Source organism: Acinetobacter albensis (assembly GCF_900095025.1).
Taxonomy (GTDB): Bacteria; Pseudomonadota; Gammaproteobacteria; order Pseudomonadales; family Moraxellaceae; genus Acinetobacter; species Acinetobacter albensis.
Genome location: NZ_FMBK01000004.1, coordinates 171,334 through 213,967, shown reverse-complemented (window position 1 = coordinate 213,967; position 42,634 = coordinate 171,334). Strand labels below are relative to the sequence as shown.

The window sequence follows — 42,634 nt, the reverse complement described above, 5'->3', positions numbered from 1 at the left end:
AATTAATCCACCCAATCGCAATGGACCCAGGTCTACGTTTTGCGATCCGTGAAGGTGGTCGTACAGTGGGTGCTGGTGTTGTTGCGAAAGTAACTGCATAATAAAATAAGTTAAAAGCAGGGTTGGATACTTTGGTATCCAACCCTGCTTAGGTCAGTTGTTCACTGGTACGACATTGGTTTTCAAAGCCGAATGTTCGGGTTAAATCTCTTCTGGCCTGCCAAATTTTTAAAAAAAAACTTGATGCTGGTTAAATTGTCATATAATAAGTCGCGAAGCCTACGACGAGTACAAAAATGTCGAATGATAAATCGCGTGACGCATTAAGCGAAGCGCCAATTCCACAAAGAAATAATTCTGCCGAAGTTGTTCATGCTGGTTCTCCTATAGATATAGTTCTATGGGTTATCGCATTGATTTTATTGGTTGGTGCAGCTATGGTGGGTCAGTATTTGCCAGCATATTGGGCACCTGCAAATAATGTCGGTGTGCGTATCGGTGTAATTTTGGCTTGTATCATCGTGGCTTTGGGTTTATTATACGCCACCCATCAAGGCAAAGGCTTTGTTCGTTTATTGAAAGATGCACGAATAGAGTTACGTCGTGTGACTTGGCCAACCAAGCAGGAAACCGTGACCACATCTTGGCATGTTCTTGCTGTGGTAGTAATCGCGTCCATTGTTTTATGGTGTTTCGATTACATTTTAGGCTGGTTAATGAAGTTTATTATCGGGTAAGAGAGCTATGAAACGTTGGTACATCCTTCATGCCTATTCAGGTTATGAAAAGCAAGTGATGCGTTCACTTAATGATCGAATCCAGCGTAGCGCTGTAGCCGATAGCTTTGGTGAAGTCCTGGTTCCTACCGAAGAAGTGGTAGAAATGAAGGATGGTAAAAAGCGTAAATCAGAGCGTAAATTCTTTCCAGGCTATGTATTGGTCGAAATGGAAATGAATGATGATACTTGGCATATTGTAAAAGAATGTCCAAAAGTGCTTGGGTTTATTGGTGGTACGGCTGAAAAGCCCGCACCAATTACGCAAAAAGAAGCAGATGCGATTCTTGCGCGTGTACGTAACACTGGTGAAGCGCCTCGTCCTAAGACGATGTTTGAACCAGGTGAAGAATTATTGGTGACTGATGGTCCGTTTACCGACTTTAAAGGTGTGGTAGAGGAAGTTCAGTACGAAAAGTCACGTTTAACGTTGACGATTAATGTATTTAACCGACCAACGCAGGTTGAACTCGAATTTCGCCAAGTCGAAAAAGCGAACTAATTTGAGTTGGTTGTAAAACGCCCGATTTTATAAATCGGGCATTGTTGTTGTAATGGTATCGTTACAAATATAGCATTGGGGAGCCTAACGGCGTTTGTACCCAGAGGTAATTGAAATGGCTAAGAAGATTGACGGCTATATCAAGCTGCAAGTTCCAGCTGGTAAAGCAAATCCATCTCCACCGATTGGTCCTGCATTAGGTCAACGTGGTGTAAACATCATGGCATTCTGTAAAGAATTCAATGCTGCTACACAAAAAGTTGAAGTAGGTCTTCCAATTCCAGTTGTGATTACTGTGTATAACGATAAATCGTTCACATTTATCATGAAAACTCCACCTGCTGCTATTCTTCTTAAGAAAGCTGCTGGTATTACGAAGGGTTCAGCTGTACCAAACAAAACTAAAGTTGGTAAGTTGACTCGTGCTCAGTTAGAAGAAATTGCGACTACTAAAGAACCAGATTTAACTGGTGCTGATTTAGACGCACGTGTACGTACCATTGCTGGTTCTGCGCGTTCTATGGGCTTGGAAGTGGAGTTATAAGACATGGCTAAATTAACGAAACGTCAAAAAGCCATCGCTTCTGCTATTGAAGCAAACAAAGTTTATACTTTGGAAGAAGCGGTACAAGTTTTATCTAGCCTTCCTGCTGTTAAATTCAAAGAATCTTTGGATGTTTCAGTAAATCTAGGTGTTGATCCGCGTAAATCTGATCAAGTTGTTCGTGGCGCGACTACGCTTCCTGCTGGTACTGGTAAAACTGTACGTGTAGCTGTGTTTGCTCAAGGCGCTGCTGCTGAAGCTGCTAAAGCTGAAGGCGCGGACATTGTTGGTTTTGATGATCTTGCTGAAAGCATTCAAGCGGGTAATCTTGACTTTGATGTTGTAATTGCTGCTCCAGATGCAATGCGCGTTGTAGGTAAGTTGGGTACGATTCTTGGTCCACGTGGCTTAATGCCAAACCCTAAAGTGGGTACGGTTACTCCTGACGTAGCAACTGCAGTTAAAAATGCAAAAGCTGGTCAAGCACGTTACCGTGTAGACAAAGGCGGTATTATCCACGCTGCGATTGGTCAAGTTGGCTTTGAAGCTGCTGCTATTCGTCAAAACCTTGAAACATTAGTTGCTGATTTAAAAAGATTGAAGCCAGCAACTTCAAAAGGTATTTACATCAAAAAGATCACTTTGAGCTCAACTATGGGTCCTGGTCTTACTATTGATGTATCTAGCGTTTCTAACTAAGTTATTACTTAGAACAGAATTTTAAAGCCCTGAGTAAGTTTTAAAGTCATACTTTAAAACTTATACAAGGAAGCCAGCTTTGGTTTGCTTGTAAGCTTAGGCAAACTTTGAATTGATAGATGTAAATTTATCAGCGTCAAAGACCTCGGGCGAGGGGAGTTTTTCGAAACTCACTTCTTAAAAAATCAGTCCGAGTAGACGCGGTGGTGTGATTTATTCCTCCTCCGCGTGCAAGTCATTTTTTGATTTGCGAATTGGGAGTGCACTTGTTTGAGTGCATAAATCACCGTTAGGAGGTTTTACAATGGCTCTTCTTATCGAAAGCAAAAAACAGATCGTTGCTGAAGTGGCTGAAATTGCTTCTACAGCGTTCGCTGCCGTTGTTGCTGACTATCAAGGTTTAACTGTTGGGCAATTAACTGCTCTTCGTGTTGAAGCTCGTAAGCTAGGTGTTGCTACACGTGTTGTACGTAATACTTTGGCTAAACGCGCTCTTCAAGATACGCAATTTAATATCTTGAATGACAACCTCGTTGGTCCAACAATCTTAGCATTCTCAACTTCTGAAGACGACATGGGCGCAGCTGCTCGCTTGTTCGAAGAATTTGCTAAAACTAACAAAGCATTTGAATTAAAGGCTGCTGCATTTGACGGCAAACTTTATCAAGGTGAAGAAGTTAGTGTTATCGCAAATCTTCCGAACCAAGAGAAAGCACTTACTTTGCTTGCCTCTGTTCTTCAAGCTCCTATTTCGAAATTGGGTCGCTTACTTACAGCGCTTCAAGAGAAAAACGAGTCAGAAGCTGCTTAAGCTTAAACACCCTTTCACACCATTCAATACCCATTTGGAGTTATTCTCATGGCTTTAACAAACGAAGAAATCCTAAACGCAGTTTCAGAAAAAACTGTTCTTGAACTTGTTGAACTTATTTCTGCTTTTGAAGAGAAATTCAACGTATCTGCTGCTGCTGTAGCTGTAGCTGCTGGTCCTGCTGCTGCTGCTGCTGAAGAGCAAACTGAATTCAATGTTGAATTGACTTCTTTTGGCGCAAACAAAGTAGCTGTAATTAAAGCAGTTCGTGAAGTAACTGGTCTTGGTCTTAAAGAAGCAAAAGACCTAGTTGAAGGTGCTCCACAAGTTCTTAAAGAAGGCATTTCTAAAGAAGAAGCTGAAGAACTTAAGAAAAAACTTGAAACTACTGGTGCTACAGTTACTGTTAAGTAATTTAGCCAGGGATCGATTTGAAAATTGATCCCGAAATTTGGCTGATGGCTCTTGGGTCATCAGCCTTTTTGCGTTACAATTATCGGCTCGATTTTTGTTTGATTGATGTAAAAAGCGTCAATTACTATAATAAATCAAAAACATCAAACGCTTACCAATATTTTTTCATATTTGAAAATATTGCTAAGCGTTTTCATACCACTAAAAATTGCAGCATTTGTAAACAGTGGTGGCCATATCGGCCTGTGTAATTCCTTCTAGGTCCCGTTCTGCAGGCGGGCTTAGTTTACTTTCCGAGGACTCCAGATGGCATACTCATATACCGAAAAGAAACGGATCCGTAAGAATTTTGGTAAATTGCCTAGCGTCATGCATGCTCCGTACTTGTTGTCGATTCAAGTTGACTCGTATAGAACATTTTTACAAGACGGCAAAACTCCAAAAAACCGCGAAGATATCGGTCTCCAAGCCGCATTTCGTTCAGTTTTTCCTATTGAAAGTTATTCTGGCAATGCTGCTTTAGAATTTGTTGAGTATAGCCTTGGTAAGCCTGAGTTTGATGTGCGTGAATGTATTTTACGTGGTTCGACTTATGCAGCACCAATGCGCGTAAAAATTCGTTTGATCATTAAAGATCGCGAAACAAAATCAATCAAAGACGTGCGTGAGCAAGAAGTGTACATGGGTGAAATGCCACTCATGACCCAAAATGGTACCTTTGTGATCAATGGTACTGAGCGTGTAATTGTTTCTCAATTACATCGTTCACCAGGTGTGTTCTTTGACCACGATAAAGGTAAAACGCATTCAAGCGGTAAAGTTCTTTATTCTGCACGTATTATTCCTTACCGTGGTTCATGGTTAGATTTTGAATTTGATGCGAAAGATTTAGTCTTTGTTCGTATTGACCGTCGTCGTAAATTACTCGCGACTGTGGTACTTCGTGCATTAGGTTATAGCAATGAACAAGTCCTTGACATGTTCTATGAAAAAGTACCTGTTTACTTAGACATGGGTAGTTATCAAATTGACCTTGTGCCTGAACGCCTGCGTGGTGAAATGGCTCAATTTGACATTCTTGATGCTGATGGCAAAGTGATTGTTGAACAAGGTAAACGTATTAATGCACGTCATGTTCGTCAAATGGAAGCATCTGGCTTAACCAAGCTTGCTGTTCCTGATGAGTACTTGTATGAACGTATTACTGCACAAGACATCAAGTTACATGATGGTGATGTGATTGCTGCAAATACCGTTCTTAGTCATGAAGTGATGGTGAAGTTGGCTGAGGGTGGTGTTAAACAATTTAACATCCTATTCACTAATGACATCGATCGTGGTTCTTTCGTTGCGGATTCTTTACGTGCGGATACCACTTCAGGTCGTGAAGAAGCACTGGTAGAAATCTATAAAGTCATGCGCCCAGGCGAGCCACCAACCAAAGAAGCTGCAGAAAACTTGTTTAATAACTTGTTCTTCTCTTCTGAACGTTATGACTTGTCTCCAGTCGGTCGTATGAAGTTTAACCGTCGTTTGGGTCGTCCTTACGAAGTGGGTACAGATCAGAAGTCGCGTGAAGTTGAAGGGATTCTTTCAAATTCAGACATTACTGATGTGCTTAAAACACTGGTTGAAATCCGTAACGGTAAAGGCGAAGTCGACGATATCGATCACTTGGGTAATCGTCGTGTTCGTTCTGTTGGTGAAATGACAGAGAATCAATTCCGTGTTGGTTTGGTTCGTGTTGAACGCGCAGTGAAAGAGCGTTTAAGCCAAGCTGAAACAGATAACTTGTCTCCGCAAGATTTAATCAATGCGAAGCCTGTTGCTGCGGCAATCAAAGAATTCTTTGGTTCAAGCCAATTGTCTCAGTTCATGGACCAAAATAATCCATTGTCTGAAATCACACATAAACGTCGTGTATCAGCGCTTGGGCCTGGTGGTTTAACACGTGAACGTGCAGGTTTTGAAGTACGTGACGTACATCAAACGCATTACGGTCGTGTTTGTCCAATTGAAACGCCTGAGGGACCAAACATTGGTTTGATCAACTCACTTTCTGTTTATGCAAAATGTAATAATTTTGGTTTCTTAGAAACACCTTATCGTAAAGTTATTGATGGTCAAGTGACCATGGATATCGAATACTTATCTGCGATTGAAGAAGTAGGCACTGTCATTGCACAGGCCGATTCTGCAATGGATAAAGATGGTAACTTAACAGAAGAAGTTGTATCTGTACGTCATCAAGGTGATTTCGTACGTATGCCACCCGAAAAAGTGACGCATATGGACGTATCTGCTCAGCAGGTCGTTTCAGTTGCAGCATCACTGATTCCATTCCTTGAACACGATGATGCCAACCGTGCATTGATGGGTTCAAACATGCAACGTCAGGCTGTGCCGACCTTGATTGCTGACAAGCCGCTTGTTGGTACAGGGATGGAAGCAAACGTAGCGCATGATTCGGGTGTGTGTGTAATTGCTGATCGTGGTGGTCGTATTGAGTATGTTGATGCATCTCGTGTGGTTATTCGTGTTAATGAAGACGAAATGATCGCGGGTGAGGCAGGTGTAGATATTTATAACCTGATCAAATATACCCGTTCAAACCAAAATACCTGTATCAACCAAAAAGTTCTTGTGAACATGGGTGATAAAGTGGGTCGCGGTGATGTGTTGGCCGATGGTCCATCAACAGATGGCGGTGAGCTTGCACTAGGTCAGAACATGCGCGTCGCATTTATGACGTGGAATGGTTATAACTACGAAGACTCAATCTTACTTTCTGAACGTGTTCTTCAAGAAGACCGTTTAACGTCGATTCATATCCAAGAATTATCATGTGTTGCACGTGATACTAAATTGGGTGCGGAAGAAATTACTGCGGATATCCCGAACGTGGGCGAAGCAGCACTGTCTAAACTTGATGAATCAGGTATTGTTTATATCGGTGCTGAAGTGACTGCTGGTGACATTCTTGTTGGTAAAGTAACACCGAAAGGTGAAACGCAATTGACACCAGAAGAAAAATTGCTTCGTGCAATCTTTGGTGAAAAAGCGGCTGACGTGAAAGACTCATCTTTACGTGTTCCATCAGGTACCAAAGGTACAGTGATTGACGTTCAAGTGTTTACACGTGACGGTATCGATAAAGACGAACGTGCACAAGCAATTGAAAAAGCACAACTTGATGCTTACCGTAAAGATTTGAAAGAAGAATACAAAATCTTTGAAGAAGCAGCACGTGAACGTATTGTTCGTTTGTTAAAAGGACAACAGTCGAATGGCGGTGGTACCACTAAACGTGGTGATAAACTGGCTGAAGACGTGTTATCTGGCTTAGAACTTGTTGATTTACTTGAAATTCAACCTGTGGATGAAGCGATTGCTGAACGTTTAACTCAAATTCAAGTGTTCTTGAAAGAAAAGAGCATTGAGATTGATGAAAAGTTTGCTGAGAAAAAACGCAAACTTTCTACGGGTGATGAATTAACCACTGGTGTTTTAAAAGTGGTTAAAGTTTACTTGGCTGTTAAACGTCGCATTCAACCGGGTGACAAAATGGCGGGTCGTCATGGTAATAAGGGTGTCGTTTCTAACATCTTACCAGTAGAAGACATGCCGCATGATGCAAACGGTGTACCTGTTGATATCGTGTTGAACCCACTGGGTGTACCTTCGCGTATGAACGTGGGGCAGATTCTAGAAACTCACTTGGGTATGGCTGCAAAAGGTCTTGGCGACAAAATCGACAAGATGATGCAAGAACAGCGTACGGTTCTAGAGCTTCGTGAATTCCTAGATAAGATTTACAACAAAGTCGGTGGCGAGCAAGAAGATCTTGATAGTTTAACTGATCAAGAAATCTTGGCACTGTCTAAAAACCTTCGTGTAGGTGTACCTTTGGCAACGCCTGTATTTGATGGTGCCGAAGAATCGCAAATTAAAGACTTACTCGAGCTTGGTGGTATTTCACGTACTGGTCAAACAGTATTGTATGATGGTCGTACAGGTGAACGTTTTGACCGTCCAGTAACTGTAGGTTACATGTACATGTTGAAACTAAACCACTTGGTTGATGACAAGATGCATGCACGTTCGACTGGTTCGTACTCGCTTGTGACACAGCAGCCGCTTGGTGGTAAAGCACAATTCGGTGGTCAGCGTTTCGGTGAGATGGAAGTCTGGGCACTTGAAGCTTATGGCGCAGCATATACTTTGCAAGAAATGCTGACGGTGAAGTCGGATGATGTTGAAGGCCGTACTCGCATCTATAAGAACATTGTAGATGGTAACCATTATATGGATCCAGGCATGCCTGAATCATTCAACGTATTGACTAAAGAGATCCGTTCTTTAGGTATCAACATTGAACTGAAAAATGGTGATTAATCATTTCCATTAAGTCTCTCTAAATCCCTCTTTGTAAAAGAGGGACTTTTCTCCCTTAGAAAAAGGGAGAAAAAGAGGAATTAAAATTCAGTTAAAAAACAATATTTGTGACCCAGTCGGGAAGTGAGATTCTTCTTGGCACACGGAGAAAAAAATTGAAAGATTTGCTCGATATCATGCGCAAAAAGACGGATTCAGATGGTCATGCACCAGTTGAATTTGATCGTATCCGTATTGGTCTTGCGTCACCAGAAATGATCAAATCATGGTCTCATGGTGAAGTTAAAAAGCCAGAAACCATTAACTACCGTACTTTTAAACCAGAACGTGACGGTTTATTCTGTGCCAAAATTTTTGGACCAGTCAAAGATTACGAATGCTTGTGTGGTAAATACAAGCGTATGAAATACAAAGGCGTCATTTGTGAAAAATGTGGCGTTGAAGTCACCACTGCAAAAGTTCGTCGTGAGCGCATGGGTCATATTGATCTTGCATCTCCAGTGGCACACATTTGGTTCTTGAAATCATTACCATCCCGTATCGGTCTTCTTTTAGACATGACGTTACGTGATATCGAACGCGTATTGTATTTCGAATCATACGTTGTAACTGATCCGGGTATGACTCCAATGGAGAAATACCAACTTCTAAATGATGAAGAATACTTCACTGCGTTAGAAGAACATGGTGATGAATTCAGCGCGAAAATGGGTGCAGAAGCGATTCAAGACTTGTTGAAAGACATCGATCTTGAAAACGAAATTTCGCGTCTTCGTGAAGAAATTCCACAAACAACGTCTGAAACGAAGCTTAAGAAAGCGTCTAAGCGTTTGAAATTGATGGAAGCATTCAAAGAGTCGAACAACAAACCAGAATGGATGGTGTTGACTGTACTTCCAGTACTACCACCTGATCTTCGTCCGTTGGTTCCGCTTGAAGGTGGTCGTTTCGCGACTTCTGATTTGAACGATCTTTATCGTCGTGTGATTAACCGTAATAACCGTTTAAAACGTCTTCTTGATCTTTCAGCGCCAGACATTATCGTACGTAACGAAAAACGTATGCTGCAAGAGTCTGTGGATGCATTGTTAGATAACGGTCGTCGTGGTCGTGCAATTACGGGTTCGAACAAACGTCCGCTTAAATCTTTGGCTGATATGATCAAAGGTAAGCAAGGTCGTTTCCGTCAAAACTTATTGGGTAAACGTGTCGACTATTCAGGTCGTTCAGTGATTACCGTAGGTCCGACTTTACGTTTGCACCAATGTGGTCTTCCAAAGAAAATGGCACTTGAGTTATTCAAACCATTTATTTTTGCGAAACTACAAGCTTCGGGTCAAGCCACCACCATTAAAGCTGCGAAGAAAATGGTTGAGCGTGAGACTCCAGAAGTTTGGGACGTTTTAGCTCACGTGATTCGTCAACATCCAGTGATGTTGAACCGTGCGCCAACTCTTCACCGTTTGGGTCTTCAAGCATTTGAACCGACCTTGATTGAAGGTAAAGCGATCCGTCTTCACCCACTCGTATGTGCTGCGTTCAACGCCGACTTCGATGGTGACCAAATGGCGGTACACGTACCATTAACGTTAGAAGCGCAATTAGAAGCGCGTGCGTTAATGATGTCGACCAACAATATCTTGTCTCCAGCCAACGGTGAGCCAATCATCGTACCTTCTCAAGACGTGGTCTTGGGCTTGTATTACATCACACGTGATGCAATCAATGCCAAAGGTGAAGGCATGGTATTTGCAGATACTGATGAAGTAAACCGTGCACTTGCTACCGGTCAAGTGGATTTACATGCTCGCGTTAAAGCACGTGTACATCAGACTGTGATTGATGAAGATGGTAATCGTGAAGATCAAACGATTATTGTTGATACTACGCCAGGTCGTTGTTTACTTTGGGAAGTTGTGCCTAAAGGGATGGACTTCCAGCAAATTAATCTTGAGATGAATAAAAAGAACATTTCGAAGTTGATTAACTCTTGCTACCGTAAATTGGGTCTAAAAGATACTGTAATCTTTGCGGATCAATTGATGTACTTGGGCTTCCGTCAAGCGACGCGTTCAGGCGTATCTGTCGGTATGGAAGACATGCTTATTCCACCGAATAAGCAAGCGATTATTGATAAAGCTGAAACTGAAGTTCGTGAAATTGAACAACAGTTTGAACAAGGCTTTGTTACTGCTGGCGAGCGTTATAACAAAGTGGTCGATATTTGGGCACGTACCAATGACCAAGTTGCAAAAGCGATGATGGATAACTTGTCTTTCACGACTGTTAAAAACAAACAGGGTGAAGATGAGAAGCAGAAATCATTTAATAGTATCTACATGATGTCTGACTCTGGTGCCCGTGGTTCGGCAGCGCAGATTCGTCAGCTTGCAGGTATGCGTGGTCTAATGGCGAAACCAGATGGTTCGATCATTGAAACCCCAATTAAAGCGAACTTCCGTGAAGGTTTGACAGTACTTCAGTACTTCATTTCAACACATGGTGCACGTAAAGGTTTGGCCGATACCGCACTTAAAACTGCAAACTCAGGTTACTTGACACGTCGTTTAGTCGATGTCGCACAAGATTTGGTGATTACTGAACCTGATTGCGGTACTTTAAGTGGTCTTGTAATGACACCGTTCATTCAAGGTGGCGATGTCATCGAAAACTTAGGTGCACGAGTATTAGGTCGTGTTGTTGCAGAAGATGTGACGCGCGTTGGTTCAGAAGAAGTTCTTCTGCCACGTAATACTTTAATTGATGAAAAACTTGCTGCCTTTATTGAAGAAGCAGGCGTGGATGAAGTTAAAGTACGTTCAGTCGTATCTTGTGAATCGACCTTCGGTGTATGTGCGAAATGTTATGGTCGTGATCTTGCACGTGGTCATCAGGTGAACCCTGGTGAGTCGGTTGGTGTAATGGCTGCACAATCTATTGGTGAACCGGGTACCCAGTTAACCATGCGTACATTCCACGTGGGTGGTGCTGCAAGCCGAACATCTGCTGCCAACAGTATCCAAGTACGTAACAAAGGTACAGTACGTTTCCACAATGTGAAAACTGTAGAACATATCAAGGGTCACTTGGTGTCTACGTCTCGTTCAGGTGAAATTGGTATTGCCGATGACCTAGGTCGTGAACGTGAACGTTACAAAATCCCATATGGTGCTTCTATTATCTTAAAAGATGGTGAAGCTGTAGCTGCAGGCGGCATCGTTGCTACTTGGGATCCGCATACGCATCCACTGGTAACTGAAGTTGCAGGTAAAGTACGTTTCAGCCAAATCGCTGATGGCGTAACTGTAACCTCAAAAACTGATGATGCAACAGGAATGAGCACGATTGAAATCTTACCAGTGACTTCTCGTCCTGCGTCAGGTAAAGATTTGCGTCCTGCAGTTGTACTCGATACAGTTGAAGGCGGTGAGCAGTTCTACTTCTTACCACAAAATACGATTCTTTCTGTCCGTGATGGCGAAACCATTGGTGTTGGTGACGTTATTGGTCGTGTACCTCAGGAAACTTCACGTACTCGTGATATTACCGGTGGTCTGCCGCGTGTAGCTGACTTGTTCGAAGCACGTAAACCGAAAGAGCATGCAATTCTTGCTGAAATTTCAGGTGTTGTGAGCTTTGGTAAAGAGACCAAAGGTAAAAATCGTTTAGTGATTACACCAGACGATGGCTCTGAAATTTATGAAGAGTTGATTCCGAAATGGCGTACCATGAACGTGTATGAAGGCGAACATGTGAACCGTGGTGAAACTGTTTCTGATGGTCCACAAAACCCGCATGACATTTTACGTCTGAAAGGTGAAGTGGCGTTGACCAATTACATCGTGAACGAAGTTCAGGACGTTTATCGTCTACAAGGTGTAAAAATCAACGATAAACACATCGAAGTGATTGTGCGTCAAATGTTGCGTAAAGTTGAAATTACTGATGGTGGTGATACCAGCTTTATTAAAGGCGAACAAGTGGATTACATCCGCATGGTTGCCGAAAACCAAGCAGTATTGGCTCAGAATAAGTTCCCTGCGAAGTATGAACGTCAATTGATGGGGATTACCAAAGCATCGCTTTCGACTGACTCGTTCATCTCTGCTGCATCGTTCCAGGAAACCACGCGTGTGTTGACTGAAGCTGCTGTAACAGGTAAAGAAGATGAGTTACGTGGCTTGAAAGAGAATGTAGTCGTGGGTCGTTTGATTCCAGCGGGTACAGGTCTTGCATATCACTTAGAGCGTCGTCGTCAAGAAGCAGAAGCTGCTGAACACGAACTTGTAAATGACTTTAGTGATGTTGACCAAGCATTAAGTCAAGCATTTAGCGATGAGTTTAACGGTCTGTAATTCGTCAGTTAAATCGTAAAAAAAAGACGCTTTCGAGCGTCTTTTTTTATGTCTTTTGTTGCTCAGAAGGTATAAGTCTTCAATCAAAATCATATTTTTCTTATAATAATTAAAGGTAATTTAAATTGCTGAGTTATTGAAATCAAATGTGTTTATACATTTTAAGAGGATAATTAAAACATGAAAATTCTACAAAAATTATTCAGTATGGCTATTTTGGCGACAGCTGTGAATGCTGCTTTTGCTGCCCCTATGCCATCGACTATTGTCGTGCAAGATAAAGCAGTTGTGCCTATTGTGAAAACTCAAACAATTCAAACGATGCAAGGTGAAAAGCCAATACGCACCACAGAAGCTACGATTTTTGAAGTAAGCAATCAAGGTCAAGATATTGTTGCACGTGAAATGATTTCAAAAGATCATGAGCAGCACTTTTCAGATAAACCGTTGTCTACACCTGTAATAAAGAAAGGAGCAGTGGTTGTCCCGACCTCTAAAGTCGAAGAGAAATCCACCCTTAAGCAAGCAGGAAGTGTGATAGCAGAAGCGAAACAAATTGATGCAAAAGGGATAGCGTTTAAGAAAGGTCAAAGTCCTACTCAAAAAGAACTTCAACTTAAGCAGTTAAAACAAGCTGAGCAGAATAAAAGTATGAGTCACGCGGTTATTCAAGAAAATGGTAAAATTACCCAAGATATGATTTTGCTTAAAGACAATGATTAAAGTGCTGAGAATGATTATTTTGAATTCGTGAGCAATGTTGATGATGCTCGATCAACTGCTTGTTACAAAATACTGCATATTCGCTGTAGTGAGTAACATTTAAAACTTAATCATTGCATCAAATAAGTCTAAGCTAAATAGAATGAAAAAAGGGGAAAGACCATGAAAAAATTAATGAGTATCGCTGCTATTGCGACAGTTTCTGCTTTGATGTTTACAGGTTGTGAAAGTATGTCTGCCAATGAGCAACGTATTGGTGCTGCTGCTTTAGGTGGTGCTGTTGGTGGTGGTGTAGGTAATAATGTTGGTGGTGGCGTGGGTGCTGCAATTGGCGGCGGTGCAGGTGCAGCTGTTGGGAGTAAAACCCAAAATGGTTCTAATCGTAATGCGACGTATAGTGGTGTAGGTGGTGCTATTGGTTCTGCCGTGGGTAAAAGCATTTTCGGTGGCAATTCAGGTGCTGCGATTGGTGGTGCAATCGGTGGCGGTGCAGGTGCTGCGATTGAGCAGAAAAATCGTTAAAAACCATTAATGAAATTAAAAAAAGCGTTTATCTATAAACGCTTTTTTTAATTTCGATAGGTCTGTCTTTTTGCTATACAGCGGTGGCGTAAATTCTAAATTAAGAATAATGATCTAAATCTTGTTGGTGTTTAAACAAATAAAATTAATACGTATTCATCCAGCCAAAAGGCTACATATTGACCCCAAATGATGTCTAAGAAGCATATATCATAAGAATCGAGCTAAAACATACACAGATCGATTTCTGTACTGATCCTATTTTAAGTATATGTACATCTGATCGTATCTTAAAATTTAACCTTCTATTTTTAAGGATGGCTTTCATGAAGTGGGTAAAATTAATAGCTTAATAGGAAAAATAGGCATTGTCGGAAGTCATCAAAAAAGGGCGGATAAAGGTCAATTATTTTTCCATCTGTTTTCAACATACTGAACAGAACAGTGAGATTGAAACATGGATGATCATGTTCCATGGATAGAATAAATCGCCAATAAAAAATAGGAATAAATGATGCAAGCTATCACTCAATGGGTTGCGACCCAAGACCAACAGCGTTTAAATGTTAAGTTATGGGGCGATCCAGAAAAACCTACTTTGGTTTTGGTACATGGTTATCCAGACAATCAAGAAGTGTGGGAACCCATTATTCAGCAACTGATCGACGATTTTTATATTGTGACTTATGATGTACGCGGAGCAGGTCAGTCTTCGCTGCCACGCTGTATCAAAGACTATCGTTTAGAGCAATTATCATTGGATTTAGAAAGTGTGGTCCAAGCTGTTTTGAAGGATAAAGTTTTTCATTTGGCGGCACATGACTGGGGATCTATTCAATCTTGGGAATCGGTCACTGAAGCAAAGTTTCGTGATCAGCTGCTTTCTTACAGTACTATTTCTGGTCCATGTTTAGACCATGCTGCATTCTGGATGCGTAATCAATTTAAACAAAATAAATCTAAATTTTTTAAACAACTCACTAAATCTTGGTACATTGCAGCTTTTCAGTTGCCTTGGCTTGCGCCGACCGTATGGCGCTTCTTTAAACCTGATCAATGGAGCAAAGTGCTTGAGCAGTTAGAACATAAAAAAAATCTACCTTCAAATACCAATATTGCCTCGGATGGAAAACACGGCATTGGATTGTATCGCGCGAATTTTATTCCGCGTCTAACTCAGCCTCGCCAGCGTTTTGCAGTGTGTCCTGTACAGGCGATTGTCTTAAAAAGAGATAATTTTGTCAGCCCTGAACTGATTGATGAAATGCCTAAATGGGTTGAAGATTTTCATCGAGTCGAAGTAGATGCCAATCATTGGGCAATATTAAGTCAGCCAGAATTGATAGCAACTTATATCCGTAACTTTGCATTACAGTATGAATAAGTATGTATCTTTTTTTATAATTTATTGAATTTTAAAATAAATTAGGCGATGGATAAAAGCGATCAATTTACAGTTTCAACAGATTGGATCTGTTAAAATGTCGGCTTTTCGTCTTCCTTAAAATTTTCATGAATGCAGTAATAATTGCGATTGCCGTGATGTTTATTCTCTCACTGGCGCGAGTTTCTGTTGTTTTGACTTTGGTCATTTCAGCAATTATAGGTGGTTTGGTTGCGGGGCTAAGTCTGTCAGAGACTGTTGCAGCATTTAATGCGGGGCTAGGCGATGGGGCAGAAGTGGCCTTGGCTTATGCAGTATTGGGTGCGTTTGCTTTGGCTTTATCTAAATCAGGTTTGCCTGATTTGTTGGCGCACAAATTGATTGGCTTATTGGGTGCAGAAGCCAGCCATCAAAAAACCAAAAAGGTCAAATATTTGCTGCTGACGATTTTATTGATCGCTGCGATTTGTTCTCAAAACTTAATTCCAGTCCATATTGCCTTTATTCCTGTTTTAGTTCCGCCTTTATTAAAAGTCATGAATCACATGAATTTAGACCGTCGTGCTGCTGCATGCGTATTGACCATGGGCTTAGTCGGAACTTATATTTTTCTACCTGTTGGTTTTGGTGCTATTTTCCTCGATCAAATTTTGATGGGCAATATCAATAAAATTGGCGTTGCTTACAACTTACATGTGGAACGTTGGATGATGCCCATGGGAATGGCAATTCCTGTGATTGGTATGTTGATAGGCACCATTTTTGCTGTATTCGTAAGCTATCGTAAACCGCGTCATTATATTGATCATGCCGTGGCACGTGTGACCACCATTGATTTAGATAAACCGATTCGTGCTGGCGAAGTCACATTACAAGCCGATGCTAAAGAGCTTCAGCAAGAAGCTGAACGTGCACCTATTATTGCGAAAAAAACAATTTTTATGGCTTTGCTTGCGATTATCTTGACCTTAATTTCACAGTTATATTCGGGTTCTATGATTTTAGGTGGGTTGGTTGGTTTTGCTGTCTTGTCTGGTGCAGGCATTTTTAAATGGCAAGAAGCAGACGATGTCTTTGTTCAGGGCATGCGAATGATGGCTTTGGTGGGTTTTATCATGATATCAGCAGCAGGCTTTGCCTCTGTCATGACCCATACAGGAGATATCAACAGTTTGGTCAATGGTGTGGTTCATATTATTGGGGAAAATAAAGCATTGGCTGCCTTCTTAATGTTGTTCATTGGTTTATTTGTGACGATCGGCATTGGTTCATCATTCTCCAGTGTGCCTGTTCTGGCCGTGATTTATGTACCACTTTGTGTACAATTCGGTTTTTCACCTTTGGCAACCGTAGCATTGATTGGTACAGCAGCAGCACTTGGGGATGCAGGTTCACCAGCTTCAGATTCGACCTTGGGGCCAACAGCAGGTTTAGGCGTAGATGGTCAACATGATCATATTTGGGATACGGTTGTACCAACCTTCATTCATTTTAATATTCCATTATTAATCTTTGGTTGGATTGCTGCGATGGTACTTTAAATTGAAAAATATTTACTCAATTTAAAATGATTTAATGGCTTTATTTAAAATAAATTTTTTAGTATTTCTTCATAATAAAACCAAGTAATATAATCGGAATACAGTCAATTTAATCCATTTAAATGGTTGATTTAAAAACCAACCATTTAAATGGGATATAAATAAATATTTATAAATATTAATATCTTGAAAATAAAATAAATGAATATATAAATACCGCTCTTGCATATTAATAATCCGATAGGTTTAATATTTATTATTCATTTTAAGAGTTTTTATAATGTTAAGAAAAACTATAGTTATTACTTTATTGGGTTTTTGTTCTTCAGCGATGGCAGAAGGATGGCAAGTCAAGGTTGGTGCTTCCGCGATTGCACCCAGTAATGATACTTTTGTAAATGGTGTGGGCGTGATAAAGGCAGATAGTGAATTGGCTTTTACACCCTCTATCGAATACTTTTTTGCCAACAGTGCATTTTCAACTGAACTTTTATTGGCAGCTCCTGTAAACCATAACGTTACAATTAATGGGGTAGATGCGTTAAAGCTTAAACATCTACCACCAACACTCACTGCAAAATACCATTTTAAAAATTCAACGAGTTTTACACCTTATATTGGATTAGGTGGTACTGCATTTATTGCTTGGGATGAGCAAACAAAAGGTGGTTTGACAGGTACTACCGTTAAAGTGAAAGAAGAATTTGGTTTTGCAGGTCAAGTCGGATTTAATTATCAACCTGCCGATGCTAAAAATTGGGGCATCTTTATGGATGTTCGTTACGCACAATTAAGTCCAGATGTTGAAGTAGAAAACGTCACAAGTTTTGATTTAGACATTGATCCAGTGATCTATAGTCTAGGGTACAGTTATAAGTTCTAAAAGATAAAATCCATAATAAGAATCTATCTTTTGATGGATTCTTATATTATTTAATAATGCATGAATTCAGCAAAATAAATCGGATCAATTACACAAAGTATCTTCTTTATAAAGCACTGTTGTTGTTAAAGTAAGTTTAGAAAAATGACCAATAAAAAAGGAAAAAAATGAAAGCAGGGATATTAATTTTTTTAATAGGTTTGAGTGGGTGGGGTGCTTCGATCCATGCAGCCAGTTTTAATTGTGAGAAAGCGCGAACTCAGACAGAACATGCCATTTGTGAACATCGAGCAGTAAATGATGCTGATGTAAAAATGGTCACGACCTATAATATTATTAAGCGTTTGGTCCCCATGGGAACCCGAGGTGTTATACAGGATGAACAAGTGAGGTGGCTACAATTACGTGATCAATGTGTCGATTCGAGTCGTTGTTTAATTGAAGTCTATAAAATGCGTCAACAAAAACTAGAAACTTATATGGATCGGGTCTATCGGCAAGGGCCTTTTTAATAAAATTTTTCCTTTAACTATTGAAATTTTTTCAAGTCACTCCATTCATTAAGCATTCTAGAAAAATGTTTAATGAATTTAAGGAGCGATTAATGAGCGACCAAAACCCACAAAAACATAGTTTCCAAGCGGAAGTAGCCCAACTTTTACATTTGGTGACGCATTCACTCTATTCAAATCCTGAAATTTTCTTACGCGAATTAATTTCTAACGCCTCAGATGCGTGTGATAAGTTGCGTTTTGAAGGGATTAATCATCCTGAATATTATGAAAATGACCCTGAATTGCATGTTCGTATTCATTTCGATAAAGAGCAAAAAACCCTCACCATTTCAGACAATGGGATTGGTTTAACTGAACAAGAAGCAATTGATAATTTGGGAACCATTGCTAAATCGGGCACCAAGGACTTTATGTCTAAATTATCGGGTGATCAAAAAGCTGATGCACAATTGATCGGTCAGTTTGGCGTCGGTTTCTACTCAGGATTTATTGTTGCTGAAAAAATTACGGTTGAATCTCGTCATGCGGGTACAGCAGCATCGGACGGTGTGCGCTGGATCAGTACAGGTACAGGTGAGTTTGAAGTAGAACAAGTCACCAAGGAAAGCCGCGGTACAGATATTATTTTACATTTGCGTGATGATGCGCTGGAGTATTTAGAAGCACACAAAGTGAAGCAGATTGTAAATAAATATTCTGATCACATCAGTCTACCCATTGAAATGCAAAAAGAAGTTTGGCAACAAGACGAAGTTGCTGAAGGTGAAGAAGCTCAAGAAAATGCTGGCTCGATGGTTAAAACAGATGATTGGGAAGCCATTAATTCTGCGAGCGCACTTTGGACGCGCAATAAGAATGAGATTACTGAAGAACAATATATTGAGTTCTATAAAAATTTAAGCCATGACTTTGAAGCACCATTAGCATGGGCACATAACCGTGTAGAAGGTAGCACTGAATATACACAATTGTTATATATTCCAAGTAAAGCGGCTCACAATATTTTTACCCGAGAAGCCAAAGCGGGCATTAAGTTGTATGTAAAACGCGTGTTTATTATGGATGAAGCAGATAACCTGATTCCAAATTATTTACGTTTTGTACAAGGGGTCGTCGATAGTGCAGATTTACCACTCAACGTCAGTCGTGAATTGCTACAAGAAAGCCGTGATGTCAAAACTATTCGTGAAGGGAATACCCGCCGTATTTTGACCATGTTAGATGGTTTAGCGAAATCGGAAGATGAAAAAGATCAAGAAAATTTCAAACAGTTCTATGCTGAGTTTGGTTCAGTGATTAAAGAAGGTTTGGGAGAAGACTTTGGTAATCGTGAACGTATTTTAAAACTGTTACGTTTTTCAACGTCGAACAATGATGAAGTTTCAACTTCTCTGGCAGATTATAAAGCACGCATGAAAGAAGGTCAGAAGGCCATTTATTATGTGACTGCGGATAGCCTAAATGCTGCAAAAAATTCACCGCAACTGGAGTTATTCAAGAAAAAAGACATTGAAGTACTCTTGATGGCTGACCGTGTAGATGAATGGTCGATGGAATTCGTGAATGAATTTGACGGTACGCCTATGCAAAATGTATCTAAAGGTGCTGTAGATTTAGGAGATTTACAAGACGCTGAAGAGAAAAAAGCATTAGACGTTGCAGCTGAACAGTTTAAACCTGTGGTCGATAAAATGACCGATTCATTAAAAGCCAAAACTAAACAAGTTCGTGTGACAACACGTTTAGTCGATTCACCTGCATGTTTGGTAACAGGTGAGGGTGAACTTTCTCCTCAGCTTATCCGTATGCTTAAGCAGGCAGGTCAGGCGATTCCAGAAAGCAAACCAATTTTAGAAATCAATCCAGAACACCCACTGGTGAAAAAACTAGAATCTTCAAATCAGTTTGATGATTTGGCGCATGTGATTTTTGATCAGGCTGTCATTGCTGAAGGTGGTTTACCTGAAAATCCAGCTGAATATGTAAAACGTATTAATAGTTTGTTATTAAAATAATATTACGTAATTCAGCGCAAGATAAAAATATTTTGTGATGAATACCAGTCAGTTAAACCACTGACTGGTATTTTTATTTGTAGAAGAACGGTATTCAAAAATGGGTTATGGTTTTATGACACAAAAACATTCACGATTTGAATCACAGTAGAACATTCAGTTTTTATGGTTTTCTCGCTTGAATCCTATCAATGAAAAGAAATTTAGAATAAAGCTTCCAGACGAATCATCGTACTCAGAAAATGACTACGATCTTCTCGATGATCATTAAAATAATTTAAATTTCCTTGAACATACAGCCATTCACGCCATACCGGTTGTTTCCACGACATAAAAGGTCCCCAGCTGTTTAATCGTAAATCTTTGTTATTCAGGAAACCACTGGTATAGAGACCATAACTAAAACTATTTTCATGGAAAAACTGATGTTGTCTAAACAGATTATTATCCCAAGTTAAGTCATCATCTTGTTCATCTGCATAGGTCAAATTCAATTGATTGGAGAGAAAAGCCTGATTGGGACGAGCATGAATTAACTCTAAATTGGTTCTTAAATAATTTTCACTATCCACGCCATAGCGATAAATTTGCTCGGCATGGAATTTGAAATCATTTTCTAATTGCCAATCTTTAGAGGCTTTTAGACGTAGATAAACATCATCCCCCGAACGTAAACCTAAATCTAAATCTGTTTCGAAAGGAATATACTTAGAAAAATCTGACCAGCGTAAGGCAAAAGAGCTGTTATTTTCTCGGGTGCGCTGTGGGTCTAAGGTTTTATTATTGAGGTTACTGGCATTTTCATTGGTAATCGCGACATTATTCTCTAATTCATTGTCGAGTGAATCATCACCAAAAACGAGACTCACTTTACGCTCTAAAGTAGGTAGCTTAATCCGGCCACGTATACGGGGTTTAATTTCGTAACCATCGTGTTTGTTCCAGCTATTGTCTAGCAAGATCCTTAAGGTGGCAGAAGCAGGTTGATCGGGATCAGTTTCACCAAACCAGTTATCAATTTTATGCGAGGTACGATCTGCCCAATTCTTAATTTTGACTTGCTTACGATCGACCCAAGTACGATCTTCAGTTTCAATCACTGGAGGAACAATTGGTTCATTGGATTGTTGTGGTAAAAAAGTGGGTGTTGCATCAATCCAACTGGGAATTTGATAGAGTAAATTTCCATCGACTTCTGGACTGGATAATGAATTCTGATTTTCAGGTAAATCAATTTGTGTGGTTGATGTTTCCGCTGCATAAGCAGAATACATCATTGCTGATAAAACCGTAAATAAGAGTAATTTTGATAACATTTTTTTGTCTTGAGACATAGCCCTGCTCTTATAATTTTAACCCTGACCTAGTGTGATAAAAAAATAGGTGAAAAAGCAAGTTTTTTCTACAAAAAATAGAGACTTAATGGGTAATGTTTTTTTGAATTGCGTCATAGAGTTGGGTCACATGAATTGGTGAGTTTAACTGGTTGATCACCGATTGAATGCTTTGCCAAGTGATACCTTGTTGGCGATCTAATAATAGATAAGGATAAGCAGATTCTTGTAAGGATAAATTTAAACGATTTTTGCCATGAATGAGGCGTATTTTTTGTTTTTCTTTTAACAACAGCAGGGGCGTTTGTATATCGGCAGGGCTTTCTTCAAACTGAATAAATTTCTGAGTCTGAAAAAGGCTGTTAGGAATAAAAGCTTGATAATTTTCCATGTGCCAACTGAAATCAGATTGCTGAATATAGCAATAAAATAGGCGTTCAATATTGGTCAAATTAGCCTGTAAATTGTCCCAAGAAACCGTTTTAATTGCCAAAATATGTTGTTGATTTTGAGCAGTAAAGCGAGGCATCAATTGTGCGGCTTGAGTACTATCATCTGCACCAAACAAAGCCAGATATTTAATGAATTGCCCTTGTTTGGAAAGCTGCTCAGCCAAATAAATTGGCTGCTGTTGCCAAAGGTTCAAACTAGATGAATAAAATAATAAATCAAGATGTCGAGAAAGATCAGGCAAGCCCACAATATTCATGACATATAAATCGACAGGCGAAAAATCCTGATTCATAATTGGATTCAAATCAGCCAAATATTCATTTAAGCTGATTTGCTTTGCAAAAGTTTGCGAAACAGCATTTTGATTTGAAGAATCTTCACTGATTGCTGTTATTGGAATTTCGGTACTATTCGGTGTTAAAGAATGGACTATTGGGTGTGATTCAATCGCTGTGTCAGAGTCAGCCTGTTGTTGAAACGTGGTCAAATCAATCGGTTGTGACTTTTTTGATAAATCCGATAGGGATACAGATTGTTGAATTTGACTTGAATGAACGTGCTCGCTTTTTTCTTGCGTAGTTTGAATAGATAAATTCAAATCTGTTTCTGTTTCTGTTTCTGTTTCTGTTTCTGTTTCTGTTTCTGTTTCTGTTTCTGTTTCTGTTTCTGTTTCTGTTTCTGTTTCTGTTTCTGTTGGCTGAAATACAGCTCCAATATTCATCAAAGGTTGTTTGAGTTGAACGTCAGTTTTTAAGCAATGATAGATGCTTTGCTGTTCAAGTAACCAAGAATAAATATCGTCTAAATCGCCCCACTGACTGGTGATTGCTATACCTTTTGAGGCTGTCATTAACCAAATTTGCCAACCTGTTGCCGGATGATACAAAATCCCCCAACCAGAATCTGAATATGCAGATAATGCTTCTTCAAGCAAATTAGTATCCTGAAATACTCCCTGAAAAGTTTGTCGATATAGCGTGTGATCGGCAAAATCATGCGCTGCCTGTTCAGGTTGTGTCCGTGCTTTAAATTTTAAAATTTGTTTTTTGAAAATAGGTTCATCACATAAATTAAAAATTTCATGCAAACGAGCTTTCGAATAGGCAATTTGATAAAACGATAAGGAACGATGTTCTAAGCCATCAATTAATGCATGTAATTCTTGGATCAGCTGAGCTTTTTCTAGAACATTCATGCGCTGACCTTAAAGATGCTGATGTGCTTTTTCTAAATAGCTCGCTAAAACTAGATTTATTGCCAGTTCTAGTAACTTGTATTCAGACGACGTCGGATTGGTATGCTTTTTGGCAAGCATCATTAATTGATCAATATTGATCGCTTGTGGTGGAAGTTTGCCTTGAATAAGCGCTTGAAGTTGCTGCATAAGAAAATATATTAATTCTAGGATAAGTGATTTAAATAGCCCATTTGATTATAGGGATTTATATGAAAAAAACATGATAAAAAGTGTCATATTTTGTGCATTTATAGACCGGAATAACAAGAAGGGTAAGCCTATAAGGAAGTCTTCGGAGAGATTAATTTAGCGAAATATATCGCTCATCAATTCAATTGAACAAATTCTTTAAGTTAATATTTTTATTCTTATTGATGATTCCATACGTATCTTTTAAAAGGCATTTTAAGGTAAGTTTTGAGTAGCAATGGCTCGAACCGTAGTTATAGTTTATTTTGTAGACATAGCTTTCAGTGTGTTTTTAAGGCGAAAAATTAAAAATAAATCTTAAAAAACGATAGTTTAAGTTCAATTTAGTTTTAAAAATTGAATATAAATCATCTGATTATAGTGATGAGGTCAAGATAAATTGCTGATGCAATTTATCTTGAGAAATTAAAAAAATCAGTTTTTATGACACTTGCTTTGACATTTTTTTTCATAAACTTTGCCAGAAATACCGCCAATAATCGCACCACTAATTGTACCAAAAACGGGTAAGACACTGCCAGCAACTGCACCAATCAAAACACCCTTCGCAGTTGGCGAAAAACGCGATTTAGCTTTTGGCGTGGTTTGTGTAGTTGAATCATGAGCTGAATTATGAATGTTAGTGTTCATGTTTACCTCTTGATATGATGAGAATGAACAAAAAGTTCGACATCACTAGCCTAACCAATTGGCCAAATTATGCTGTCCTCGCCTTGTGTAGATACGTTGTCTTTTGTAAGCATTGCAGGTCTGACGATATCATTGTGATGTTAGATGTAAGTTTTTGCGATGTAATGTAAAAAACCCCAAATCTGATTAAAAAATAGCCTATGATCATGCTTCAAAATAATAAATTTTAAGGGTTAAATTATGGCTATTGCAAAAGTAGTAGAAGTGAACTCAAGCAGTAATAAAAGTTTTGAAGATGCAATTCAGACAGGTATCCAAAAAGTCACAGAAACAATCAAAAATGTTCAAGGTGCTTGGATCAACGAACAAAAAGTAGTGATTAAAGAGAATAAAATTATAGAGTATCGGGTCAATTTAAAAATCAGTTTTTTGGTAGATTAAATTCAAATCAAGCAGTTCATCTGTCCGCATTTGAGTATTAAAGATCATTGGATATATTGTACTAAGAAAAAATCCCCTTAATTGGGGACTTTTTTCTCATCAAAAAATTATTGATTCATTTTAGCTTTTAGGCACATTGCAGGCATTATCTTGATCATTCTCTGCTGTTTCAGCATCTAAATTTTCTACTGCTGCGGTCTGTAAAGCTTTTTCAAAAACTTGTAAAAATACTTCACGAGGCTGAGCACCAGCTAAAGCAATACGTTGATCAAATACAAAGAAGGGTACACCTGTGACTTTTAATTGATCACGTGCAACATCTTCATCAAATTTAACAAAATCTGTGTATTCCTCCGAATCTAACACATCTTCTACTTCAACTGGATTTAGCCCAATCCGTGCTGCGACATCTTCAATCGTTTCGCGCTCGCCAATCGGTAAACCTTGAGTCATGTAACTATAGAAAAATGCTTCTTTGGCTTCTGAACCCAAGCCTTTACTTTGTGCCAAATGAATAATACGGTGCGCATTAAATGTGTTGCCTGAGTTGGCATTTTCCCAGTTAAACTGGATACCTTCTTCAGCTGCCATAGTGGCAATATTGCGTTGCATTTCTTCAACTTCTGCAATGGTTCGCCCATATTTTTGCGCAAGGCGTTCAGAGTTGGAGACTTCTTGACGAATAGGTGCCTCTGGATCAAGCTCATAGCTATGCCAGTGTACTTCAAGTTCAAGGCCTGCTTGTTGGGCAGCGGCTTCTAAACGCTTTTTACCAATATAACAAAACGGGCAAACCACATCTGACCAAATATCTACGCGCATGCTAAATCTCTTCTGTTTTCTTGCCTATAATGATAGGGCTTTGGACAAAAATTTAAAGTATTAAATGTGAATTAAAAAAATGGGTATAAAATCCACTTCTATTTTAGATGAATAAATGATCAGTTGGCTGCTAAATCAGGCTATCATAATCAAAAGTCCGTACAAAAGGAGTTTCGTATGCCTAGAGTTTTTGTCATCTTGGCGTTGGTGACGTGCAGCTTATTTGGCTGGATGTTTTATCAATATACGGCTCAACAAAAGGAACTTCATCAGCTTAAAAGCTATCAAACCGTGCTATATGAAAAAGCAGAACTGATTTATGAGCAAGCACAAGACTGGACGCAGCCGATTCAACTTGATGTTTCAGATCATCGCCTACACGGCGATTATAAAATCATGGCAGATTTTGTTTTAAATGACATGATTGAAAATGCAGAAGCCCGAAATCAATATTTACGTCAGCTCAAAGCCATTCAATGGGATCAGTTTTTAAATATTGAGCGTTTAGACAAAGACCGGAAACAAAAATTTATTGCAACTGAACAGATGTTAAAACAGGCACATCTTTTGGCTGCGCAATACCAACAACAGACTCAACGACGTGAAGCAGAGAGTTTAGAAAAAGCCAAACATTTATCGATTCAAACTCGTCTAAGACAGCAATTAATCAAAAGTTTACGTGAAAGTCGGGAAAGTGATCAATCACAGGCTTTATTTGCACTAGAACTCAAAATATTGAATAAGGCCGATGCTTTATTTGCCCTGCTTAAAAATAATCAATGGGAAAAAAAGAACAAAACCTTCATGTTTTATCAGGATAAAGCGGTAAAGCAATTTAATACTTTATACCAAGAAGTTTTACAGCTCAATGCAGCAATCGACAAGGTCAAAAAACAGAATCGAAAAGCTATTGAGCAGCGTTTATAAGATAATTTAGTGCTCTACTTTAAATCCTTTGCTGGATGTGAGGTTTATATTTTTTCTGAATAGAGAACAATAAAAAAGCGTACCGAGGTACGCTTTTTAAATCATATTAACTGATTTGATTAAGCAATTTTAGCTTCAGGAAGTGCGACCAGCATTTGACCTTGTTCTTCAAAGTTAACATGCCATGAAAGTGCTTCACGTAATAAGTGTGGCGTGTGTCCACCTTTTGCCGCTGCACGATCAAAGTAATCATTCAGTGCATCACGATACATTGGATGTGCACAATTATTAATAATCGTGTGAGCGCGTTCACGTGGGGCTAAACCGCGTAAATCAGCAAGACCTTGCTCAGTCACCAAAATATCAACATCGTGTTCAGAATGATCTACATGAGAAGCCATAGGGACGATTGAAGAAATATCCCCGCCTTTCGCAATCGACTTGGTTACAAAAATAGCCAAGTGTGCATTACGTGCAAAGTCGCCAGAACCGCCAATACCATTCATCATTTTGGTACCACAGACATGCGTTGAGTTAACGTTACCGTAAATATCAAACTCTAATGCTGTGTTAATTCCAATAATCCCTAAACGACGAACCAATTCAGGATGATTTGAGATTTCTTGTGGACGTAACACCAATTTGTCTTTATAGGCTTCAAGATTGTTAAATACTTTTTCACCATATTTTGCAGACAGGGTAATTGAGCTTCCTGAGGCAAATTTCATTTTGCCTGCATCAATCAATTCAAAGGTACAGTCTTGTAGTACTTCCGAATACATCACCAAATCTTCGAAATTCGAATCTTTTAGACCGGTTAAAACAGCATTGGCAATAGAGCCAATACCTGCTTGTAATGGCCCTAAGTTTTTAGGTAACCGACCTTGTGCTACTTCTTGTTCAAAAAAATTGATCAAGTGATTGGCAATGCCTTGAGTCTCATCATCTGGAAGGGTCACAGTCGATGGAGAGTCATGATATTCATTGTTAATGACGATGCCTACAATTTTTGCTGGATCAATATTAATTGCATGAGTACCAATACGTTCATCCACTTGGGTCAGTGGAATAGCTTGACGCGTTGGACGATAGGTCGGGATGTAAATATCGTGTAAACCTTCAAAAGCTGGACTTAAGTTGGTATTAATTTCAATAATGACTTTTTCTGCAAAAATGGCGAAACTCGCAGAGTTACCTACAGAAGTACTTGGAATAATGCCGCCATCTTCAGTGATTGCAACAGCTTCAATAATAGCGACATCTGGTTTCTTCAATTGTTGATTACGCATTTGTTCAACTGTTTCAGACAAATGCTGATCGATGAACATCACTTCGCCATTGTTAATTGCTTTACGTAAAGTATTGTCTACTTGAAAAGGTAAGCGACGTGCCAATACACCTGCTTCAGTTAATTGTTTGTCTAGGTCGTTGCCTAAACTCGCACCAGTAATTAACGTAATTTTTAAAGGATGTTGCTTTGCTTGTTTCACGAGAGCTAATGGGACTGCTTTTGCTTCTCCTGCACGAGTGAATCCACTCATGCCTACAGTCATCCCATCTTGGATAAAAGTTGCAGCTTGTTCTGCGCTCATGACTTTATCATGAAGTGATGCTAAACGAATACGATCTAAAGACATGGGTTACGCTCAATTCTTGTTCAAACTTAGACGGATTGTACCGTCCTAAAAACAAATTGTGCATGCCTGTTAGGCTAAGGTCTAATTTTTTGAAAAAATGCAGCTATAAGATATTTTGATGATTTTTAAGCACCTGATTTTTATAAAATAAAAATAAAGAGATAATATATTTAGCAAAATTAAATGGAGTTAAATTGACCAAGTGTTAAAAATGATCAGTAAAAGTTTGCTTAATTTTTTCTAAAGTACTGTGAGGTAAAGTTTCTTCTACGGGTTCCTGAGGAATTGGTAGGCGGATCAGTGCTTCTAAACCACCTTGAGCCCGATTATGAATAGTCAATTGGCCTTGGTGTAAATCGACAATGCGTTTGACAATTGCAAGTCCCAAGCCGCTGCCTTGTATCGTACGCGCTTCATTGCCTCGAACAAAAGGCTGCATTAAGTCTTCAATTTGATCTTCTGGAATACCTGTACCGTTGTCAGCCACACAAATAAAAATATGATCATTTTCGACATGAGCTGACAATTCAATTGGTTCAGCTCCATAGCGTTTTGAGTTATTGATTAAATTACCAATTAAACGCTTTAAGGATTGGCTACGTGCCTGAATGAGTGGAACGTCTTGTGCAGTAAAACGTACATCTAAAGGTTTGAATTGAATCATTAACTCTTGTAATAACATGTTAATGTCAGTGTCTTGTAATTCCTCATCTGAACCATCGCGCATATAAGAAATAAATTGATTTAAGATGGCATCCATATCTTCAACATCATAAATCAGACCCTCTTTTAAGAAGTCATCCTCAGGCATCATTTCAGCACTTAAACGAATACGGGTTAATGGCGTTCGCAAATCATGTGAAATACCTGCCAACATAATACGGCGGTCGCGTTCGGTTTGGTCTAAAGTGTAAATCATATGATTAAACGCTTGATTGACCTCTCTAATTTCTTGCGGTCCATGATTGGTTTCAAGATAGGGTGCAGAACCTGTTTTACTGTAATTATTGGCCGCATTTTGCAGACGTCGTAATGGACGATTCAGTTGACGAACCAGCGTTAAAATAATGGCAGCAGCGATCAGCGGTACACCGAGTAACCAGCCAAACACCAACTCTGGACTATAGTTGGCATAGGTTTTTAATGGTTCTCGAACCCAATGTCCGTTCATTTCAGGAGTTTGAATCCAAATACGCGGACTTGGCTTAAATTGGAAATAAACGGTCACATTTTCGACTTTAAGTTCTTTGGCGAGTTTTTCTTCAATTTGATTGGTAAAAAATTCCGCAATGACTTTGTCTCGCACACTTGGATATTCTTTAGGGTCGGTAATATATTGAATACCGACCCGATTTTTTAACCAAGTATCCACATCAACTTCAGCGTCGTTATGAAAAATACGTAAATCTGGATTATTAATAATTTCTAATTCAACACCTAAATAACGCGCATGTTGCTGAATTTCTGGTAAATACAAGGTACGCCAAAAGAACCACAACGACATAAATAGACTAAAAAATACAATGAACAGAACCAATACTGTAGTACGCATGGCAGCTGAACGCGGCTTGATTTTGTCCAAAAAGCGTTCCCATCGGGTACGCTTCTTTTCTGAATAAGCTTCAAAATCTGTAAATTTTTGCGGGTCGATGGGTTCAAGTTTCACATTAGATTCCTGTGAACGTATCTGAGTGTGGGCAGTTTTTTATTCTTTATTACATTAGACCGCTGATGTCTTCGAGGGAAGCAGCGTGTGGTATAAATTTTTAAGACTAAATAATACTATTACAACAAGTCATGTTTTACCATTCGCTGAACCTGCAGGTTCCTATTTATTATACTTTACTTAATAAAGTTTGGCTCACACAGCAGCGAATGGCGTTACAGGACAAATAGAGGGATTATATGGTTAAATTTCGTTCTTATTCTGCACCATCTGGAACAAAAACATAACCCACACCCCAAACCGTTTGAATATAACGTGCACGTGCAGGATTTTCTTCAACTAAACGACGTAAACGGGAAACTTGAACATCAATCGAGCGTTCCATGGCCCCCCATTCACGACCACGTGCTAAATTCATTAATTTATCACGGGTTAAAGGTTCACGCGGATGTTGTACCAACGCTTTTAATACTGCAAATTCACCCGTAGTGAGCGTTACTACTTGACCTTCACGCGTTAAAGTACGGGTAGACAAATCTAATGACCATGGCCCAAATGAAACCACTTCCATATGTTGGCTTGGTGCGCCTGGCACTTCACGAACTTGACGACGCAATACCGCACGAATTCGCGCAAGTAATTCATTTGGATTAAAGGGTTTTGGTAAATAATCGTCTGCGCCTGCTTCAAGTCCTGCAATACGGTCAGAATCACTACCGCGTGCAGTCAACATAATAATCGGCGTATCGATGTTTGATTGGCGTAAACGTCGGCAGATACTTAAACCATCTTCAACCGGAAGCATAAAATCGAGCACAATAAGCGAGAAAAGTTCGCGCTGCAATAACCGATCCATTTGTGTTGCATCATGTGCAGTTTTGACCACGAAACCTTTATCTTCTAAAAAGCGCTGCAATAATGTACGCAAACGCACATCATCATCCACCACCAAAATCCGTTCGACGCGATCGGTTTCGGTATGTACGGGATCGGTCTTTTCCGCAGGTACAACTAAACTCATGATGTGCTCCTTTATTCTTTATTGTCATCGTAAACAAAAGTACGGATAACCTCGAGTATACGATTCATTTGTATCTGTTTACTATGCTCTAAAGCAACAAATATTGCAGTTAAAATCAAGACATAGATACCAAATGTATACATCTTGATTATGCTTTAGAAAGCTTAATCTAGCCGCTAAAAATCAGCTAATCGGTTAATTTTGTCATGAATTATAAAAAATAATTGAATTGGCAATATTGCCCACTTAAAAATTTAATCAAAACAATTGTGGATTTTATAGTCTTGGTCTTTATAATCATGCCATTTAGTACTTATCCTTGTGGGATCAAACACGATGACTGACTTAGTTCAGCAGTTAGCAAAAGAAATTGCGGTACGTCCGAATCAAGTAGAAGCGGCCATCAAACTCATTGATGAGGGTGCAAGTGTTCCTTTTATTGCACGTTACCGTAAAGAAGCAACTCAAGGTTTAGACGATACGCAATTACGTCAACTCGATACACGGTTATCTTATTTACGTGATTTATTTGAGCGCCGTGAAAAAGTCATTGAATCATTGAAAGAACAAAACAAATTGTCAGATGATTTGCTGAATCGCGTCAATGCTGCTGAAACCAAGAATGCACTAGAAGAGCTATATGCGCCGTACCGTCCAAAACGTACCAGCAAATCGTTTAAAGCCAGAGAAGCGGGTTTAGGTCTAGCTGCAGAAAAAATTGCGCATGAGATGATTGAACCAGCAGCAGCTTTAGCTGGCTTTAGCCATGAAGATTATCCTGATTTAGAGAGTCAGCTCGATGCAGTTCAGCATATTTTAATTGATGACTGGGCTCAAAATATTGCTTTGACCACCGATCTCAAAGCAACATTTGCCAAAACAGCGCTACTTAAAAGTTTAGTGGCCAGTGATGAGAAAAAAGAAGTCGGTAAAAAGTTCCGTGATTACTTCGATTTTTCTGAAAACTTGAATAAAGTACCTTCACATCGTTTATTGGCGATGTTACGTGGTCGTCAAGAAAATGTCTTGGGCTTAAAAGTCGATGGTGAGGATACTGCACCACTGTCCCGCATTGAAACTGAATACAATTTAGATACTGTTCAGCCACAAGCACGTCAAGATTATTTAAAACAAACAGCTAAACTGTTCTGGCTGGGTAAAATTCGTCCGCAAATTGAACATTCATTATTGACTGAAAAACGTTTAACGGCTGAAACCGAAGCCATGAATGTGTTTGCTGAAAATTTACGTCATTTATTGCTATCTGCACCTGCAGGGGCACGTACAACCTTGGGTGTTGACCCAGGAATTCGTACTGGCGTGAAGTTGGCGGTGGTCAATCAGTCAGGTGATGTATTGGCGCATAGCACCATTTATCCATTTGCGCCGAAAGAAGACAAAGAAGGTTCTATTGCTGAACTTACGCGCCTATGCCGTGAATTTAATGTCGATTTAATTGCAATTGGTAATGGGACAGCAAGTCGCGAAACTGAAGCGGTCGTCGCTGAAATGATGGCTGCAAATGCAGATCTGAATTTAACACGTGTTTCAGTATCAGAGGCAGGTGCATCGGTTTATTCAGCTTCCGAATTGGCATCGAATGAATTACCTGATTTGGATGTTTCTATCCGTGGTGCTGTATCGATTGCGCGTCGTTTACAAGATCCGTTAGCCGAATTGGTGAAAATTGATCCAAAATCTATTGGTGTGGGTCAGTATCAGCATGATGTCAATCAAACCGGTTTGGCAAAAACCCTAGAAGCTGTAGTCGAAGATTGTGTGAACTCGGTGGGTGTTGATGTGAATACTGCATCACCCGCGATTTTGTCTTATATCGCAGGTTTAAATAAATCGATTGCTCAGCAAATTTTTGATTATCGTAAAGAAAATGGCCCTTTTGACAACCGTCAAGCGTTAAAGAAAGTACCACGTTTAGGTGAACGTACATTTGAACAAGCAGCTGGTTTTTTGCGTATTCAAGCGGGTTCAGAACCATTAGATGCATCGGCAGTGCATCCTGAAAGTTATGCTTTGGTCAGTAAAATTGTGGAAGCGAAAGCGACTACAGTGAAAGATATTATTGGAAATTCTGAAATTATTCGCCAAGTAAATGCAGAAGAATTTGCTGATGAAAAATTCGGCCTACCGACCATTCAAGATGTTTTAAGCGAGCTTGAAAAACCGGGCCGTGATCCACGTCCAGAATTCCGTACTGCAAAATTCCGTGAAGACATTACTGAGGTGTCTCAACTTACGGAAGGGATGCAACTAGAAGGTGTAATCACCAATGTCACCAACTTTGGTGCATTTGTGGATGTAGGTGTACATCAGGATGGTTTGGTACACATTTCTGAATTGGCCAATGAATTTGTTGCCGATCCACATAAGGTGGCTAAACCTGGTCAAATTGTTCAGGTTCGTGTATTAAGCGTAGATGCTGAGCGTAACCGTGTGAATTTATCGATGCGTCCTGAAGGTTCAGAAGCACCTGTAAAAGCACCACGTCAGCCACGCCGTGAGCAAAACACTTCAACTGAACCACGTACTGAGCGTAAGCCACAAGCGAAACGTCCACAGCAGACGCGTCCTCAAAGTGATCGCCCACAAGTAGTGAAGAAACCACAATCAGCTAAACCTCAAGAGCAAAAAATTGGTGGTTTAGGTGCATTGTTATTACAAGCTGGGATTAAGGGTTCTAAATAATTTTTAGAATGCTTTAACTGCCAAAGAAAACCTCCCAATTGATTGGGAGGTTTTTTATGCAAGTTTGGGCACAATCCAGCTACAAAGAATCAGCATAATGCCCAAATGACCTAGCTTGCGAGTGATTTTTTCTAAAGTTGAAAGTTCGACTGATGATTGTTGCGAGGTGGCTTTAACTTTCAGTGCGCTAATCGACTTGTTAAAATGTAAAAAAACGCCTAAATCGATACAGATCAGAAGGGTACCAATATTTGCGGCTATTTCAAGAATCTCATAATTTTGTTGGTAGAAGGCAGAACTGACTTGATAACCCAAAAATAAGGCATAAGCAAAACAGATATATTGGAAAATGAGAGCAGCAATACGCATAAAAATCTAACAACAAAAAACAATACTTATTTATAGCATAAAAAAACCAGTCAATAGACTGGTTTAAGAGTGAATCAATCTTACCAATGTTCGCCTGGGAACAAACGTGCATATGCTTTTTGAACCCAATTTAACTTTTGTGGCTCACCGACTGAAGCTGAAGAGCTAGGGAACAAGTTATAGCCAATTGACATCAATTTATTATTAATATCAGGTGCAATTGAATAAGTAATCGATGCCAAACGACCTAAATGTGTGGCCACTTTCTTTGGACGTTTCACAATGGCATACGCAATTAAATCTGCAGCTTGTTCTGGTGATAAAGTGGGCACATATTTATAAATTTTAGTGGGTGCAATCATGGGTGTCCGTACCAATGGCATATACACAGAGGTAATCGCAATTTTATGCGAATGAACTTCGGCTGACAAACAACGACTAAATGCATCTAGTGCCGCTTTAGAAGCCACATAGGCTGAGAAACGTGTTGCATTGGCCAATACGCCAATAGAGCTAATATTAATAATTTGACCATCACGACGTGCCATCATTTGCGGCAAAATGTTCATGACCAAGCGAATGGCACCAAAATAATTCAATTGCATGGTACGTTCAAAATCATGAAAACGGTCTGAAGATTCGTGTACTGCACGGCGAATCGAACGACCTGCATTATTAATGAGAATATCAATATGATCCACAGAAGCTAAAATTTGTTGTGACACTTCATCAATTGATTCCATATTATTTAAGTCACATGGAAAAACAGAAGCCTGACCACCTTTTTTTTCAATTTCAGCTTTGACTTCATCTAAAGTTTCTTTGGTACGTGACACCAGTAAAACGTGAGCACCTGCGGCTGCCAGTTTATGTGCCGCCGTTAAACCAATCCCGCTTGATGCGCCGGTGATTAAAACAACTTTACCGTTTACTCTATTTTGAAAGAGTTTCTCTAATTTTGAATTCACGCTATTTTTTCCTGATTGAATACAACAAAATTCTAGATTATGCTTTTTTATATTCCATTATTTAGCTCGAATTTTCCGCAATTGAGCTATTGTGATTAAGTCTATGATACTCAATGCTAAAAAAAAAGCCATAAATAAGTCATTGAATTTACAAATATAATTAGAGTAATTGCTCTATTGTTATGCGACCCGTTCTTTGTTTTTTATCATAGGTTTAAAACAAAGCAAAGAGAAATAAGCAAAAAAACCTATTCTCTATAAAAAACCATCTTTCTCTATAGAAAAGATGGCTAAAAATAGGTTTTTGAAAAATTTAAACCTGTGAGAGTGCTTGTTCTAAATCTGCAATTAAATCATCGATGTGTTCAATACCCACCGATAAGCGCACCATATCAAGACTGACGCCTGCAGCTTTTAATTCAGCTTCATTCAACTGACGGTGCGTGGTGGTGGCAGGATGACAAGCCAGACTTTTGGCATCACCAATATTGACCAAACGGGTGAAAAGTTGCAAGGCATCAATAAAACGTGTGCCGCCTGCGATGCCATCTTGCACACCAAAAGACAAAATAGCAGAGGGTTTGCCTTTCACATATTTTTGCGCCAATGCATATTGTGGATGGTCTTTGAGGCCTGCATAGTTGACCCATTTCACTTTGGCGTGTTGTTGTAAATATTCAGCCACTTTCTGCGCGTTTTCTGTGTGGCGCTCCATGCGTAAGTTAAGCGTTTCTAAACCTTGTAAGATTAAAAATACGTTGTGTGGGCTAATGGCTGCGCCAGTATTTCGCAAAGGAACCACACGGGCACGAGCAATAAAAGCAGCTGCGCCTAAAGCTTCGACATAGTTCACCCCGTGGTAACTTGGATCGGGAGTATTCAACACTTTAAAGCGTTCAGGATATTTGCCCCAAGGGAACTTCCCGCTATCAATAATGGCACCGCCAATGGAGTTACCATGACCACCAATATATTTGGTCAGTGAATGCACCACAATGTCGGCCCCATATTCAAACGGTTTAAGTAAGGCAGGGGTGGCGACAGTATTGTCGACAATGACAGGGACACCATATTCATGGGCAATTTTTGCAATGGCCTCTAAATCAATGATATTACCGAGCGGATTACCAATCGATTCAACAAAGACCAGTTTGGTCTTTTCATCAATTAAATTACGCAATGCTTCGGGGTTTTGGTAGTCAAAGAAACGCACTTCAATACCTTGTTTCGGCAGGGTATGTGCAAATAAGTTGTAAGTACCCCCATATAAAGTCGAAACAGAGGCAATATTGTCACCCGCTTCAGCAATGGTTTGAATGGCATAGGTAATCGCAGACATGCCTGATGCGACAGCTAAGCCCCCAATGCCTCCTTCAAGTGCAGCCAAGCGTTGTTCCAAAACTGCCGTAGTGGGATTCATAATCCGGGTGTAGATATTGCCCTGTACCTTTAAATCAAATAAATCGGCCCCATGTTGGGTATTGTCAAAAGCATAAGATGTGGTTTGATAAATCGGGACGGCCACGGCTTTTGTGGTGGCTTCAGGGGTATAACCTGCATGAATAGCGAGTGTTTCGTCTTTATAGGTCATGTTGACATCATCTTTGTGAAGTTAAATATTGACCCAGTGTAGCATTGCTATATATGAATGAAATTGCGATTTAAATTAAATTGTTATCTTAAATATTCATATAAAGGATACTATTCATAAATAGTCATTTCACAAGTAAAAGCCTGATTGCCATGTTTAAAAAATAAACATGCCGAGAGTTGTAACATTCTATTCAAGATCACAGCTATCCCTTATTTTTTCACTGCTTTCATCGTATAATGCCCAGAATATTTGTTCGCATGCGGTTTTTGATCACGTGCGAATTTTGCTTTTTCTATAGAGGAGTCCTACGTGGCCCAATATATTTACACGATGAACCGTGTGTCGAAAATGGTTCCGCCTAAACGCGAAATCTTAAAAGACATCTCTTTATCATTTTTCCCAGGTGCAAAAATTGGTGTACTTGGTTTAAACGGTGCAGGTAAATCTACTTTGCTTCGTATTATGGCTGGCGTAGATAAAGATTTCTCAGGTGAAGCACGTGCTCAGCCGGGTATTAAAATCGGCTATCTTGAGCAAGAACCACCACTTGATCCTGCTAAAGACGTTCGTGGTAACGTTGAAGATGGTTTACGTGAGCCACTTGATGCCTTAGCACGTTTGGATGAAGTTTTTGCAGAATATGCAGCAGAAGATGCTGACTTTGATGCCCTTGCCAAAGAGCAAGAGAAATTAGAGTCAATCATTCATGCTTGGGATGCACATAACTTAAGCAACCAAATGGATCAAGCTGCTGCGGCATTGAATCTTCCTGCTTGGGATGCTGACGTTACTTTGCTTTCAGGTGGTGAACGTCGCCGTGTTGCACTGTGTCGTTTGCTTTTGTCTAAGCCAGACATGTTACTTCTTGATGAACCGACGAACCATTTGGATGCAGAATCTGTCACTTGGTTAGAACGTTTCTTGAAAGACTTTGCCGGTACAATCGTGGCAATTACGCATGACCGTTATTTCTTGGATAACGTGGCTGAGTGGATTCTGGAGCTTGACCGTGGCATGGGTATTCCTTACCAAGGGAACTATACCAATTGGTTGGAACAGAAAAATGCCCGTTTAGAGCAAGAGAACAAGCAAGAAGAATCTTTTGCTAAAGCATTAAAGAAAGAACTTGAATGGGTTCGTTCTAATGCCAAAGGTCAGCAAAAGAAAAACAAAGCACGTATGGAACGTTTTGAAGAGCTGAACTCTAAAGAATTCCAACAACGTAATGAAACTTCAGAAATCTATATCCCACCGGGTCCTCGTTTAGGGAACAAGGTGGTTGATGTTGAAGGGATCAGTAAATCGTTTGATGGTCGTTTGTTGTATGAAAACTTAACCTTCTCTGTCCCACCAACGGCAATTGTCGGTATTGTGGGGCCGAATGGTGCGGGTAAAACGACCTTATTCCGTATGATGACAGGCGAACAGCAACCCGATACAGGTTCGGTGATACTGGGCGAATCAGTTAAAGTGGCTTATGTCGGTCAGTTGCGTGATACTTTAGATGATAAGAAAACGGTTTGGGAAGAAATTTCTGGCGGTTTAGATATCTTACGTATTGGCGATTACGAAATCGCATCGCGTGCCTATATCGGACGTTTTAACTTTAAAGGTCAAGATCAGCAAAAACGCGTAGGTGAATTGTCGGGTGGTGAACGTAACCGTTTACAACTTGCGAAAATCTTGCAAATGGGCGCAAACGTGATCTTACTGGATGAGCCATCGAACGACTTGGATATTGAAACTTTACGTGCACTTGAGGATGCAATTCTTGTATTCCCAGGCACAGTGATGGTGGTATCGCATGACCGTTGGTTCCTAGACCGTATTGCAACGCACATCTTGTCATTTGAAAACGAACAACCTGAGTTCTATGCAGGTAACTATGCTGAATATGAAGCATACCGTCAGTCACGTTTAGGTGATGCGGGTGTACAAAAGCGTTCTAAATACAAAAAAATTGGCGGTTAATCTCCAGTTTTAAATTAAAAAACCAGCCTACGGGCTGGTTTTTTTGTCAGAGTTTTGATCGATGGATGCTTTACAAGCATCAGATTGGTGAGATTTCAATCCGACCATGCTTTCTGAGTTTAAACCTTGTAATTTTATAACATCAACTAAACTGCTATAGTGCCGTATCGTTTGATTATTGCTCAGAAGTTTATGGTGTGAAAAAGTCGAATATTTTTATCACCTTCATGTTAAGTTTGTTCATATTCCAAAGTCTATGGAATGTGGCAGCTGCATTTTGTGTGCATGAAACATTGTCGACTCATTCAACCACATTGCCCCATTTTGGTCATCATGGTGCAGTACGTTGTGAACAGAATCAAACGACAAAACATAATCATGTTTCAGCAGTACAAGAAAAAACACCATTATCGAGTGTATTTGCAACAGATGATCATCGTGATCATTTGCCTTCATTTGCACATTTTATATTGAGCGATGTGCAACAGTCGGCGAACGAACCCTTGTTCTCTGCATACGTGCCGCGTCTAGAATTTGACTGGCGTAATTTATATCAGTCCCCGCATTTATCTCGAGCAAACCCACCGCCCGTGCTTACCCCGCTATAAGGTGGGGTAGCCTAAAAGATGACCCACCACTTATTTTCTTATTAAGTGGGGCAGTCAAATGTCTAAAATTATATGTCATGTCAAAACACAGCATCATGCTGTTCAGTTTTCCTTCATTGGTGCGTTATTGTTGGGGTGTTTATCCTCGGTGGTCTACGCAGAATCTGGGCAAACAGGCCTAAGCTTGGAACAAGCAATACAAAACACGACCGATTATCAGCAGTCACAAACCATCTGGGCAACGCAACACAAGATTGCCTCGGCGAATATTCATCAATCAAAATTGTGGATAAATCCTGAGTTATCCATAACGCAAACTGGCTTTGGCTCAAATCAAGATCAAGAGTTATCTGTTGGTCTTTCTCAGCCCTTAGATATTTTTGGTGAACGTAAAGTCCATCAGAAACTGGCCCAAATTGCCCAAACTAAAATGAGTTTGAATGAGCAAATTTATCATGCGCAACTTGAGCTTGCCGTGAAATATTTGTGGTCGCAACTGGCGATTTTTGAACTGGAACGTCATGTGGTTCAAGAACAGCTTAATGTCAGTCAAGATAATTTGAATGCCATTCAAAAGCGCTATCAAGCAGGCAGTGTCGCAGAGGTCGATGTCGATCGTGCGCGTTTAACCCATGCAGAAAATATACGTTTATATCGACAAGCTGACTTACAAGTACAGGTTGCGACCCAGCAATTGTCCAATGTCTGGGGTGTTTCGGATAAAACGATTCAGATTGGTTTATCACCGAAGTTGTTATGGCCGTCTTCAACCCATCAACAAGTACAACAGTATTTGTCAAAAAATTTATTTGAAAAATCACGTCAGTTACAGGTGCTTGAGGCCAAAGCAAGTGTGGATCAGCTGAAAGTATCGGCACGCCCAAATCCCACTTTAAATGTGGGGATGAATCGAATCAAATCGCCTCAGACATCAACAGAAAATGAACTGATGCTGGGAGTGTCTATTCCGCTGAATATTTTTAATCGTCAACAATATGGGGTGAAAATTGCCCAAGCCAAATACGATGTTTTGGAGAAGCAACAGGCATTTTATTTGAAGCAGAATGCCTTGCAAGTCGGTACGTTATTAACTGAATTACAAGGATTGGAAGTGCAATTCAAGCATGTGGATCAAACTCAAATTCCATTGGCGATGCAAGTACAACGCAAAACATTGCTCGGCTTTAGTGCAGGTAAATTTGCAGTGACTGAGGTGCAACAAGCGACTTTACAATTGCAAGAAGTGCGTATGCGTAAAGTGCAATTGTTGAAAGAAGCTTGGCAATGTGCCATTGAAGCAGAAAGTTTAAGTTTGGGAATTCAGCCTAGTCAAGTCATGGCGAAAGATGCTATTGCACAAATCAATCAGAATTTATGGCAAGACACACAAGATTTAGCAGTCATTGGCGGGGAAAAATAATATGCGACAAATGCAAAGAAATTTAAAAAATCAACTCGGCAAAATTTCCCAAAAATTATTAATTGTGATGGCTTTGATCGTGACTACATTGCTTGCCCTGGGTTTGTTGATTTCAGATAAAGGTAATTCTGCGAAACAAGATGCACATGGACAGACGGAAGAGGGTGAACATGCGGAAGACGAGGCTAAAAATACTGTACATGCTGAGACTGAACATGGCGAGGAAATTGCGCTGACAGCAAAACAAATCACTGAACATGGCATACAGCTTGCTTTGGTTGAAGTAGGTGCAGTCACAAAGTCGGCTTCTTATCCTGCCAAAGTGATTGTGAATACGGACCGACAGGCACATGTTTCTCCTGCATTTAGTGGTTATGTGGAAAAAGTGAATGTGGAACTTGGACAACGGGTAGTAAAAGGTCAAGCATTGGCCACCTTGATGGTGCCTGATTTGGTGGATCAACAAGCCAACTTGCAGATTGTCCAAGCCAATTTAGAACTGGCACGTCAGGACTATGAACGTGAGCGACAGTTGTGGTCACAGGGAATTTCTGCAAAGCAGGATTATCAACGGGCTTATAATGTTTACAAGCAGGCGCAGATTCAGGTACAAGCCAGCAAATCGCGATTATCGGCTTTTGGCGCAGCATCGGGTTCAAATGGTCGTTATGTTTTAACTGCCCCCATTTCAGGCATTATCAGTAAAAAAGACTTGGTGGTGGGGGAAAATGTTCAGCTTGCAAATCAGTTGTTTATTATCGATCAATTGGATCAACTCTGGCTTGAGTTTATTGCACCCAGTGCTGACTTGAGTGCAATTGGTCTGAATCAACAAATCGAGTTCAAATCGCTACAAACAGGCAATCTGTTTAAAGCACAAATTCAAAGTTTAAATACTGAAGCCGACCTGCAAACAGGTCGATTGCAAGTTCGTGCCAAAATATTATCGAGTGCGACCGAGCTGCGTCCAAATTTAATGGTCAATGTGCAATTGCAACAAGCGGGATCAGCTCAAGCATTGCGCATTTTAAAAAGCGCCATTCAAAAAGTTGAAGGCAAAGATGCAGTTTTTGTTGCCTCTGAACATGATCAGAAAATTGAATTTAAAGCTCAACCTGTGGTTCTGGGACAAATATCAGGCAATGCTGAATGGGTTGAAGTGCAATCGGGTTTGACCCAAGGACAGCAATATGCCGCACAAGGCAGTTTCTTGTTGAAATCTGAACTGGAAAAAGGAGAAGCGAGTCATGAGCATTAATGACCACTCTCCCAACCAGTCAATCTCGAAAACAGATCAAGCATCCAATTCAGATCAGCTGCCTGCACCTGAAGGTCTTTTTGATCGCCTGATTCAATTCTCGATTCAAAATGCCATTTGGGTGATGTTATTTATTGTCGCTTGGATTGGTATTGGGGTATACAGTTATCAAAAATTACCGATTGATGCTGTCCCTGACATTACCAATACTCAAGTTCAAATTAATACACAGGCCGCAGGATTTACCGCATTAGAAGTTGAGCAACGTATTACCTATCCGATTGAAAATTCGATGGCAGGTTTGCCCAAGCTTGAACAAACCCGTTCAATTTCTCGTTATGGTTTGTCACAAGTCACGATTATTTTTAAAGATGGCACAGATATTTATTGGGCTAGACAGCAAATTAATCAGCGTTTACAAGAGGCTCAAGCAGAATTACCCAACGAGATTGCCCCGACCATGTCACCTGTTTCAACAGGATTGGGGGAAATTTATCAATGGGTGATCAAAGCTGATCCCAATGCAAAAAAGCCAGATGGTACAGCCTACAGCGCGATGGACTTACGTGAAATTCAGGATTGGATTGTCCGTCCACAATTACAACGTGTTGCAGGGGTGGCAGAAGTCAACTCGATTGGTGGATTTAATAAAACCTATGTGGTGACCCCCGATTTAAATCGGTTGCAACAATTGCAAATTCCGTTAACCGATTTGCAAATCGCTTTAACGCAAAACAATGAAAACCGTGGTGCAGGTTTTATTGAGAATAATGGTCAGCAGATGACAGTGCGTGTACCTGGCACACTCAACAGCATTGAAGATATTCAAAATGTCACGCTTGCCCACAAAAATAGTTTTCCGATTCGGGTTGTAGATGTTGCAACGGTGTCGATTGGGCATGATTTGCGTACAGGTGGAGCCACTTACAACGGTGAGGAAGCCGTGTTGGGTATCGCCATGATGATGATGGGTGAAAACAGTCGAACGGTTGCGCAAGCTGTGGATGCGAAAGTGAAAACCATTCAACAATCTTTGCCTAAAGGCGTAATGATTGAAACGGTATATGACCGTACAGATTTGGTCGAACGTGCGATTAAAACCGTACAGAAAAATCTAGTCGAAGGCGCAATTCTGGTCATTGTGATTCTGTTTTTATTTTTGGGAAATTTTCGTGCTGCACTGATTACAGCCTGTGTGATTCCGCTATCCATGTTATTTACTTTGGCAGGTATGGCTGAGCAAAAAATCAGTGCCAATCTGATGAGTTTGGGCGCATTGGACTTCG

General features: G+C 39.9%; 35 protein-coding genes (1 of these 35 cut by a window edge). 24 read left to right on the top strand and 11 right to left on the bottom strand.

Annotated elements, in window-relative coordinates:
* The 16 genes from GA0116959_RS04740 to htpG form a co-directional block, all read left to right on the top strand.
* A partial coding sequence (locus GA0116959_RS04740) for an EF-Tu C-terminal domain-related protein (protein ID WP_075912487.1) occupies positions 1-101 on the top strand: 101 nt, incomplete at its 5' end.
* 195 nt (positions 102-296) lie between these two features.
* A complete protein-coding gene (gene secE, locus GA0116959_RS04735; protein ID WP_053579367.1) occupies positions 297-737 on the top strand; it encodes a preprotein translocase subunit SecE in 441 nt (146 codons plus the stop codon).
* A gap of 7 nt (positions 738-744) precedes the next feature.
* Positions 745-1,278: a transcription termination/antitermination protein NusG gene (nusG, locus tag GA0116959_RS04730; RefSeq protein ID WP_053579368.1), complete on the top strand. Its 534-nt coding sequence runs from the start codon at positions 745-747 to the stop codon at positions 1,276-1,278.
* Between the two features lie 115 nt (positions 1,279-1,393).
* Complete coding sequence (rplK, locus tag GA0116959_RS04725) at positions 1,394-1,822, top strand: 50S ribosomal protein L11 (RefSeq protein WP_053579369.1); 429 nt, start codon at positions 1,394-1,396, stop codon at positions 1,820-1,822.
* 3 nt (positions 1,823-1,825) lie between these two features.
* Positions 1,826-2,521, top strand: a complete 696-nt coding sequence (gene rplA / locus GA0116959_RS04720; protein WP_053579370.1) for a 50S ribosomal protein L1 — start codon at positions 1,826-1,828, stop codon at positions 2,519-2,521.
* A gap of 304 nt (positions 2,522-2,825) precedes the next feature.
* Complete coding sequence (gene rplJ / locus GA0116959_RS04715; RefSeq protein ID WP_053579371.1) at positions 2,826-3,332, top strand: 50S ribosomal protein L10; 507 nt, start codon at positions 2,826-2,828, stop codon at positions 3,330-3,332.
* A 48-nt stretch (positions 3,333-3,380) separates the two neighbouring features.
* Positions 3,381-3,746, top strand: a complete 366-nt coding sequence (gene rplL, locus GA0116959_RS04710; RefSeq protein WP_053579372.1) for a 50S ribosomal protein L7/L12 — start codon at positions 3,381-3,383, stop codon at positions 3,744-3,746.
* 306 nt (positions 3,747-4,052) lie between these two features.
* Entirely contained in the window at positions 4,053-8,141 is a 4,089-nt protein-coding gene (rpoB, locus tag GA0116959_RS04700; protein WP_092718845.1) for a DNA-directed RNA polymerase subunit beta, read from the top strand.
* 155 nt (positions 8,142-8,296) lie between these two features.
* The gene (gene rpoC / locus GA0116959_RS04695; RefSeq protein ID WP_053579374.1) at positions 8,297-12,496 is read left to right on the top strand and encodes a DNA-directed RNA polymerase subunit beta'; all 4,200 of its coding nucleotides are present in this window, start codon (positions 8,297-8,299) and stop codon (positions 12,494-12,496) included.
* Between the two features lie 180 nt (positions 12,497-12,676).
* Positions 12,677-13,219 carry a hypothetical protein gene (locus tag GA0116959_RS04690; protein WP_092718841.1) on the top strand — a complete coding sequence of 181 codons (543 nt, stop codon included), beginning with the start codon at positions 12,677-12,679 and terminating at the stop codon, positions 13,217-13,219.
* A 162-nt stretch (positions 13,220-13,381) separates the two neighbouring features.
* The gene (locus GA0116959_RS04685) at positions 13,382-13,741 is read left to right on the top strand and encodes a DNA transfer protein p32 (protein ID WP_053579376.1); all 360 of its coding nucleotides are present in this window, start codon (positions 13,382-13,384) and stop codon (positions 13,739-13,741) included.
* Positions 13,742-14,255: 514 nt separating this feature from the next.
* The gene (locus tag GA0116959_RS04680) at positions 14,256-15,125 is read left to right on the top strand and encodes an alpha/beta fold hydrolase (protein ID WP_092718838.1); all 870 of its coding nucleotides are present in this window, start codon (positions 14,256-14,258) and stop codon (positions 15,123-15,125) included.
* Positions 15,126-15,253: 128 nt separating this feature from the next.
* Entirely contained in the window at positions 15,254-16,666 is a 1,413-nt protein-coding gene (locus GA0116959_RS04675) for a Na+/H+ antiporter family protein (RefSeq protein WP_092718836.1), read from the top strand.
* A gap of 280 nt (positions 16,667-16,946) precedes the next feature.
* Positions 16,947-17,549 carry an OmpW/AlkL family protein gene (locus GA0116959_RS04670; RefSeq protein WP_092718834.1) on the top strand — a complete coding sequence of 201 codons (603 nt, stop codon included), beginning with the start codon at positions 16,947-16,949 and terminating at the stop codon, positions 17,547-17,549.
* A 167-nt stretch (positions 17,550-17,716) separates the two neighbouring features.
* The gene (locus GA0116959_RS04665; protein ID WP_053579380.1) at positions 17,717-18,061 is read left to right on the top strand and encodes a lysozyme inhibitor LprI family protein; all 345 of its coding nucleotides are present in this window, start codon (positions 17,717-17,719) and stop codon (positions 18,059-18,061) included.
* Between the two features lie 92 nt (positions 18,062-18,153).
* Positions 18,154-20,079, top strand: coding sequence for a molecular chaperone HtpG (gene htpG, locus GA0116959_RS04660; protein WP_092718831.1), 1,926 nt, complete (start codon positions 18,154-18,156; stop codon positions 20,077-20,079).
* 203 nt (positions 20,080-20,282) lie between these two features.
* Here htpG and GA0116959_RS04655 read toward each other — a convergent pair whose 3' ends face one another.
* From GA0116959_RS04655 to GA0116959_RS04640, 4 genes are all read right to left on the bottom strand, one after another.
* Complete coding sequence (locus tag GA0116959_RS04655; RefSeq protein WP_092718829.1) at positions 20,283-21,413, bottom strand: hypothetical protein; 1,131 nt, start codon at positions 21,411-21,413, stop codon at positions 20,283-20,285.
* Between the two features lie 85 nt (positions 21,414-21,498).
* The gene (locus GA0116959_RS14170) at positions 21,499-23,061 is read right to left on the bottom strand and encodes a hypothetical protein (protein WP_141684225.1); all 1,563 of its coding nucleotides are present in this window, start codon (positions 23,059-23,061) and stop codon (positions 21,499-21,501) included.
* A 9-nt stretch (positions 23,062-23,070) separates the two neighbouring features.
* Positions 23,071-23,250: a hypothetical protein gene (locus tag GA0116959_RS04645; RefSeq protein WP_092718825.1), complete on the bottom strand. Its 180-nt coding sequence runs from the start codon at positions 23,248-23,250 to the stop codon at positions 23,071-23,073.
* Positions 23,251-23,727: 477 nt separating this feature from the next.
* Entirely contained in the window at positions 23,728-23,943 is a 216-nt protein-coding gene (locus tag GA0116959_RS04640) for a hypothetical protein (RefSeq protein ID WP_053579385.1), read from the bottom strand.
* Positions 23,944-24,183: 240 nt separating this feature from the next.
* On the opposite strand from GA0116959_RS04640, the gene GA0116959_RS04635 reads away from it, so the two are divergent.
* Positions 24,184-24,384, top strand: coding sequence for a dodecin family protein (locus GA0116959_RS04635; RefSeq protein WP_053579386.1), 201 nt, complete (start codon positions 24,184-24,186; stop codon positions 24,382-24,384).
* 120 nt (positions 24,385-24,504) lie between these two features.
* Here the strand turns inward: GA0116959_RS04635 and GA0116959_RS04630 are convergent, their stop codons facing one another.
* The gene (locus GA0116959_RS04630) at positions 24,505-25,206 is read right to left on the bottom strand and encodes a DsbA family oxidoreductase (RefSeq protein WP_092718819.1); all 702 of its coding nucleotides are present in this window, start codon (positions 25,204-25,206) and stop codon (positions 24,505-24,507) included.
* A 177-nt stretch (positions 25,207-25,383) separates the two neighbouring features.
* Here GA0116959_RS04630 and GA0116959_RS04625 point away from each other — a divergent pair, with 177 nt between their 5' ends.
* The gene (locus tag GA0116959_RS04625) at positions 25,384-26,133 is read left to right on the top strand and encodes a hypothetical protein (protein WP_092718816.1); all 750 of its coding nucleotides are present in this window, start codon (positions 25,384-25,386) and stop codon (positions 26,131-26,133) included.
* Between the two features lie 119 nt (positions 26,134-26,252).
* On the opposite strand, the gene GA0116959_RS04620 is transcribed toward GA0116959_RS04625, so the two are convergent.
* The 3 genes from GA0116959_RS04620 to ompR all read right to left on the bottom strand — a co-directional run bounded on the left by GA0116959_RS04620 (position 26,253) and on the right by ompR (position 30,457).
* Entirely contained in the window at positions 26,253-27,770 is a 1,518-nt protein-coding gene (locus tag GA0116959_RS04620) for a succinyl-CoA:acetate CoA-transferase ScpC (RefSeq protein WP_092718813.1), read from the bottom strand.
* A gap of 205 nt (positions 27,771-27,975) precedes the next feature.
* Positions 27,976-29,436 carry an ATP-binding protein gene (locus tag GA0116959_RS04615; protein ID WP_092718811.1) on the bottom strand — a complete coding sequence of 487 codons (1,461 nt, stop codon included), beginning with the start codon at positions 29,434-29,436 and terminating at the stop codon, positions 27,976-27,978.
* A 256-nt stretch (positions 29,437-29,692) separates the two neighbouring features.
* Positions 29,693-30,457, bottom strand: coding sequence for an osmolarity response regulator transcription factor OmpR (ompR, locus tag GA0116959_RS04610; RefSeq protein WP_004650626.1), 765 nt, complete (start codon positions 30,455-30,457; stop codon positions 29,693-29,695).
* Positions 30,458-30,793: 336 nt separating this feature from the next.
* Here ompR and GA0116959_RS04605 point away from each other — a divergent pair, with 336 nt between their 5' ends.
* Entirely contained in the window at positions 30,794-33,160 is a 2,367-nt protein-coding gene (locus tag GA0116959_RS04605; protein ID WP_092718809.1) for a Tex family protein, read from the top strand.
* Between the two features lie 54 nt (positions 33,161-33,214).
* Here GA0116959_RS04605 and GA0116959_RS04600 read toward each other — a convergent pair whose 3' ends face one another.
* From GA0116959_RS04600 to GA0116959_RS04590, 3 genes are all read right to left on the bottom strand, one after another.
* Positions 33,215-33,529, bottom strand: coding sequence for a hypothetical protein (locus tag GA0116959_RS04600; protein ID WP_092718807.1), 315 nt, complete (start codon positions 33,527-33,529; stop codon positions 33,215-33,217).
* Positions 33,530-33,609: 80 nt separating this feature from the next.
* Positions 33,610-34,497: an SDR family NAD(P)-dependent oxidoreductase gene (locus GA0116959_RS04595; protein WP_092718804.1), complete on the bottom strand. Its 888-nt coding sequence runs from the start codon at positions 34,495-34,497 to the stop codon at positions 33,610-33,612.
* Between the two features lie 313 nt (positions 34,498-34,810).
* Positions 34,811-36,088 (bottom strand): O-acetylhomoserine aminocarboxypropyltransferase/cysteine synthase family protein, encoded by a 1,278-nt coding sequence (locus GA0116959_RS04590; protein ID WP_092718802.1) that lies wholly within the window; start codon positions 36,086-36,088, stop codon positions 34,811-34,813.
* 312 nt (positions 36,089-36,400) lie between these two features.
* On the opposite strand from GA0116959_RS04590, the gene ettA reads away from it, so the two are divergent.
* The 5 genes from ettA to GA0116959_RS04565 form a co-directional block, all read left to right on the top strand.
* On the top strand, positions 36,401-38,062 hold the full coding sequence (gene ettA, locus GA0116959_RS04585) for an energy-dependent translational throttle protein EttA (protein WP_053579395.1): 1,662 nt from the start codon (positions 36,401-36,403) through the stop codon (positions 38,060-38,062).
* Between the two features lie 197 nt (positions 38,063-38,259).
* Positions 38,260-38,670 (top strand): cation efflux protein, CzcI-like, encoded by a 411-nt coding sequence (locus GA0116959_RS04580; RefSeq protein ID WP_092718797.1) that lies wholly within the window; start codon positions 38,260-38,262, stop codon positions 38,668-38,670.
* A gap of 58 nt (positions 38,671-38,728) precedes the next feature.
* On the top strand, positions 38,729-40,090 hold the full coding sequence (locus GA0116959_RS04575) for a TolC family protein (RefSeq protein WP_092718794.1): 1,362 nt from the start codon (positions 38,729-38,731) through the stop codon (positions 40,088-40,090).
* 1 nt (position 40,091) lies between these two features.
* Entirely contained in the window at positions 40,092-41,348 is a 1,257-nt protein-coding gene (locus GA0116959_RS04570) for an efflux RND transporter periplasmic adaptor subunit (RefSeq protein WP_092718791.1), read from the top strand.
* Positions 41,338-42,634, top strand: the beginning of a protein-coding gene (locus GA0116959_RS04565) for an efflux RND transporter permease subunit (RefSeq protein WP_280513246.1). The gene runs 1,901 nt beyond the window's last position; 1,297 of the gene's 3,198 nt are visible here — the first part of the coding sequence; it begins with the start codon at positions 41,338-41,340; the stop codon falls past the right edge of the window. Before GA0116959_RS04570 ends, GA0116959_RS04565 begins: the two co-directional genes overlap by 11 nt.

Excerpts from the sequence above, each read along its gene's own strand:
- GA0116959_RS04640 (WP_053579385.1), bottom strand. The coding sequence starts at position 23,943 with ATGAACACTAACATTCATAATTCAGCTCATGATTCAACTACACAAACC.
- GA0116959_RS04670 (WP_092718834.1), top strand. The coding sequence starts at position 16,947 with ATGTTAAGAAAAACTATAGTTATTACTTTATTGGGTTTTTGTTCTTCA.
- rplJ (WP_053579371.1), top strand. The coding sequence starts at position 2,826 with ATGGCTCTTCTTATCGAAAGCAAAAAACAGATCGTTGCTGAAGTGGCT.
- rplK (WP_053579369.1), top strand. The coding sequence starts at position 1,394 with ATGGCTAAGAAGATTGACGGCTATATCAAGCTGCAAGTTCCAGCTGGT.
- GA0116959_RS04645 (WP_092718825.1), bottom strand. The coding sequence starts at position 23,250 with ATGCAGCAACTTCAAGCGCTTATTCAAGGCAAACTTCCACCACAAGCG.
- GA0116959_RS14170 (WP_141684225.1), bottom strand. The coding sequence starts at position 23,061 with ATGAATGTTCTAGAAAAAGCTCAGCTGATCCAAGAATTACATGCATTA.
- GA0116959_RS04635 (WP_053579386.1), top strand. The coding sequence starts at position 24,184 with ATGGCTATTGCAAAAGTAGTAGAAGTGAACTCAAGCAGTAATAAAAGT.
- GA0116959_RS04680 (WP_092718838.1), top strand. The coding sequence starts at position 14,256 with ATGCAAGCTATCACTCAATGGGTTGCGACCCAAGACCAACAGCGTTTA.
- GA0116959_RS04600 (WP_092718807.1), bottom strand. The coding sequence starts at position 33,529 with ATGCGTATTGCTGCTCTCATTTTCCAATATATCTGTTTTGCTTATGCC.
- GA0116959_RS04685 (WP_053579376.1), top strand. The coding sequence starts at position 13,382 with ATGAAAAAATTAATGAGTATCGCTGCTATTGCGACAGTTTCTGCTTTG.
- GA0116959_RS04690 (WP_092718841.1), top strand. The coding sequence starts at position 12,677 with ATGAAAATTCTACAAAAATTATTCAGTATGGCTATTTTGGCGACAGCT.
- GA0116959_RS04665 (WP_053579380.1), top strand. The coding sequence starts at position 17,717 with ATGAAAGCAGGGATATTAATTTTTTTAATAGGTTTGAGTGGGTGGGGT.
- secE (WP_053579367.1), top strand. The coding sequence starts at position 297 with ATGTCGAATGATAAATCGCGTGACGCATTAAGCGAAGCGCCAATTCCA.
- htpG (WP_092718831.1), top strand. The coding sequence starts at position 18,154 with ATGAGCGACCAAAACCCACAAAAACATAGTTTCCAAGCGGAAGTAGCC.
- GA0116959_RS04655 (WP_092718829.1), bottom strand. The coding sequence starts at position 21,413 with ATGTCTCAAGACAAAAAAATGTTATCAAAATTACTCTTATTTACGGTT.
- GA0116959_RS04570 (WP_092718791.1), top strand. The coding sequence starts at position 40,092 with ATGCGACAAATGCAAAGAAATTTAAAAAATCAACTCGGCAAAATTTCC.
- GA0116959_RS04620 (WP_092718813.1), bottom strand. The coding sequence starts at position 27,770 with ATGTCTTTAGATCGTATTCGTTTAGCATCACTTCATGATAAAGTCATG.
- GA0116959_RS04630 (WP_092718819.1), bottom strand. The coding sequence starts at position 25,206 with ATGCGCGTAGATATTTGGTCAGATGTGGTTTGCCCGTTTTGTTATATT.
- GA0116959_RS04675 (WP_092718836.1), top strand. The coding sequence starts at position 15,254 with ATGAATGCAGTAATAATTGCGATTGCCGTGATGTTTATTCTCTCACTG.
- GA0116959_RS04590 (WP_092718802.1), bottom strand. The coding sequence starts at position 36,088 with ATGACCTATAAAGACGAAACACTCGCTATTCATGCAGGTTATACCCCT.
- ompR (WP_004650626.1), bottom strand. The coding sequence starts at position 30,457 with ATGAGTTTAGTTGTACCTGCGGAAAAGACCGATCCCGTACATACCGAA.
- GA0116959_RS04625 (WP_092718816.1), top strand. The coding sequence starts at position 25,384 with ATGCCTAGAGTTTTTGTCATCTTGGCGTTGGTGACGTGCAGCTTATTT.
- GA0116959_RS04605 (WP_092718809.1), top strand. The coding sequence starts at position 30,794 with ATGACTGACTTAGTTCAGCAGTTAGCAAAAGAAATTGCGGTACGTCCG.
- rplA (WP_053579370.1), top strand. The coding sequence starts at position 1,826 with ATGGCTAAATTAACGAAACGTCAAAAAGCCATCGCTTCTGCTATTGAA.
- rpoB (WP_092718845.1), top strand. The coding sequence starts at position 4,053 with ATGGCATACTCATATACCGAAAAGAAACGGATCCGTAAGAATTTTGGT.
- rplL (WP_053579372.1), top strand. The coding sequence starts at position 3,381 with ATGGCTTTAACAAACGAAGAAATCCTAAACGCAGTTTCAGAAAAAACT.
- nusG (WP_053579368.1), top strand. The coding sequence starts at position 745 with ATGAAACGTTGGTACATCCTTCATGCCTATTCAGGTTATGAAAAGCAA.
- GA0116959_RS04575 (WP_092718794.1), top strand. The coding sequence starts at position 38,729 with ATGTCTAAAATTATATGTCATGTCAAAACACAGCATCATGCTGTTCAG.